The 57,671-nt window shown below is 67.3% G+C and carries 46 protein-coding genes (1 of these 46 running past the window's edge); 29 read left to right on the top strand and 17 right to left on the bottom strand.

Features of this window, described 5'->3' with window-relative positions; translation table 11 throughout:
* On the bottom strand, nucleotides 1–1,104 hold the 5' portion of the coding sequence (locus tag ABZ004_RS09525) for a histidine kinase (protein ID WP_355679337.1). 48 nt of this gene lie to the left of the window's left edge; only the first 1,104 of its 1,152 coding nucleotides appear in the window; the start codon lies at nucleotides 1,102–1,104; the stop codon falls past the left edge of the window.
* Nucleotides 1,105–1,270: 166 nt separating this feature from the next.
* Between ABZ004_RS09525 and ABZ004_RS09520 the strand changes: the two genes are divergently transcribed.
* Nucleotides 1,271–1,801, top strand: a complete 531-nt coding sequence (locus ABZ004_RS09520) for a DUF6069 family protein (protein ID WP_355679336.1) — start codon at nucleotides 1,271–1,273, stop codon at nucleotides 1,799–1,801.
* A 31-nt stretch (nucleotides 1,802–1,832) separates the two neighbouring features.
* Here the strand turns inward: ABZ004_RS09520 and ABZ004_RS09515 are convergent, their stop codons facing one another.
* Nucleotides 1,833–2,540, bottom strand: a complete 708-nt coding sequence (locus ABZ004_RS09515; RefSeq protein ID WP_355679335.1) for an FCD domain-containing protein — start codon at nucleotides 2,538–2,540, stop codon at nucleotides 1,833–1,835.
* Nucleotides 2,541–2,679: 139 nt separating this feature from the next.
* On the opposite strand from ABZ004_RS09515, the gene ABZ004_RS09510 reads away from it, so the two are divergent.
* The gene (locus tag ABZ004_RS09510) at nucleotides 2,680–3,900 is read left to right on the top strand and encodes an alpha-hydroxy acid oxidase (protein ID WP_355679334.1); all 1,221 of its coding nucleotides are present in this window, start codon (nucleotides 2,680–2,682) and stop codon (nucleotides 3,898–3,900) included.
* Here ABZ004_RS09510 and ABZ004_RS09505 read toward each other — a convergent pair.
* From ABZ004_RS09505 to ABZ004_RS09495, 3 genes are all read right to left on the bottom strand, one after another.
* Nucleotides 3,897–4,982: a sensor histidine kinase gene (locus ABZ004_RS09505; RefSeq protein ID WP_355679333.1), complete on the bottom strand. Its 1,086-nt coding sequence runs from the start codon at nucleotides 4,980–4,982 to the stop codon at nucleotides 3,897–3,899. The two genes, ABZ004_RS09510 and ABZ004_RS09505, sit on opposite strands and share 4 nt — an antisense overlap.
* 133 nt (nucleotides 4,983–5,115) lie before the next feature.
* A complete protein-coding gene (locus tag ABZ004_RS09500; protein WP_355679332.1) occupies nucleotides 5,116–5,766 on the bottom strand; it encodes a pyridoxamine 5'-phosphate oxidase family protein in 651 nt (216 codons plus the stop codon).
* A complete protein-coding gene (locus tag ABZ004_RS09495) occupies nucleotides 5,766–7,052 on the bottom strand; it encodes an MFS transporter (RefSeq protein ID WP_355679331.1) in 1,287 nt (428 codons plus the stop codon). Before ABZ004_RS09495 ends, ABZ004_RS09500 begins: the two co-directional genes overlap by 1 nt.
* A gap of 193 nt (nucleotides 7,053–7,245) precedes the next feature.
* Between ABZ004_RS09495 and ABZ004_RS09490 the strand changes: the two genes are divergently transcribed.
* Nucleotides 7,246–7,677 (top strand): hypothetical protein, encoded by a 432-nt coding sequence (locus ABZ004_RS09490; RefSeq protein WP_355679330.1) that lies wholly within the window; start codon nucleotides 7,246–7,248, stop codon nucleotides 7,675–7,677.
* Nucleotides 7,678–7,722: 45 nt separating this feature from the next.
* Here the strand turns inward: ABZ004_RS09490 and ABZ004_RS09485 are convergent, their stop codons facing one another.
* The gene (locus ABZ004_RS09485; protein ID WP_355679329.1) at nucleotides 7,723–8,022 is read right to left on the bottom strand and encodes a cupin domain-containing protein; all 300 of its coding nucleotides are present in this window, start codon (nucleotides 8,020–8,022) and stop codon (nucleotides 7,723–7,725) included.
* A 33-nt stretch (nucleotides 8,023–8,055) separates the two neighbouring features.
* On the opposite strand from ABZ004_RS09485, the gene ABZ004_RS09480 reads away from it, so the two are divergent.
* From ABZ004_RS09480 to ABZ004_RS09460, 5 genes are all read left to right on the top strand, one after another.
* Nucleotides 8,056–8,754, top strand: a complete 699-nt coding sequence (locus tag ABZ004_RS09480; RefSeq protein ID WP_355679328.1) for a class I SAM-dependent methyltransferase — start codon at nucleotides 8,056–8,058, stop codon at nucleotides 8,752–8,754.
* Nucleotides 8,755–8,886: 132 nt separating this feature from the next.
* Nucleotides 8,887–9,327 (top strand): NUDIX domain-containing protein, encoded by a 441-nt coding sequence (locus ABZ004_RS09475; RefSeq protein WP_355679327.1) that lies wholly within the window; start codon nucleotides 8,887–8,889, stop codon nucleotides 9,325–9,327.
* A 412-nt stretch (nucleotides 9,328–9,739) separates the two neighbouring features.
* Nucleotides 9,740–10,858: a phosphotransferase gene (locus tag ABZ004_RS09470; protein ID WP_355679326.1), complete on the top strand. Its 1,119-nt coding sequence runs from the start codon at nucleotides 9,740–9,742 to the stop codon at nucleotides 10,856–10,858.
* A 161-nt stretch (nucleotides 10,859–11,019) separates the two neighbouring features.
* Nucleotides 11,020–11,664, top strand: coding sequence for an alpha-ketoglutarate-dependent dioxygenase AlkB (locus ABZ004_RS09465; protein WP_355679325.1), 645 nt, complete (start codon nucleotides 11,020–11,022; stop codon nucleotides 11,662–11,664).
* A gap of 55 nt (nucleotides 11,665–11,719) precedes the next feature.
* Complete coding sequence (locus tag ABZ004_RS09460; protein WP_355679324.1) at nucleotides 11,720–13,060, top strand: amidohydrolase; 1,341 nt, start codon at nucleotides 11,720–11,722, stop codon at nucleotides 13,058–13,060.
* Here the strand turns inward: ABZ004_RS09460 and ABZ004_RS09455 are convergent.
* Complete coding sequence (locus tag ABZ004_RS09455) at nucleotides 13,057–13,458, bottom strand: SRPBCC family protein (protein WP_355679323.1); 402 nt, start codon at nucleotides 13,456–13,458, stop codon at nucleotides 13,057–13,059. The two genes, ABZ004_RS09460 and ABZ004_RS09455, sit on opposite strands and share 4 nt — an antisense overlap.
* A 51-nt stretch (nucleotides 13,459–13,509) precedes the next feature.
* Between ABZ004_RS09455 and ABZ004_RS09450 the strand changes: the two genes are divergently transcribed.
* On the top strand, nucleotides 13,510–13,917 hold the full coding sequence (locus tag ABZ004_RS09450) for a MarR family transcriptional regulator (RefSeq protein ID WP_355679322.1): 408 nt from the start codon (nucleotides 13,510–13,512) through the stop codon (nucleotides 13,915–13,917).
* A gap of 49 nt (nucleotides 13,918–13,966) precedes the next feature.
* Here ABZ004_RS09450 and ABZ004_RS09445 read toward each other — a convergent pair whose 3' ends face one another.
* On the bottom strand, nucleotides 13,967–16,837 hold the full coding sequence (locus tag ABZ004_RS09445; RefSeq protein WP_355679321.1) for a S8 family serine peptidase: 2,871 nt from the start codon (nucleotides 16,835–16,837) through the stop codon (nucleotides 13,967–13,969).
* 454 nt (nucleotides 16,838–17,291) lie between these two features.
* On the opposite strand from ABZ004_RS09445, the gene ABZ004_RS09440 reads away from it, so the two are divergent.
* On the top strand, nucleotides 17,292–18,110 hold the full coding sequence (locus tag ABZ004_RS09440; RefSeq protein WP_355679320.1) for a hypothetical protein: 819 nt from the start codon (nucleotides 17,292–17,294) through the stop codon (nucleotides 18,108–18,110).
* A gap of 3 nt (nucleotides 18,111–18,113) precedes the next feature.
* On the opposite strand, the gene ABZ004_RS09435 is transcribed toward ABZ004_RS09440, so the two are convergent.
* Nucleotides 18,114–19,646 (bottom strand): glycoside hydrolase family 71/99-like protein, encoded by a 1,533-nt coding sequence (locus ABZ004_RS09435; protein ID WP_355679319.1) that lies wholly within the window; start codon nucleotides 19,644–19,646, stop codon nucleotides 18,114–18,116.
* A gap of 285 nt (nucleotides 19,647–19,931) precedes the next feature.
* Between ABZ004_RS09435 and ABZ004_RS09430 the strand changes: the two genes are divergently transcribed.
* The 8 genes from ABZ004_RS09430 to ABZ004_RS09395 all read left to right on the top strand — a co-directional run bounded on the left by ABZ004_RS09430 (nucleotide 19,932) and on the right by ABZ004_RS09395 (nucleotide 34,029).
* The gene (locus ABZ004_RS09430) at nucleotides 19,932–21,236 is read left to right on the top strand and encodes an ROK family transcriptional regulator (RefSeq protein ID WP_355679318.1); all 1,305 of its coding nucleotides are present in this window, start codon (nucleotides 19,932–19,934) and stop codon (nucleotides 21,234–21,236) included.
* A 10-nt stretch (nucleotides 21,237–21,246) separates the two neighbouring features.
* Nucleotides 21,247–22,770 (top strand): sugar ABC transporter ATP-binding protein, encoded by a 1,524-nt coding sequence (locus tag ABZ004_RS09425; protein WP_355679317.1) that lies wholly within the window; start codon nucleotides 21,247–21,249, stop codon nucleotides 22,768–22,770.
* Nucleotides 22,770–23,879 (top strand): ABC transporter permease, encoded by a 1,110-nt coding sequence (locus tag ABZ004_RS09420; RefSeq protein ID WP_355679316.1) that lies wholly within the window; start codon nucleotides 22,770–22,772, stop codon nucleotides 23,877–23,879. Before ABZ004_RS09425 ends, ABZ004_RS09420 begins: the two co-directional genes overlap by 1 nt.
* Nucleotides 23,880–23,910: 31 nt before the next feature.
* Nucleotides 23,911–24,957, top strand: a complete 1,047-nt coding sequence (locus ABZ004_RS09415; RefSeq protein ID WP_355679315.1) for a substrate-binding domain-containing protein — start codon at nucleotides 23,911–23,913, stop codon at nucleotides 24,955–24,957.
* Nucleotides 24,958–25,012: 55 nt separating this feature from the next.
* A complete protein-coding gene (locus ABZ004_RS09410; protein ID WP_355679314.1) occupies nucleotides 25,013–26,176 on the top strand; it encodes a Gfo/Idh/MocA family oxidoreductase in 1,164 nt (387 codons plus the stop codon).
* Entirely contained in the window at nucleotides 26,173–27,333 is a 1,161-nt protein-coding gene (xylA, locus tag ABZ004_RS09405) for a xylose isomerase (protein WP_355679313.1), read from the top strand. Before ABZ004_RS09410 ends, xylA begins: the two co-directional genes overlap by 4 nt.
* Nucleotides 27,334–27,414: 81 nt before the next feature.
* Entirely contained in the window at nucleotides 27,415–32,799 is a 5,385-nt protein-coding gene (locus tag ABZ004_RS09400; RefSeq protein WP_355679312.1) for a ThuA domain-containing protein, read from the top strand.
* A gap of 228 nt (nucleotides 32,800–33,027) precedes the next feature.
* Nucleotides 33,028–34,029, top strand: coding sequence for a sugar phosphate isomerase/epimerase family protein (locus ABZ004_RS09395; protein ID WP_355679311.1), 1,002 nt, complete (start codon nucleotides 33,028–33,030; stop codon nucleotides 34,027–34,029).
* A gap of 49 nt (nucleotides 34,030–34,078) precedes the next feature.
* Here the strand turns inward: ABZ004_RS09395 and ABZ004_RS09390 are convergent, their stop codons facing one another.
* From ABZ004_RS09390 to ABZ004_RS09380, 3 genes are all read right to left on the bottom strand, one after another.
* Entirely contained in the window at nucleotides 34,079–37,570 is a 3,492-nt protein-coding gene (locus tag ABZ004_RS09390) for a hypothetical protein (RefSeq protein WP_355679310.1), read from the bottom strand.
* Nucleotides 37,571–38,076: 506 nt separating this feature from the next.
* On the bottom strand, nucleotides 38,077–38,586 hold the full coding sequence (locus ABZ004_RS09385; protein ID WP_355679309.1) for an epoxide hydrolase: 510 nt from the start codon (nucleotides 38,584–38,586) through the stop codon (nucleotides 38,077–38,079).
* A gap of 26 nt (nucleotides 38,587–38,612) precedes the next feature.
* Complete coding sequence (locus ABZ004_RS09380; RefSeq protein ID WP_355679308.1) at nucleotides 38,613–39,095, bottom strand: pyridoxamine 5'-phosphate oxidase family protein; 483 nt, start codon at nucleotides 39,093–39,095, stop codon at nucleotides 38,613–38,615.
* Nucleotides 39,096–39,171: 76 nt separating this feature from the next.
* Here ABZ004_RS09380 and ABZ004_RS09375 point away from each other — a divergent pair, with 76 nt between their 5' ends.
* Entirely contained in the window at nucleotides 39,172–41,829 is a 2,658-nt protein-coding gene (locus ABZ004_RS09375) for a LuxR C-terminal-related transcriptional regulator (RefSeq protein ID WP_355679307.1), read from the top strand.
* Nucleotides 41,830–42,154: 325 nt separating this feature from the next.
* Here the strand turns inward: ABZ004_RS09375 and ABZ004_RS09370 are convergent, their stop codons facing one another.
* The gene (locus ABZ004_RS09370; protein ID WP_355679306.1) at nucleotides 42,155–43,102 is read right to left on the bottom strand and encodes a DUF1996 domain-containing protein; all 948 of its coding nucleotides are present in this window, start codon (nucleotides 43,100–43,102) and stop codon (nucleotides 42,155–42,157) included.
* Nucleotides 43,103–43,388: 286 nt separating this feature from the next.
* On the opposite strand from ABZ004_RS09370, the gene ABZ004_RS09365 reads away from it, so the two are divergent.
* Together ABZ004_RS09365 and ABZ004_RS09360 are read left to right on the top strand one after the other, a co-directional pair.
* Nucleotides 43,389–45,563, top strand: coding sequence for a discoidin domain-containing protein (locus ABZ004_RS09365; RefSeq protein WP_355679305.1), 2,175 nt, complete (start codon nucleotides 43,389–43,391; stop codon nucleotides 45,561–45,563).
* Nucleotides 45,564–45,656: 93 nt separating this feature from the next.
* Nucleotides 45,657–46,685 carry a LacI family DNA-binding transcriptional regulator gene (locus ABZ004_RS09360; protein ID WP_355679304.1) on the top strand — a complete coding sequence of 343 codons (1,029 nt, stop codon included), beginning with the start codon at nucleotides 45,657–45,659 and terminating at the stop codon, nucleotides 46,683–46,685.
* A 13-nt stretch (nucleotides 46,686–46,698) separates the two neighbouring features.
* On the opposite strand, the gene ABZ004_RS09355 is transcribed toward ABZ004_RS09360, so the two are convergent.
* Nucleotides 46,699–47,496, bottom strand: coding sequence for a hypothetical protein (locus tag ABZ004_RS09355; RefSeq protein WP_355679303.1), 798 nt, complete (start codon nucleotides 47,494–47,496; stop codon nucleotides 46,699–46,701).
* A gap of 66 nt (nucleotides 47,497–47,562) precedes the next feature.
* On the opposite strand from ABZ004_RS09355, the gene ABZ004_RS09350 reads away from it, so the two are divergent.
* The 4 genes from ABZ004_RS09350 (at nucleotide 47,563) to ABZ004_RS09335 (ending at nucleotide 50,078) form a co-directional block, all read left to right on the top strand.
* Nucleotides 47,563–48,054, top strand: coding sequence for a MarR family transcriptional regulator (locus ABZ004_RS09350; RefSeq protein ID WP_355679302.1), 492 nt, complete (start codon nucleotides 47,563–47,565; stop codon nucleotides 48,052–48,054).
* A 74-nt stretch (nucleotides 48,055–48,128) separates the two neighbouring features.
* Nucleotides 48,129–48,320: a hypothetical protein gene (locus tag ABZ004_RS09345; protein WP_355679301.1), complete on the top strand. Its 192-nt coding sequence runs from the start codon at nucleotides 48,129–48,131 to the stop codon at nucleotides 48,318–48,320.
* On the top strand, nucleotides 48,317–49,105 hold the full coding sequence (locus ABZ004_RS09340) for a GNAT family N-acetyltransferase (protein ID WP_355679300.1): 789 nt from the start codon (nucleotides 48,317–48,319) through the stop codon (nucleotides 49,103–49,105). The genes ABZ004_RS09345 and ABZ004_RS09340 overlap by 4 nt, the downstream gene beginning before the upstream one ends.
* A 28-nt stretch (nucleotides 49,106–49,133) precedes the next feature.
* Nucleotides 49,134–50,078 (top strand): LuxR C-terminal-related transcriptional regulator, encoded by a 945-nt coding sequence (locus ABZ004_RS09335; RefSeq protein WP_355679299.1) that lies wholly within the window; start codon nucleotides 49,134–49,136, stop codon nucleotides 50,076–50,078.
* Here ABZ004_RS09335 and ABZ004_RS09330 read toward each other — a convergent pair.
* A complete protein-coding gene (locus ABZ004_RS09330) occupies nucleotides 50,075–50,851 on the bottom strand; it encodes an SGNH/GDSL hydrolase family protein (RefSeq protein WP_355679298.1) in 777 nt (258 codons plus the stop codon). The genes ABZ004_RS09335 and ABZ004_RS09330 overlap by 4 nt on opposite strands.
* 68 nt (nucleotides 50,852–50,919) lie before the next feature.
* Here ABZ004_RS09330 and ABZ004_RS09325 point away from each other — a divergent pair, with 68 nt between their 5' ends.
* Nucleotides 50,920–51,348 carry a cupin domain-containing protein gene (locus ABZ004_RS09325; RefSeq protein WP_355679297.1) on the top strand — a complete coding sequence of 143 codons (429 nt, stop codon included), beginning with the start codon at nucleotides 50,920–50,922 and terminating at the stop codon, nucleotides 51,346–51,348.
* Between the two features lie 49 nt (nucleotides 51,349–51,397).
* On the opposite strand, the gene ABZ004_RS09320 is transcribed toward ABZ004_RS09325, so the two are convergent.
* Together ABZ004_RS09320 and ABZ004_RS09315 are read right to left on the bottom strand one after the other, a co-directional pair.
* Nucleotides 51,398–52,219, bottom strand: coding sequence for a PHP domain-containing protein (locus tag ABZ004_RS09320; protein WP_355679296.1), 822 nt, complete (start codon nucleotides 52,217–52,219; stop codon nucleotides 51,398–51,400).
* 3 nt (nucleotides 52,220–52,222) lie between these two features.
* A complete protein-coding gene (locus ABZ004_RS09315) occupies nucleotides 52,223–52,819 on the bottom strand; it encodes a nitroreductase family protein (RefSeq protein WP_355679295.1) in 597 nt (198 codons plus the stop codon).
* Nucleotides 52,820–52,865: 46 nt separating this feature from the next.
* Between ABZ004_RS09315 and ABZ004_RS09310 the strand changes: the two genes are divergently transcribed.
* The 3 genes from ABZ004_RS09310 to ABZ004_RS09300 form a co-directional block, all read left to right on the top strand.
* Nucleotides 52,866–55,907: a hypothetical protein gene (locus ABZ004_RS09310; RefSeq protein ID WP_355679294.1), complete on the top strand. Its 3,042-nt coding sequence runs from the start codon at nucleotides 52,866–52,868 to the stop codon at nucleotides 55,905–55,907.
* Nucleotides 55,908–56,052: 145 nt separating this feature from the next.
* Nucleotides 56,053–56,856 carry a class I SAM-dependent methyltransferase gene (locus ABZ004_RS09305; protein ID WP_355679293.1) on the top strand — a complete coding sequence of 268 codons (804 nt, stop codon included), beginning with the start codon at nucleotides 56,053–56,055 and terminating at the stop codon, nucleotides 56,854–56,856.
* A gap of 42 nt (nucleotides 56,857–56,898) precedes the next feature.
* A partial coding sequence (locus tag ABZ004_RS09300; protein ID WP_355679292.1) for a DUF222 domain-containing protein occupies nucleotides 56,899–57,671 on the top strand: 773 nt, incomplete at its 3' end.

Genomic DNA, 57,671 nt, shown 5'->3' with positions numbered 1-57,671 from the left:
CTCGCCGTGATCCAGCGTCCCACCCGCCAGCTGCACCCGCTCGGTCAACCCGACCAGCCCGGTGCCACTCCCTGGCGTCAGCGGTACGCCGTTGCCGCGCGGGTTGGTCAGTTCGATCTGCAGCGTCCCACCCGGCTGCCCCTTCACCACCAGCGTCACCGGCCGTCCCGCCGCATGCTTCCGCGCGTTCGTGAGCCCTTCCTGCACCACCCGGTACGCCGTACGCCCGGTTGCCGGCGGCAACGAATCCGGCGCGGTGACCGCTTCGGCGTACCGGATCTCGGTGCCCGCGTCGCGCGATTCGGCGACCAGCGCGGTGAGGTCGGCGAAGGTCGGTTGCGGTCGTCCGCCCGGTAGCTCCTCGATCTCGCTGTCCCGGAGCACGCTGATCACTTCTCTCAGTTCATCGAGCGCCTGATGGACTCCGGTGCGGATCACGCCGGCCGCCTGGGCCAGCTTCTCCGGCGACGAATCGGGTCGGTATTCCAGTGCGCCGGCGTACGTCGCAAGTAAGGAAAGCCGATGCGCCAGCACGTCGTGCATCTCCCGAGCCATCTTCGTCCGCTCGAGCGTCCGCGCCTCGGCGACCCGTCGCCCCTGCTCGTTCTCAGCCCGGAGAGCGCGCTCTCGCAGCGAATGGAGGAGCGCCCAGCGGGCCTGATTCCATTGGCCCCAGCCGAGTAGGGCCGCATGGACGGCGATGTCCAGGATCAGGAACCATCCCAGGCTGAGACCCTCGATCGGCCGCAGGATTGCCTGGAGCAGATGGCCGGCGGTCCCAGCGAGTGCGACCACAGCGGCCGTCCGCAGCGGGCGTCGCTGGGCGACCGTGAGGGTGCCGACGGTCGACGGAGGCGTCGCCGCGGGGGAGAGGGCGGCCAGTGCCGCGAGCGCCAGCGACGTCTGAATCGGTCGGCGCCGGAGGAAGAGGATCAGGGCACAGGCGATCACACCCACAGCCACGTCGACGATGAGCCAGCCCGTCGTCTCACCGTCCGACTGCCGTCCCACGATCGTCATCGCGGTGAGTACGCCGATCACGCACATCGCGATGAGATCGGCCGTGCGGCCGGCGCGGGCCGGCCCGCAGTTCGTCTCCTCCATGCCGCCGACAGTAGGCGTTCCTGCGTCGGCGTCGCCACCGACCAAAGTCGAAGCCGTACCAACCTTCAGCGGTACCTCTCCAGCCTCCCGACTGATGCCCCTCCCCGCACCTGCGCTGGATGGTTGGCGACATCAGAACCGCCCACCGTTTGGAAGAGGCAACGAAATGACCACCAACAAAAGCAATCAAGCCGACCGAGTCTCCACCCTCCCGCCGGCCGGAGCCGGTACGGCTACCGCAGCCTTCGGCCAAGCCCCGCGACCTGCCGCGAAAGGCGGCGGTCTGCCTCGTCGGGTGGTAGGCCGTCGGCGGCTGAGCGTCGTCGGATTCACCATCGGTGTCGCGCTGATCTGGTGGGCGATCTTGTCCCAGGCGCTAGGAATCGATCTGGTGGCCAAGCAGGGATCTGTCACGCACATCAAGGGCGGCTCAGTCTTCGTCGCCACACTGGTGATGAGTCTCGCCGGCTGGGGCCTTCTCTCAATCCTCGAGCGCCGTACCGTGAACGCCCGCAACGCCTGGACAATCGTCGCGACGATCTTCTGCATCACCTCACTCGGCAGCCCACTTTTGAACGGCATCGGCACCGACGCCAAACTGGCCCTGGCTTCCCTCCACCTGCTCGTCGGCGCCTCGGTCATCCTCGGCCTCCGCCGCACCGCCCTCACCACCGCCGACCGCTGCACCACCTGCTAAAGCCGCGCCACCTGGTACGTCCGTGCGCCTGTTAAAGCCGCGCCGCCCGATAGAACCCTTCGATGTGATCCACCACCAGCCGCGACGCCTCGTCGGCCTTCCCCTCCCGGATCGCCGAGACAATCGCCCGATGCTCAGCCCGCAACCCAACTGCCGTGGCATCCCAGTCCGGCAGATTGGGCACGGCCGCCAGCACATACCCATGAATAGCCGTCCGCAACGACGACATCACCGCCGCGATCAACACGTTCCCCGCCAGCGCCGCCATCGCCACATGAAACTCTGCATCCAGCAAATGAAACTCCTCCGGCGACAACGCAGGCGAATCCATCCGATCCAACAACCCCTCAGCCACCCCAAGCCCCGCCAGATCGTCTTCTCCTGAACTGGAAGCGAAGCGGTCTGCGGCTTGGCGGGCGGCCCAGGATTCCAGGAGGACCCGGGTTTGGACGATATCGCCCATCGGTAGGTGGTTTGTTGCCAGATGCAACCGTAAGAGGGCGGTCAGCGGGGAAGCCGGTTCCGCGACGATGACCGCGCCTGCCTCCGGCCCGGAACCGGTCGCGGTCCGCACGACCCCCATCGCCTCCAGCACCCGCACGGCTTCCCGCACCGACGGCCGGCTGATCCCCAGCTGCTCCGCCAGAGATCGCTCTCCCGGCAGCCGCTCACCCAGCCGCAACCGCCCCGCCGCCAGATCCGCCTCGACCCGGCTCAGCACCAGCTCGTAGTTCTTCACCGCACCCCAAGGATGATCGCGGCGATCGCCGGAAGTTCGTCGTACAAGCTCATGGCAGGGAGTCTAGCCCTGTGGTCGGACCACAGACTATGCTGTGGTCCGACCACACAATCCTCCCCGGCTGAGAGAGCGCTTCCCGATGACTGATCGACAGCTGCCGCGCTGGTCCGAGCTGAAGCCCTTGCTGCGGGCCAAGCCGGTCACCGTCAACCCGACCGACCGGCGACTCGAGAAGGCGCTCACCATCGCCGACCTGCGCGCGATCGCCAAACGCCGTACGCCGCGCTCGGTCTTCGACTACACCGACGGCGCCGCCGAGGCCGAGATCAGCCTGCAGCGCGCCCGCCGGCTGTTTGCCGAGATGGAGCTGCAGCCGTCGATCCTGCGTAACGTGTCGGAGATCGATCTCAGTACGACGATCCTCGGCAACCGCTCGGAGCTCCCGTTCGCGTTCGCGCCGACCGGCTTCACCCGGATGATGAATCACGAGGGCGAGAGCGCGGTCGTGAAGGTCGCCGAACGCCTCGGCATCCCGTACGCCCTGTCCACCATGGGCACGACCTCGATCGAAGACGTCGCCGCGGCCGCTCCGGATGCGCGGAAGTGGTTCCAGCTCTACGTCTGGAAGGACCGCGAGTCCGGCGAGGACCTGGTCAAGCGGTCGGCAGCTGCCGGGTATGAGGCACTGATGTTGACGGTCGATGTCCCAGTCGCCGGCGCCCGGCTCCGCGACGTACGGAACGGCTTCACCATCCCACCGTCCCTCACGGTCAAGACCGTGCTCGACGCGTCCATGCACCCGGCTTGGTGGGCCAACCTGCTCACCACCCGCCCGCTCACCTTCGCGTCCCTGTCGAGCTGGGACGGCACGGTCGCCGATCTCCTGAACCAGTTGTTCGATCCGACGATGACCATCGACGACCTGAACTGGCTCCGTTCGATCTGGGACGGCCCGCTCATCGTCAAGGGCATCCAGACCGTCGAGGATGCCCGTCGGGTCGTCGATGCCGGCGCCGACGCGATCGTGCTCTCCAACCATGGCGGTCGCCAGCTCGACCGCGCGCCCACACCACTGCGCATCCTGCCTGAGGTTCGCAAGGCCATCGGCAGTGACGCCGAGATCTACCTCGACACCGGCATCATGAGCGGCGCCGACATCGTCGCAGCGGTTGCTCTCGGCGCGGACGCCTGCCTGGTCGGCCGCGCGTACCTCTACGGCTTGATGGCCGGCGGAGAGCGCGGCGTCGCCCGGGCAGCAGAGATCCTCACCACCGAAGTGCGCCGCACCATGGCTCTGCTCGGCGTCTCCCAGGTCGCCGATCTCAACCCGTCCCACGTCCGCCTGCCTGAGGCTCGCTAGACCTCAGCAGGCTCCAACGGCAACTGGGCAACGATCCTGAGCCCACCGGCCGGCGTACGGGTTGCTGTGAGCGTGCCACCCAGTGCAGTGGCGCGCTCACGCATCCCGATGATGCCGTTGCCTTCCGTGGGCGGCCCCAACAGCGACCGGCCATCGTCATCCACCTGTACGACGAGCGCGCGCTCGCCGTACTGGATGCGCACTGTCGCCGAAGAAGCGCTCGCATGCCGTACTGCGTTGGTCAGCGACTCCTGGATGATCCGGAACGCAGCGCGATCCAGGCCGGTCGGCAGCGGACGTGGATCCCCATGGATCAGGGTGTGCACTTCCAACCCGGCCATCGACGTACGGCTGACCAGACTGTCGAGGTGGTCCAGTCCGACGACAGGCTGGCGTGGTGCTGCTTCGTCCGACTGTCGCAGGATGCCGACGATCGATCGTAGCTCGACCAGTGCTTCTTTGCTGGCCTCCTTGATCGCCGCAAGAGCCGGAACGGCCTGCTCTGGTTGGCGATCCGCAAGGTGGAGCGCTGTCGACGCCTGCACGTTGATGAGCGAGATGTGGTGTGCCACGACGTCGTGCAGCTCCTGGGCGATCCGTAGACGTTCCTCACCTGCCTTGCGCAGCTCTTCCTCGCGCCGGGTCTGCTTGGCCGCCATGACCCGCTCACGGTGTCCACGGAAGAGCTCGGCCAGGAACCCGAGCACCACGAAGCAGGTGCCGACCAGGAGGATCTGGTAGATGCCCTGGCCATGAATCCCGAGCGCGATGCGGCCCAGCACGTGCCCGGCGTACAGGGTCACGATCGCGGACCAGCCGGCCGCCCTGTGGCCGAGGCGGATCGCGGTGAAGACAGCGATGACGAAGCTGAAGATCACCGGGCCGTACGCGTACTGCATCAGCATGTAGACGAGCGTCGACACGACAGTTGCCCACAGCACCGGGATGGGCCGGGAGCGGAGCCAGTACAGCGACACCGACCCGATCAGCAGCAGGACGACCATGAACCAGTCGGCCGCCCGGCGATCCGTTTCACCGCGCGACGCCCCGAACGATCCGACGACGGCCACCACCGTGATCACGGTGGGCAGCATGACTCGCCTCACGCGCTCGTCGTGTCGAGGATCGGTAGTGTTCACCCTCGAACCGTAAAGGGCGACCTGACCAACTGTCATCGCCGCCACGTGGTACTTCGCACTGCTACATCTGCGGTAGTCAGTACTTCGTCTGGTAGATCCCGGCCTCGTACTGCGGCCCGTAGTACTCCTCCAGCTCGGACAGCTCGGCATCCTTGCGGTCCAGTGCCTTGGCGATCTTCGCGCGGCTCGGCACTGCCTCGGGGTTCCAGGTCTCCGGCTTCCACAGCTTCGAGCGGAGGAACGCCTTCGAGCAGTGGTGGAAGATCTCCTCGATCTCCACCAGCAGCGCCAGTTGCGGCCGGTTGCCCTTCACGATCATGTCGTCGAAGAACGGCGCCTCGCGGATGATCCGGGCCCGGCCGTTGATCCGCAGCGTCTCGCCGCGACCTGGCAGGAAGTAGATCAGCCCGACATGCGGGTTACTGATGATGTTGAGGAAGCCGTCGACGCGACGGTTGCCGGCCCGCTCCGGGATCGCGATCGTGGTGTCGTCCAGAACCTTGGTGAAGCCGGCCGGGTCGCCCTTGGGGGAGACGTCGCAGCTACCGTCCGCCGCAGCGGTGCCGATCAGGCAGAACGGCGACTCGGCGAGCCACTGCCGGTCCAGCTCGTGCAGCTCCTTGCGGACCTTGTCTGCGGTGGTCTGTAGCGGCGCGGGGACGAGCTCCCGCAGTTCGTCGTACGACGTGATCTCGACCAGTTCTGCCCCGTTAAGTCGGTACGTCATCAGGCGGCGCACTCCTCGTTGAGTGACGGCTCGATCACCAGGCTGGCGGACCGGGTCCGTGCTGCCCATCGTACGGCGGGACCAGTCGCCACACTGGTCCCTAGGAACAGTGCACCGACCACCAGCCAGCCGATCGGGCCCCGGCCGAGGATCAGCGTCGTCAGCAGCGCCGGGCCGAGCATGCGGGCGATCGCAGGGCCCGTTCCGAAGAAGCCTTGGTACTGCCCCTGCTTGTCGGCGGGGGCGAGTCCGAAGCTGATCTCCCAGGCACCGGAGGCGAGCTTCATCTCTCCGAAGGTCAGGAGCGCTGCAGCGACAGCCAGTACTGCGGCGGCTCCTGCCGGGGCCATTCCGAAGGCGCTGAGGGCGAAGACGCCGCAAGCGGCCAGCATGGCGACTCCGGCGAAGCGGACCGAGCGGGTCGCAGTACGGAGGTCCTTGACGCCGCGAGCGATGCGGACCTGGAACAGCGTGACACCGATGGTGTTGACGATGAGCAGTGAGGCGACCACCCAGCTGGGAGCGTTGGTGCGCTCGACGATCCACAGCGGTGCGACCAGGCTGAGTAGCGGCATGAACATCAGCATCACTGCATTGAGGAGCGCGAGTACGGCGTACGGGCGGTCGTGCAGGACTGCGAGGCGGGGTTCGCCGGCTTTTGCTTTGACTGCGGTGACTGCGGGGACCCGATGGATCAGGACGGCGGCGACCAGGAAGCTGGCTGCGTCGATTGCGAACACTGTCAGGTACGCCGGTGCTGTGTCGAAGCGCAGGGCGACTCCACCGAGTGCGGCTCCTACTGCGAGTCCGGCGTTCACTGTGGCCTGTAGGAAGGCGCGGATGCGGGTGCGCTCAGCCGGGCTGACTAGTCCGGCCAGCAGGGCTTGCCGGGCGGCGCTGAGGCCGGTCTGGCTGCTGGCGTAGGCGATCGCGGCGATCAGGAAGAGCGGGAAGCTGCGGACGAAGAGGAACGATCCGACGGAGAGCGCCGTGGAGAGGGCCAGCAGGATCGCGACGCCACGGGGACCCTTGCGGTCGGCAAGGTTGCCGAGCGGTACGCCGGTGAGGAAGCCGACCAGCCAGGCGATGGTGAGGCCGAGGCCGACCTGGGCGGTGGAGAGGCCGACCACCCGGGTGAAGAACAGGGCCGAGGTGACGATGAAAGCGCCGTCGCCGACCGAGTTGGCCAGCTGGGCCATCGCGAGGTTGCGGGCGGCGCCGGCCGGTGGGAGGAGGCTGGCCAGGCGTCCTGCGGCGGCGGTGCGATCAGTGGCGGTGCTGGTCATCATCGGTCTCCTTGCTCGCTTGATGTCTTGAGCTTAGAGGTCCAGCGGCCCAGCCTGTGGGTCCACTTCTGGTGCATCTACATGGGCCAATTGCCGGCGGTGAGGGGGATGACCTGTCGGCCTTGTGGGAGGTGGCTCGAATTGCCCTGTGGACAACTCTCGGACCGCCTCCGAATCGCGGCACCTTGTAGGTATGAGCTTCCTGAACCTTCCCACCGACTGGTCCGAGACGCCGCTCTCGGACCCCACCCTCGCCGCCGACGTCGTCGATCTCTGCCTGAGCGTAGGAGATCGGCGCCTCGGCCTCCTCAAGGCGATCTTCTGCGACCCCGAGGATCGCTTCCACGGCCAGGTCGAGATCGAACTCCGCGACCGCCACGACCAACTCCACCTCACCGACCCCCGCGCCGTCCTCGAACCACTCGCCGTCGCCCTCCGCTCTGCCCCCAGCAACAGCGTCCTCCTCGCCCTAGGGCGCCCCGGCCCGTCCTCCTGGCCCGCCATCGACAACAACTGGGCCGAAACCGCCAGCACCATCTGCGCCGACTCCAACATCCCCCTCCTGGCTTTCTACGTCGCCACCACCGAAGAAGTCCACCGAGTCGAGGCGACGGTCAATGCCTGAACCCACAACGCCGACCGTCTTCGCAGCATCGCCAGGCACCGCTTGTCAGCCGCGGGACGCCAACAGATGTGCGCGTTCGCCCTGAGCTCCGAAGAGCGTGAGCAGCTCCGCGGGCTCAGCGGTGGCGCTGCCGATCGCATGCGGCACGCGGGTGTCGAACTCGGCGGCCTTCCCGGCACCGAGCAGAAGATCCTGCTCACCGAGGATCAGCCTGACCTGCCCGTTGAGAACGTAGAACCACTCATACCCCTCGTGGGTCTGCAGTTTCACCGGACTCGACCCGCCTGCGGGCGGATAGATCACCTTGTACGCCTGGATCGCGCCGGCTCGCCTGGTCAGCGGCACGACAACCAACCCGAACCGCCGTACCGGCTTCAAGTGGATGCGCGGATCCCCAGTGGGCGGCGCCTGCACCAGGTCGTCGAGCGGTATGCCGTGAGCCCGGGCCAACGGCAACAACTGCTCCAGCGTCGGCGTGCCAACCCGCTCCTCGTCGAGATCGCCACACCTTTGCCCGCGGGCTCCGCGCTAGACCTCGGTTCCGGACGCGGCGGCGACGCCATCTGGCTAGCCGAGCAAGGCTGGCGCGTCACCGCCGTCGACATCTCCACCGCGGCGGTCGAGCAACTCCTCGAGCACGCCCGCGCTGCAGGTCTCGGTCCCCAGATCATCGCCGAGCAACACGAGCTGTCTCAAAGCTTTCCGAGCGGCGAGTTCGATCTCATCTCCGCGCAGTACTTCCAAAGCCCCTACGAGCTGCCCCGAAGCCAGATCCTGAGCACCGCCGCGGCTGCCCTACGCCCCGGCGGCCAACTCCTGATCGTCGACCACGGTTCCATCGCCCCCTGGTCGTGGAACCAGGATCCCGATACCCACTTCCCATCACCCACTGAGATAGCCGCTTCACTCAACCTCGACCCGGCGCACTGGACGGTACGACGTGCCGACCAGCCTCGACGCCAAGCCACCGGCCCTAGGCGAAGACGTCCGCAACTGGAACGCGACCATGCACCCCACCCCTACCGACACCATCATCACGTCACGCCGGCCACGCCGACATTCTTCGCGAACAACTAGACGGCGCGACCGGCCGCTGACCCGCCAACACAACCTCGGCATCCCACCGCCTAGTGATCTCCACCGGCCGCCCAACCTGCGGCACCACCGCGTGCTGATCCCGCTGACCCCGGCGCACGCGAGGGTGTCTTCATGAGTGAGCGCATCCGGTTCGCGGCGGTGATCCAGCAAGGTAACCAGGTCCTGATGGTCCGTGAGCGAGTCCAGACCGCACCCGGCCACCACGACGGCCCCGAATACTGGACCCTCCCCGGCGGCGGCATCGAGCAGGGCGAAGACCCCGAACTGGCCGTACGCCGAGAAGTCCTCGAGGAGGTCGGCCTCGAGATAGTCGAAGCTCGCCAGGTTGCCCATGTCCCTTACTCCTCCGGCCTGACCACTGTCTTCCGCGTGGAAGTCGCCCCCGGCGAACCCCGCCTAGGCGTCGACGACCTCGACTGCCTCTGCCCAAGAATGGTCGCCCTCGACTGGGTCCAACCCCCGTCCCTACCCACCAACCACGGCGGCTCCCCAGTCCCGGCCGATCGAAAAAGGGAATGTCTGTCCATCGGGACCGATGCACGGCGACGCTAGGTGCTCAGGTGACCAGCGGCCGGGTCTCTGCCGGCTTCGGACCCGGACGGCGCTGTCGGCCGCCAGAGGCGGCATCTGCGGCCCCGGACGATTCGGTCGCCATCGGCAGGCCCGTCCCGCGAGGAGTCGGCGGGAGCCGGGCGAGTCCCCGGCCGACGCCCTCGGATACACCACCGGCGCCGGCGCCCGCTGTTCGGGCGTCGCGTTGCGGGGGTGCAGTTGGTTGTCGTTGACACGGGCGTCTGGTCCCGGCACGATCGGTGCACGGCGTTGCCGACGCCCAGCCTCTGCGGACCTGCCCCAGCCGGGTCCTCGAGAAGGTGAAGGGGAATCTGCCCTCAAGGCTGCTGCTGTCCAGGCCTGTTTCGAGTGCCGCTTCGCTGGGGGAACGGGGCACGTCGAGGAGGCTTGTATGACCAAAGAGGGCAGTTTCAAGCGCGCAGTACGCCAACGGGCTCAAGCGACCGGTTTGCGGTACACCGAAGCCCGTGCCGCCCTGGAGAAGGGCCGCACGTCACCGTTTGCCCGGACCCGCCCGGTCGAGTTCGCGGAACTGAGAGCGCACCTCGAGGAGCGATACGGCATTCGCATCACCTCGATCGCGCCCATCGACGACGATCCCGACACGCGACCGAGCGGGTCCTGGGTCGGTCACTACCCCTGGACGCTGGTCGTCAAGCGAGCGGACGGCCCGCCCTGGATCGCTCGAGTCTTCTCGTCGGCAGCGGACACGGTCGGCCGCGTCGAGGGCGATGCGGAGATCCTGCGATTCCTGGCCTCGCACGACTTCCCCGCGGAACGGCCCGCGCAGGACAGTCCGGTGTCGGTGTTCGAGGGAAGCGGCGTGATCGTGACCGAGTACCTCGAGGGTGGACGTCCGATCCAGTCGCCGGCGGTGCTCCACGAGCTGGCGAGTCTGCTCGGTCGCCTGCACGAACTGCCGGCGGCCGGTGGTGCGGTCGCGCGGGACGGTGGGTCGGAGGAGCACGATGGCGCCTTCTTCGTAGGACGACCGAAGCAGGATCTTGCGGCGGCGATGAGCTTCCTGGTGAGCGTCGAGGACGCCGTCGCTCCCGAGGGGCGTGAGATGTTCGACTGGCTCCAGGACAAGGTCGAGCACGCCGACGACGCGGAGGGCCTGCCCGAGGCGTTCACCCACGGGAACTACCACGCCTGGGCGGCCGTCGGTACGCCGGGCAACCTCGCCATCGTGGGCTGGGCAGGGTCCGGTCGCGGACCGCGCCTCCCCGCCCTCGCCTGGCTGCTCACGACCGCGGGGGAGGGCGACACCGAGGGCGTCGAGGCCGTCGCGCGCGGGTACCGCGAACACGTCCAGCTCACCGGCGAGGAGATCGACCGGCTACCCGGCGTACTGTCCATGCGGCCGCTATGGCTCGCCTGCCTCGACTACCGCGAGTCGGTGCGCAGAGGATCGACCCCGCCGATGGACGAGGGCTGGATCGGCTGGCTCGCCCACCCCGAGCACGCCGAACGACTAGCAGCCCGGGCGATTGCGTCCCTGCAAAGCTGACTCACGGAAGAACCTCGAGGGCTTCGGCGGCTTCTCGCGCTGCTAACGCTCTGCGACGAGCTCGCGGCACGGGCAGCCTTGCCGCGAGCTCGAGCTACGCCGGGACATTGTTACTAAGGTTTAAGGGAACAAGTGTTCGAACGGCGTGTATTGTGGTGGGCATGGCTGGAGGGCTTCAGGCTTCGTTGCTGGACGCGTTCGAGGATCCCGCTCTGGGGTCCCTGGCCGGCGTTGAGCGGACAGAGTTGGGTCAGGGTGCGTGGATCGACGTGCTTCCGGGGTGGTTGACCGGGGCGGATCAGGTGTTCGATCGACTGGCGGTCGAGGTGCCGTGGCGCGAGGAGCGGCGGCAGATGTACGACCGGGTGGTCGACGTGCCTCGTCTGCTCTGCTTCTACGGCGAGAGCGACAACCTCCCGCTGCCGATTCTCGACGAGGGTCGGGATCTCCTCAGCGAGCATTACGCCGACGAGCTCGGTGAGCCGTTCCGGACTGCTGGTCTCTGCTACTACCGCGACGGTCGCGACAGCGTCGCCTGGCACGGCGACAAGATCGGCCGCGGCGCCCGCGAGGACACCATGGTCGCCATCCTCTCCGTCGGTGAGCCGAGAGTCCTGGCGCTCCGCCCGCGGCCCGGCAGCACCACTGCCAAGGTGTCGTCCACCATCCGCTACCCCTTGGGGCATGGCGACCTCATCGTCATGGGCGGCTCCTGCCAACGCACCTGGGAACACGCCATCCCCAAGTCCACCAGCCGCACCGGCCCCAGAATCAGCATCCAATACCGCCCCCGAGGCGTCCGCTGACTGAACCGCTGGTAGCAGAGACTGGAGCGACGGGCGACGTCGAGCTGGAGGATTCATGCGGCAGTTGGTGGTCCGGAACTGTTCTGTTCTGGTGGTCCCGCAGGTGGGGGAGTGCCGGGTCGACGAGGCGCAGGACATCCACATCCAGGACGGCGCGATCATACGGATCGCCGAGACGGAGCCCGCCTACACAGAAGTCGAGGTTCTCGACGCGACCGGCCTACTCGCAGTACCGGGGCTTACGAACTCGCATACGCACAGTCCGATGGTGATGATGCGGGGTGCGGCGGAGGATGTGTCGATTGACGACTGGTTCAATCGGAAGATCTGGCCGATGGAGGTCAACCTCACGCCGGAGCGGGTGAAGGTCGGCGCGCGGCTTGCCTGTGCCGAGATGCTGCTGGGCGGTGTCACCACCTTTGTCGATCACTACTTCCACGCGGACCAGATCGCCGCTGCGGCCCTCGAGTCCGGTATCCGCGCCGACCTCGCCCCCACCTTCTTCTCCTCCACCGGCACCGAAGGACGAGAGGCAGCCTTCGAAGCAGCCCGCGAGATCCGCGCCCTAGGTCAATCAAGCGGCCGCATCACCGCCTCCCTCGGACCGCATGCGCCGTACACGGTCAGCGACGAAGACCTTCGCCGTACTGCGGAAGTTGCGCGGACCGAAGGTTTTCGCGTTCACCTGCATGCGGCCGAAACCGACGACCAGACGCACTCCTCGATCGACCAGCACGGCGTCACCCCGATCGAGGTGCTCGCGCGCACCGGCGTACTCGAAGCAGGCGCCCTCATCGCCCACGGCTGCGGCATCCGCGACGCAGACCTCGCACTGCTCCAGCCCTACCGAGACCGTACGGCGATCGCCTGCTGCCCCAAGGTCTACCTCAAACTCGCCATGGGCTCGACCACGCCCATCAAAGCCCTGCAAGAGAACGGCATCCCCATCGGCATCGGCACCGACGGAGCGGCGGTCCACAACACCCTTGACGTCTGGGAATCCCTTCGCCTGGTAGCCCTCACGCAAAAGCAACGCGAACAGAACGCCGAGTGGATGACCATCTCCGACACCCTTCGCTTGGCCACCCGAGGCGGCGCGACAGCAGCCGGCCTCGCAAACCTCACCGGTGCCCTAGAGCCAGGCCGCCGAGCCGACATCGCACTGGTAGACCTGAAAGCTCCCCACCACCAGCCAGTCCACGACCCCCGCGCCAACTTGGTCTACTCAACCCGCGCCTCAGACGTAGTCCACGTACTGGTCGATGGAGAAGTGGTGGTCCGCGACCGAACCCTCACCAAAGTCGACCTCACCGGGATCATCGAGGACGCCCGCTCCCTGGCCCACACCCTCGTCGACCTCTCCGCCAACGCAACCATCCAGACCTACGCGCCCTAGGCGGCTTCGCAGAACCTCCGCACGGTCTGAAGTTCCTCATCGATGATCTTCAACTGATCGGCAACAGCCGCCTCGGGCGTACCGGCAGGAAAGACAAGGGTGAACTGATACTCAGCGCCCTCGCCATTGGGCAGCACCCGACTGAACCCACCGGTCCGAGGATCTGCGGCCCGGAGGAAGTCCACCGTGCCTGCGTCACGCGAGGTCCGCACGATCAGCCGAAGCTTCTCGGTGCCGTAGTCCACCACCCACTCGTCCCCACTCGTCGCGATGTTCGGCGCGAATCCAGGTGCCCACTTCAGCAGGTTCCGGGCATCACCTACGAAGTCGAAAACGGTGGACGGCGGAGCGGCAATGGAGATCGTCCGCGTCTCAGCGCGGCCAGAAATAGTATGCATGTGTAGATGATAAGCACGCGCACATGATTTGTCACTGTCTACGATGACCCGGTGGAACGCGAAGACCTAGGAGCCCTGCTCGCCCAGCTGATGCGGCGCGTGATGGAGGCCGAGCGGCCCATCCTCGACGCCCAAGGCCTCTCGATGTGGGGGTACGCCGTCCTGTCGCGCCTGGCCGACCAGCCCATCCAGACCCAACAGGCCCTCGCCAAAGCCATCGGCTACGACAAGTCCCGCCTCATCCCGCTGCTGGACACCCTCGAACAAGACGGCCTGCTGACCCGCCAGCCGGACCCCACCGACCGCCGCGCCCACACCATCGCCCTCACCCCCGAAGGCACCGCCCGCCTCAAGGCAACAAAGTCCGCCATCCACACCATGGAAGAAGACCTGCTCGCCCCCCTCACAGCCAGCCAGAAGCAAACCCTCTTCATCGCCCTCAGCCGCCTGAAGCCCTGAAACACAAAGTGCCCCGGCCTCTCGAAAGAGACCGGGGCACTCGGCGCACTTAGTTGACCGTGAAGGTCTTCGTTGCGGAGACGGCTGTTGCGTGGTCTCCGTCGGTCTGGAAGACGGCTCGGTAGTTGTAGGTGCCCTTGGCGGTGGGCTTGATGCCGAAGGCGTAGTTGCCGGTGGCATTCAACTTCACCGAGGTGATGGTGGTCCAGGTGGAACCGACCAGGCGCTGCAGGTAGATCGGCGAACCGTTGTGCTCCGGGCGGACGTAGCCGTAGAAGCTGGTGGAGGCGCCGAGCTTGATCGTGCTCGCGGTGAGGTACGCCGCGATCGTCGGACGAACCTGCGTGGTGAAGTTGCCGGTGCGCGAACCGAGTAGGTCAGCCGAACCGTCGTAGCCCCAGGCGAAGACGGTCGAGTAGACCGGCTTGTAGGGGAGGACGACGGTGCCGGTGGCGTCGGTCGTCTTCCGGGCGATCTCGCGCCAGACGGTGCCGTTCGCGTTGCGGCCGTAGAGCGAGAACGGGACGCCTGCCAGCGGCGCCCCGGTGTCGATGCGCGTGACCTTGCCCGTCATCGTGACCGTGGTGCCGAAGTCGACGATGCCGGCCGGAGCCAGCGTCAGCGAGCTCTTGGTGCCGATCAGCTGGGTGGTGGCGGGAGTAGCGCTGAACTTGCCACTCCGGTCCTTCACCCAAGCGCTGAACGCATAGCTCGTCGAGTTGGCCAGCCCAGTCGCAGTAGCAGAAGTGGCTGCTCCCGGCGCCACGGCGATCCCAGCCGTCGGTGAGGCCGGGGGAGTAGTCCCGGCTGCAGCGCGGACGACGACCTGGTCGAGATCCGTGATGCCGGCCGGGAGGGTCCAGCTCAACGCAGCCGTCGTGTAAGCGCCGGTCGCGTCGAACCCGGTCACCGGAGCAGGAGCCTGGTCGACCGTACGGAAGTACGAGGTGAACGAGTCGGTCGGCGCACCGCTGGTGGCCTGCAGACCATCAACAGAGATCCGGTACGGCGTGTTGTCGAGCAGCTCCGAGTTCGGCGTGATGGTGATCTGCTTGGTGTCGGCCGCGTACTCGACGGTGCTCGGCACCACCGCGCCGGTCGCGCCGTTGAGCAGCTGGACCGTGCTGTCGATGACACTCGCCGGCGACAGGTCCGTCGCAGAAGTCAGCACAGGCTTCACGTTCTGCGCGACACCGGTTGCGTAGTTCTGCACCGATGAGTTCTGCAGCCAGGCGCCGCCGGCAACCGGGTCAGGCCCAGCTCCCGAATCGGTGTACGACACGGTGTAGGTGCGGCCGTCGCGCGAACCGTTGTAGTTGCGCACCGAGATGTAGTTGTCGCCGGCAACGAGATTGACGTCGACACTGGCGGTCAGCGCCACCGGGGTCTCCGGCTCGGTGTCGATCTCGACCGAGCCGGTCTGCTGGAGGTCCTTGTCGTACACCTTCACGACAGGGGCGAAGTTCTGCGCCCGGTTCGCCCAGTCGTAGACCTGCGTCGTCACCTTGATCGCCACGCTGCGAGCCGTCGCGCTGGTGATCTTGTACCAGTCGACGTCGCCCTCGGGCCCGGTCGAGCCGGTGATCGAGGTGCCGGTGATCGCGGTGGCGCGAGCCGGGGTGTCGTTGCCGTCCGGACCGGCGGTCCAGTACTCCGGTGCCCAGGCGCCACCGAGGGCGTTGTAGGCATCGAGGATGCCGGCGCCGTAGTACGGGTCGAGGCCGCGCGGGCCCGCGTCACGAGCTGTGGACTTCAGCCGCGCCATGACCTGCGCGGGCGTGTAGCTCGGGTACTTGTTCCGTAGCAGGGCGGCGACGCCCGCCACCATCGGGGCGGAGAACGAAGTGCCGCTGCCTGTCCAGTAGGGCAGGTAACCGGCCGGGGTCAGGCTGCGCGGACCGGTGGAGATGATCTTCCAGCCGGGCGCTGCGATGTCCACCCAGTCGCCCTGGGTGCTGAAGCTGGTCAGGGCGCCGTTGTTGTCGGTCGCCGCAACGGACAGGACCTCGGAGTACGACGCCGGGTAGCTCGGCGATGCGCTGCCGCTGTTACCGGCCGCGGCGACCACCACAACACCCTTGTTGACCGCTGCCGTGATCGCGTCGTGCAGCAGGCTGTCGTCGCCGTCACCGCCGAGGGACATGTTGATTACCCGGGCACCGTTGTTCGCGGCCCAGGTGACGCCGTCGATGATGTCCGAGTCGTACCCGTTGCCGTCCTGGTCGAGCACCTTGACCGGCAGAATCTTGACGTTCCAGGCGACCCCGGCGACGCCTGCGCCGTTGTTCGTGTTCGCGCCGATGATGCCGGCGGTCATCGTGCCGTGGCCGGCGTCGTCGTTCGGCGAGGCGGCCGGATTGATGATGTTGCGTCCGGCCAGTACCCGGCCGGTCAGATCTGGGTGGCCGGCGTCGATTCCGGTGTCCAGTACGGCGACAGTCTGCGTGCCGGCCGTCTTGGTGAGATCCCAGGCCTGCGGCATCCGGATGGCACCGAGGGAGCCGGCTTGATCCGAACCGTAGAAGGTGTCGTTCGGTACGGCGCTCGCCGAGCGGACGTAGTCGAGCGACGCCTTCTCGACGCTGGCGTCGGCCCTGAGCGTCTTCAGCATCTCGGGCGCGGCCGGCGTACCGGTGACCGCGGTGATGCCGCCGCTACCGATGGCGGACGACGAACGGCTGTTGACCTTGGCGAGGGCCTTGGACTTTGCGGAGGCTGAGGCGCTCTTCTTGAACTTGACCAGGACGGTGTTGGGCGCGAAGGCAGGCTTCGCCGGGCGGGCGAAGGTCGGCTTCACGGCGTACGGGCCTGGTGCGGGCTGGGCGGCGTTGCCGGAGGAGCCGGTGAGGGTGACCAAGGTGGCGGCTACCAGAGCAGCGGGCACACCGAGGCGCAGCAGATGAACTGGGCGGATGGACACGGACCCCCCCAAAGGGTCTCGAGAATGGACGTTCAGGCCCGGAGTATGTCAGAGCCCGCCGACCAACTCACCGAAGGTCCGAATGTCAAAAGCTGCAATTTCACTGCCCTACCAGGAGAAGTGGTAGCGGTGAGTTGTGGCAAGAGTACGCAGAGTGGAAAGCCCGAGTGCTTGCAGGACTGCGCGCAGCGAGTTGAGTGGTGACGGTGGGTGGGGCGAGTGTTAAGGGACGGTATGGAATTTCGGGCGTGTGATTGCCGGAGTTTGTGGATGGGAACCTGTGAAAGCAAAATCGCGGGTGAGGGGCGATTCGTGCCTGAACGGGCGAGGATTCGTTGCTGTGCGCAAGGTGACAGGAGCCGTGCGTGAACCTCGTTGATTTGCTCTGGCCGCAGCCCCCGCGGGCATGGCACCATCGGCCGTCGGGGGAGATACATCACCAGGGGGCAGGCGAATGGCGAAAGCCAAGCGGGCGAACCACCGGACCGGATCGGAGCGTTCCGACGAACCGGGCTGGGAGGCTCCGGCCGTCACGGGCAGTGCCGCTGCAGGCGCCAACGGCCACGACCAGCCGGCCAACGGTCACGCCTCGAACGGGCACCCGGGCCACCCGGACAACGGCCAGCCCAGCAACGGCCAGCCCAGCAACGGCCAGCCCAGCAATGGGCAGCCGCCGCAGAACGGCCGGCCACCGCAGCAGCCAGGTCAGCAAGGCGCCCCGCCGATGCAGGTCTGGCGGAGCGTGCAGGTGCAGCAGAACGGGCAGCCTGCGGTGCCCCAACAGCAGCGGGTAGCCGACCTCGGTACGCCGGTGAAGGTGGACGAGATCGCCATCGCCGCAAAGACCCTCTCCGAGAACCTCCAGGCCGCCGCACGTGGCCTGCCGGAATCGGTTGCCTCCCGCCAGTTCCGCCGCGATCTCGACGACGCCGCCGACACGTTCCGTGAGGCAGCGAACGACCTGGAAACAACAGCAACGAACCTGCTTCGCCTTGCTGCGAACGAAGGCCAGGCCTGCGGCGTGACGTGGGGTGCGTGCCCCGACCACGGCCTCACGCTGATGAACGTCGGTGAAGTCGTCACCTGTCACGTCCTCGGCTGTCACCGTGAGTACGAGGGCGTCATCGAGCGTTGCACCCAGCCCGTCGCCTACCGAGTGGTAGACGCCGCAGGCCCCGCGCTGCTGACTTGCGCGGGGCACGCGATCGCTTGCCGGCTGCACCTCGACGGGGCCGTGATCACCCTGGCGTCGGACAGCCTCGAACTGCTCTGAGGATCAGGTGATCCGGCACGACGTCAGCTGGTCGTTCGCGTTCGGACTCAGCTGCGTGAAGTTCGCCGTGTCCGCCGTCCGGACCCAGGTCTGCCCGGTGAAGTTGTCCTCGGCATAGATCGTCACCGTCCACCCGGCCGGCACCCGGACCGACGAAGCCCAGTTGTCCTGTACGCCGGCCGCCTGCAACTGTGCTCGGGTGTAGTTGCCCTTGGCAAGGGGTTGCCCGGCCGCGCCCAGGTAGTCCACGTGTTCGTAGAACCGGACCGCGCCGCCACCCTGGCTCGGCATCGGCGGGGTCGGCCTGGTCGCGGTGAGCGGGATCTGCCCCTTGAACATCCGGCCGCCGTCGTTCGTCAACCGCAGGTAGTAGTCCGACGAGCACGCCGTACCGTCCTCGTCGAGGGCACGAATCCCCGACCCAGCAGGGATCCAGGCCTGGCTCTCTGCGGTCTTGGCGATCTGGTTGCCCTCGTTGAACTCGTCGAACATCGAGATGTACATGCCTTGCACGCCGACCCGGGTCAGGTTGTAGAACTGCCGCCACATCAGCTCGCCGTGCGCCCGGTGCCCCGACGAGAGATCGCCCGGGATGACACACGGCTGGTAGTCGATGCCGTGCGCGTTGCAGTCCGCCTGATCCTGCTGGTTCACGTTGTTGTAGTAGTGATCCGCGCCCGCGACGTCCTGGATCCGCCCGACCATCCACGGCGAGATCATGTTGAAGGCGTGGTAGACGTCCAGATACCCGGGTCGCGAATCCTCGTTGCCTGGCAGCCAGTGCGTCGGCACACCGCCGATCACGTAGCAGCCCTGGCCCTTGAACCAGTTGATGACATCGAGACAAGCCGAAGCCGGGAAGGCCTTGTTGGCCTCGTTGAAACCGAAGCCCCAGATGCAGACGACCGGCTTGCCGTTCTGCTTGGCGTACGCCGGTGACGACGTGTACGCCTTCATCTTGTTGGTCCAGTCGGTCTTCATCTCCGACTGCATGTTCGTCCAGTCGGTGGCGTCATACATGATGTAGAACTTCCGCCCGTACTGCTCGGCGGCCTGCCGGACCTTGGCCGCCATCGCATCCCGCGTCGGCCCTTCGCCACCGGTCGGATTGAAGCGTTGCAGCGCAGCGGTGTCGCAGCCGTTCTGCTGCATCCAGAGGAAGTGGGTGTTGACGGTCTGCTGGTCGTACGACGAGAACAGCTTGGCCGGCTGGCCGTTGCCGAGATTCGCGTACGCCGATTGGTAGGTCGCCGTGAAGTCGCGGACGTCCGGCCAGCTGACGATCGTGGTGTTGGTCGGCGACGGTGGCTGGCCGGCGTTCCGGCTGTAGTGCCACCAGCTGTTGATCGGTGCGCCGTCGCCGATGCAGGCGAACCAGCCCTGATAGCCGACGGTGATCTTGCCGACCACGTCGCCGGGTCCGCTGGCCATCGGCGTGGCGGTCGTACTGGAGCTGGCGCGGGCGGAGAGGGAGCCACCGACGGTGGCGGCGGTGGCCGCTGAAGCGGCCAGGAAAGTACGTCTGGTGAGTGACATGTGCAGGCTCCTGTGGGGGGCGGGCAGGACTGCGGAGAGTGGCGCGAGCGTACAAACGGCGACTCCGGGATACAAGACCTGACTGCAAAAGCTTGACGAGAACTTGCAAGAAGGTGAGCGAGCAATCTGCACGTAGTGAAGAAACATCCGCGCAACATCTTGACGCACGGCCGTCATCTACTTAGTTTGTTGGCTCAACAGACAAAGTCTGTGACTGGCATCACAGATGCCCGTTTCTCCCGTCGAGGGAGCAGTCTCCTGTCGGGGGAGAAGGGGTGGGGCCGGATGACTTTGACCGAAGGCAGTCGACCGGGCCGCGGCGTTGTCGCCGCGGATCACGTCTCACTCCGCCGGAACAACCTGTCCGTCGTACTCCGGCATGTGCGCGAGATGGGATCGCGCTCGCGGGCCCGGATCGCCGCCGACACCGGCCTGAACAAGGCGACCGTCAGCAGCCTGGTCGCCGAACTCGTCGAACGCGGTCTGCTCCGCGAAGGTCTCGCCGAATCCGAGCGCGGCGCCCTCGGCCGCCCCGGCCAGCTCGTCGAACTCGACGGCAGCGGGGTCTGCGGGGTCGGCGCCGAGATCAACGTGGACTACCTCGCCGTCACCGCGCTCGACCTCAGTGGCGTCACGGTCATCGAGCGCCGGGTGCCGCTGGACGTCGCGCACCTGGATCCCGAGACGACTCTCGATCAACTGGCCGAGCTGATCCGGCACGCCGTCGCGGCGGTGGATATGCGCGGTGGACAGACGGCCGGCGTCACGCTGGCCGTGCCCGGTCTGGTGCAGGCTGCGACCGGAGCGCTGAAACTCGCGCCGAACCTGGGCTGGACAGAGGTCCCGGTCGTGGCGGCCATGGTGGAGCGGCTCGGCCATCCGGCGTACCCGGTCCGGGTGGACAACGAGGCGAATCTGGCCGCCCTCGCGGCGTACGCCGAAATGCAGGCCGGACCGGAGAGCAGAAGCCAGGCGGGCAGGAATCAGTTGCTGCCGGACGGCAAGGTCGAGGACCTGGTGCTGCTGACCGGGGCTGTCGGTGTCGGTGGCGGGATGGTCAGCGGCGGCCATCTGTTGCGCGGCGGCCACGGGTTCAGCGGTGAGGTCGGGCATATGCCGGTTGCCCCGGCTGGTGGCACCTGCGGCTGCGGCCGGACGGGCTGCTGGGAAACCGTGGTCGGCCTGACAGCTTTGTTGAACAAGGCAACGGATCCGGACGACCCGGTGCGAGACCCTTCGCTCGACGTCGAGCAGCGGTTGGCAGAGATCACCCGGCGCGCCGACGAAGGCGACCAGCGGACCCTGCAGGCCCTCGCGGACGTCGGCAACTGGCTCGGAATCGGCGGCGCGATCCTCGTCAACATCCTCAACCCCGACGTCCTGGTGCTCGGCGGTTACTTCGCGATGCTCGGTCCGTGGCTGAAGGAATCGCTGGAGACGGCGATCCGGGATCGGGTGATCGCGCCCGACGGCGGTGGTTGCCGGGTGATCCAGTCCGAGCTCGGCTTCACCGCGGCGGTGCGTGGCGGCGCGCAGATCTCTCTCGACCAGGTCTTTCTCGATCCGACCTTGGTCGGCCGATCGGAGTGAGGCGATGAACATGGAAACACCGAAGGACCGGACCGTCGAGCTGCTGCGGATGACGGGGATCGTCAAGGAGTTCCCCGGTGTCCGGGCGCTCGACGGCGTCGACCTCGACGTACGCCGCGGCGAGGTGCACTGCCTGCTCGGCCAGAACGGCGCCGGGAAGTCGACGCTGATCCGTGTCCTCACCGGCGCGCATCAACCGGATGCCGGCACGATCCACGTCGGCGGCGACGAGGTGTCGCTGAGCAGCCCGACCGACTCGATCAAGCTCGGCATCGCCGCGATCTATCAGGAACTCGACCTGGTCCCGGATCTCACCGTCGCCGAGAACGTGTTTCTCGGCCACGAGCCGGCCCGGTTCGGTCTGACCCGCCGGCACGAGGCGACGACGAAGGCGCGCGAACTGCTCAAGGGCCTCGGCCACGGCGAGATCCCGGCGAGCCGCCCGGTCGGGCTGCTCAGTGCCGCCGGTCAGCAGGTGGTGAGCATGGCGAGAGCGCTCTCCCGTGACGCGCAGCTGATCGTGATGGACGAGCCGTCCGCCGTCCTCGATTCCGAGGAAGTGGCCAACCTCTTCCGGGTGATCCGCGACCTCACGGCCCGCGGCGTCGCGGTCATCTACATCTCGCACCGGCTCGAAGAGATCCGCGCGATCGGCGACCGGGTCACGGTCCTCAAGGACGGCGCCACCGTGGCGACCGGCCTGGACGCACGAGAGACGCCGACCAAAGAGCTGATCCGGCTGATGACCGGCCGCTCGATCGAGTACGTCTTCCCGCCGCGGGCCGAGATCCTCAGCACCGCGCCGGTGGTGCTGGAAGTCGAGAACCTTTCCAGGACGGGCGAGTTCGAAGACATCGGCTTCGAGGTGCGAGCGGGGGAGATCCTCGGCTTCGCCGGCCTGGTCGGCTCGGGACGGTCCGAAGTGCTGGAGACCGTGTACGGCGCTCGTCGCGCGACGACCGGTGTCGTCCGGGTCAACGGCAAGGAACTCAGGTCGGGTCGCGTGCAGAGCGCCGTACGGGCCGGTGTCGGTCTTGCTCCGGAGGAGCGGAAGAGTCAGGCGTTGCTGCTCGACCAAGCGGTGTACAAGAACATCACGGTGTCCACGCTCGGCCGGTTCGCCAGTGCCGGGTTCTTGAACGGGCGAGCCGAGAAGGAAGCGGCCGAAGAGCTGACCAAGGCGCTCGACGTCCGTCCGGCCGGGATCGATCACCCGGTCCGCAATCTGTCCGGTGGCAACCAGCAGAAGGTCGTCCTGGCTCGCTGGCTGCTGCGGGACTGTCGCGTGCTGCTGCTCGACGAACCGACCCGGGGCGTCGACGTGGGAGCGCGCTCCGAGATCTACGCGCTGGTGCGCAAGCTGGCCGCCAACGGGGTCGCGATCGTGCTGGTCTCCAGTGAGGTCGAAGAGGTGCTCGGGCTGGCGGACCGGGTCGTGGTGATGCGGGAGGGGCGGGCCGTGCACACGGGTCCCGCGCAAGACATCGACGAGCACCGGGTCCTCGACCTGGTGATGGAAGGAAGTGCCGTGTGATGAGTGAGGAAGTCGCAGGGCCCGAGGTGACGACGGAGGAGCCGGACGGGACCACGGAGGAACGATCCGACGGGACGGCGGAGGCCCTGCTGACCACCTCGTCGACGCAGACGACGGTGATCCAGGCGCCCGGCGGCTGGTCTGCAGGTGGTCTGCTGAGAGGCGGCGTCGGCCGGAACCTCGGTCTGGTGATCGCTCTCGTGCTGCTCTGCATCGTCGGCGTCGCGACCGGCGGTGACCGGTTCGCCAGCAGTGCCAACGTGCTGACCATCCTGCGGCTGGCCGCCGTGATCGGCGTGGTCAGCATCGGGATGACGTTCGTGATCACCGGCGGCGGGATCGACCTGTCGGTCGGCGCGATGGTCGCCCTCGCCTCCGTCTGGGCGACCACGCTGGCCACGCAGCAACTGGCCGCCGACTACGGCTGGATCTTCATCGTCAGTACGGCGCTGCTGGTCGGCGCGGCCTGCGGCCTGGTCAACGGGCTTTTGGTTGCCTACGGCAAGATCGTTCCGTTCATCGCGACCCTGGCGATGCTGGCCGGCGCCCGCGGGCTGGCGGAGATCCTGTCCGATCGGAAGACCCAGATCATCACGGTCAACTCGTTCGTCGACTTCTTCGGCGGCTCGCTGATCGGCGTACCGGTGCTGGTCTGGATGTTCGTCCTGGTCGCCGCGGCCGGCTGGGTGCTGCTCAACCGGACCACGTTCGGCCGCCGGACCTTCGCCGTCGGCGGCAACGCCGAGGCGGCCCGGCTGGCCGGTATCAAGGTGCAGCGGCACACCGTGCTGCTCTACGTCCTGGCCGGTCTGTGCTGCGGGATCGCCGCGGTGATGCTGATGGCCAGGACGACGACCGGCAGCGCGACGCACGGCAACCTCTACGAGCTGGACGCGATCGCGGCGGTGGTGATCGGCGGCACCTTGCTGTCCGGCGGCCGCGGCACCATCGTCGGCACCGTGATCGGCGTACTGATCTTCACCACCCTGAACAACGTCTTCACCCTGAACAACCTGAGCATCTCCGCCCAGTCGGTGGCGAAGGGCCTGATCATCGTGATCGCGGTCCTCCTCCAGCAGCGCCTGGCCGCCCGTGCGACCTCGTCCTAGCAAGCACGACCCGTTCCATTGGAGGAGAAAGATGTCCGTTCGTCCCGCCCGATTCCTGGCCACGGCCGGCCTGGTCGGCCTGAGCTCGATGGCCCTGATCGCCTGCACCGGCAACACCCCGGAGTCGGAGAAGAAGACCGACACGGCCACCCAGGTGGTGGCCGGCAAGAACGACGAACCCGGCAAGACGGTGACGATCGGGTTCTCCGCGCCTGCCGCCGACCACGGCTGGATGGGTGCGATCACCAAGGCGACCAAGGCCGAAGCCGCGAAGTACAAGGACGTCAAGCTCGTTGTTGCCGAGGGCACCAATGATGTCAACCTGCAGATCAGCCAGGTGGAGACGTTCATCAACGACAAGGTGGACGCGATCGTGCTGCTGCCGTTCGACGGCGCGGCGCTGACCGCGGTGGCGACCAAGGCCATGCAGGCCGGGATCACCGTGATCAACGTGGACCGTGAGTTCGACAGCTCGTTCGCCGCCCGGACGACGATCCTCGGTGACAACCACGGGATGGGCGTCTCCGCGGGCAAGTACATCTGCGAGCAGCTCAAGGGCAAGAAGGACGCGGTCGTCGCGGAGATCGCGGGCATCGACTCGCTGCCGCTCACCCAGGCGCGGAGCAAGGGCTTCAAGGAAGCGCTGGCCGACTGCGGACTGAAGGTCAGCAACCGGGTCGCCGCGGAGTTCACCGTCGAGTCCGGCGAGAAGGCGGCGGCGAACCTGCTGCAGGCCGCGCCGAAGATCGATGCGATCTGGAACCACGACGACGACCAGGGGGTCGGCGTGATGGCCGCGATCAAGAACTCGAACCGTAAGGAGTTCTTCGTCGTCGGCGGCGCCGGTTCGGCGAACGTGATGCGCGACATCAAGGCCGGCAACACGTTGATGAAGGCCACCGTCATCTACCCGTCCACCCAGGGCGCGGATGGCATCCGGCTGGCTCGCCTGCTGGTCCAGAAGAAGAACCTCGCCGACCTGGTGGAGGTCGAGGTCCCGCGTGAGGTCCAGCTCTACGCACCTGTTGTGACGAAGGACAACGTCGACCAGTACCTGCCGACTGCATTCGAAAGCTAAAAGAAAAAAGGAAAGGCGGGAGGGATTTGACCGCCTTCGAAAGCTAAGGACAAAAATGACGAACCTGGGCATCGGCCTGATCGGGTACGCCTTCATGGGTGCCGCCCACTCGCAGGCCTGGCGGAACGCGCCACGCTTCTTCGACCTGCCGCTGAATCCCGCGCTGAACGTACTCTGCGGCCGCAATGCCGACGCGGTACAGGAAGCGGCCGGGAAGCTCGGCTGGTCGGAGACCGAGACCGACTGGCGCAAGCTGCTCACCCGCGACGACGTCCAGCTGGTCGACGTCTGTACGCCGGGGGACAGCCACGCGGAGATCGCGATCGCGGCGCTCGAGGCCGGCAAGCACGTGCTCTGCGAGAAGCCGCTCGCCAACACGGTCGCCGAGGCCGAGGCGATGGCGGCCGCGGCGGCGAAGGCGTCCGCGCAGGGGATCAGGTCGATGGTCGGGTTCACCTACCGGCGGGTGCCGGCGATCGCGCTGGCCCGCAAACTCGTGGCCGAGGGCAAGGTCGGAACCATCCGGCACGTCCGCGCGCAGTACCTGCAGGACTGGATCGCCGATCCGGAGGCGCCGCTGTCCTGGCGGCTCGACAAGGAGAAGGCCGGCTCGGGCGCGCTCGGCGACATCGGCGCGCACATCGTCGACCTGACCCAGTTCATCACCGGCGACCGGATCAGTGAGGTCAGCGGGCAGCTGGAGACGTTCGTGAAGGAACGCCCGATCGCTGCCGAACACAGCGGCCTGGCCGGCACGGCGGGCACCGAGCGCGGCCCGGTCACGGTCGACGACGCCGCGATCTTCCTGGCCCGGTTCGGCAGCGGCGCGCTCGGCGTCTTCGAGGCGACCCGGTTCGCGACCGGCCGGAAGAACGCGATCCGGATCGAGATCAATGGCAGCAAGGGCAGTCTGGCCTTCGACTTCGAGGACATGAACCTGCTGCATTTCTACGACGCGACCGAACCGGCCGAGACCGCGGGCTTCCGCCGGATCCTCGCCACCGAACCGGTCCACCCCTACGTGGCGGCCTGGTGGCCGCCCGGACACCTGCTCGGTTACGAGCACGGTTTCACCCATCAAGTGGTCGATCTGGTCACCGCGATCGCCGAAGGCGCCGATCCGACACCGTCGTTCGCCGACGGGCTGCAGGTGCAACGAGTACTTGCGGCAGTCGAGGACAGTTCGACCTCCCGAGAATGGCAGGAGATTCCTGGATGAACTCATATACGCCGACCAAGGACGACAAGTTCTCGTTCGGACTGTGGACCGTGGGCTGGGAGGGCGTGGACGTCTTCGGTACGGCGGTCCGCGCACCCCTCGACCCCGTGCTGGCCGTCGAGAAGCTGGCCGAGCTCGGTGCCGCCGCGATCTCGTTCCACGACGACGATCTGGTGCCCGACGACACCAAGCGTCAGCAGACGCTGGAGCGCTTCACCAAGGCACTCGCCGACACCGGCATGGTCGTGGAGATGGCCACCACGAACCTGTTCGCGCACCCGGTCTTCAAGGACGGCGGCCTGACCGCCAACGATCGCGACGTACGCCGGTACGCGCTGGCCAAGATCCTCCGCAACGTCGACCTGGCCGCCGAGCTCGGAGCCAAGACGTACGTGCTCTGGGGCGGCCGTGAGGGCGCCGAGTCCGGTGGCTCGAAGGACGTTCGCGCCGCCCTCGACCGGTACAAGGAGTCGATGGACCTGCTCACCGGCTACGTCCGGGAACAGGGCTACGACATCCGGTTCGCGCTCGAGCCGAAGCCGAACGAGCCGCGCGGCGACATCCTGCTGCCGACGATCGGGCACGCGATCTCGTTCATCAACGACCTGGCGGATCCGGAGCTGGTCGGGATCAACCCCGAGGTCGGCCACGAGCAGATGGCCGGGCTCAACTACGCGCACGGCATCGCGCAGGCGTTGTGGCACGGCAAGCTGTTCCACATCGACCTGAACGGTCAGCACGGTCCCCGGTTCGACCAGGACCTGCGGTTCGGCGCCGGCAACCTCCGCGAGGCGTTCTGGACCGTCGACACCCTGCTCGGATCGGCTGACCGCCCGGGCTACGACGGCTACGTGCACTTCGACTACAAGCCGCCGCGGACCGAGGACCTGGACGGCGTCTGGGAGACCGCTCGCGGCTGCATGCGCAACTACCTGGCGCTGCGCGAGAAGGTGCAGGCGTTCCGTGCCGATCCCGAGGTCGTGAAGGCCCTCGAGGCAGCCCGGGTCGCCGAACTCGCCGTACCGACGCTCGGTGAAGGGGAGAGCCTCAAGGAGTTGCGCGAGGCAACTTACGACCCGGAGGCGCTGGCTGCTCGCGGCCTCGGCTTCGAGTACCTCGACCAGTTGGCAATGGATCACCTGCTCGGAATTCGTTAACACCCAGGGCCGAAAAATCCAGGGACCCGCCCTGGAACCAGATGGAGCGCGCGCCTTATCCGACCCATGAGGAGCAACCCCATGATTCAGTTACGCCGGCACGGGACGCTTGTGCGTCTACTGGTGCTTGTCCTGATCGCCGCGCTGGCGATCCCGCTGTCAGCGACCCCTGCGCGCGCCCATCCTGGTCACGGTGACGAGACCTTCAACGCGTTGATCTTCAGCAAGACCGCCGGGTTCCGGCACGACTCGATCCCGGCCGGGATCCAGGCGATCAAGGACCTCGCCGCCGCGAACAACTTCACGGTCACGGCGACCGAGGACGCGACGATGTTCAACGACACCGAGCTGGCGAAGTACGAGGTGGTCATCTGGCTGTCCACCACCGGTGATGTGCTGACCGCTGACCAGCAGGCAGCGTTCGAGCGGTACATCCGCAACGGTGGTGGATACGCCGGCATCCACTCGGCATCGGACACGGAGTACGACTGGCCGTGGTACGGGAAGCTGGTCGGCGCGTACTTCGACAGCCACCCCGCCGGTACGCCGAACGCGACCGTGAAGGTCGAGGATCACGCGCATCCGTCCACCAAGGATGCGCCGACGCTCTGGCCGCGCACCGACGAGTGGTACAACTACCGGTCGAACCCGCGCGGTGCCGTCCACGTGCTCGCCTCGATGGACGAATCGTCGTACACCGGCGGCACCATGGGCGTCGAGCATCCGATCGCCTGGTGTCAGGACTACGACGGTGGCCGGGCCTGGTACACCGGCATGGGGCACACGATCGAGTCGTACTCCGATCCGACGTTCCTCAAGCACATCCTCGGCGGGATCAAGACGGCGGCCGGCGCGGAGCCGGCGGACTGTGGTGCCTCGCAGACCGCCAGCTACGAGAAGGTCACCCTCGACGACAACACGTCCAACCCGATGGAACTGTCGATCGCCGACGACGGCCGGGTGTTCTACATCGACCGCAACGGCGCGGTGAAGATCATCAAGTCCAACGGCAATGTGGTCACCGCGGCGACCCTCGATGTCTATACGGGTCAGGAGTTCGGGCTGCTCGGCATCGCCCTCGACCCGGCGTTCGCCACGAACGGCTTCATTTATCTCTACTACTCGCCGACAGGTTCGGAGTCCTACGACAAGGTGTCCAGATTCACGGTCACCGGGGACACGATCGATCTGGCCAGTGAGAAGCAGGTCCTCAGGGTCGACACCCAGCGCCAAGAGTGCTGCCATGCGGGCGGTGCGCTGGAGTTCGATGGCCAGGGCAACCTTTTCGTTGCCACCGGCGACAACCGCAATCCCTTCGACTCCGATGGCTACGCGCCGCTCGACGAACGGCCCGGTCGCTCGTCCTGGGACTCCCAAGGCAGCGCGGCCAACAGCAACGCCCTGAACGGCAAGATCCTCCGGATCCACCCGGAAGCGGACGGCTCCTACACGGTCCCGGCGGGCAACCTGTTCCCGGCCGGTACGGCGAAGACGCGGCCCGAGATCTACGCGATGGGCTTCCGCAACCCGTTCCGGATCGGCATCGACCCGACCACCAACAACCTGTTCGTCGCCGACTACGGTCCGGACGCCGGCCAGTCCTCGCCGACCCGCGGCCCCGACGGCCGGGTGGAGTGGAACATCCTTTCCAAGCCGGGCTTCTACGGCTGGCCGTACTGCGTGGGCAACAACACGCCGTACAACGACTACGACTTCGCGACCAGTACGTCGGGCCCGACCTTCGACTGCAACGCACCGGTGAACAACTCGCCCAACAACACCGGCATCATCCAGTTGCCGGCCGCGATCCCGGCCACGATGTGGATGGGGAAGTCGAGCTCCGGCGTACCGGAGATCGGTGGCAGCGGCGCGCCGATGACTTCTGGTGCCTACAAGTACAACGCGGACAGTACGTCGGACCGCAAGTGGCCGCAGTACTTCGACGGCAAGGCCGTGTTCGCCGACTGGAACGACAGCCGGCTGTTCTCCGTGCAGCTGACCGACGACCGGACCAAGGTCGCGGACGTCTCCCGGATGTTCCAGGACATGAACTTCATCCGGCCGCACGCACTCCAGTTCGGGCCTGATGGTGCGCTGTATGTGATCGAGTGGGGGAGCGGCTTCGGCGGGAACAACGCCGACTCCGGGATCTACCGGATCGACTACGTGCAAGGGAACCGGGCGCCACTCGCGCAGTTCACGACCGACAAGACCTCTGGCCCCGTGCCGTTGGCCGTGGCCTTCGACTCGACCGGGTCGCGAGATCCGGACGGCCAGCCGATCACCCTCGCCTGGGACTTCGATGGTGACGGGACGACGGACAGCACCGAGGCCAAGCCGTCGCATACCTACACGACGCCTGGCGTCTTCACGGCCCGGTTGACCGTGACCGACAGCGATGGCCGGACGGCTGTCTCGAACAAGACGATCACGGCCGGCAACACCGCTCCGACGATCACGGTGGAAGCACCGGTGGACGGTGGGTTCTTCGACTTCGGCGACACGATCCACTACAAGGTGACCGTCACCGATCCCGAGGACGGCACGGTCGACTGCAACGACGTGGTCACCCAGCCGGCACTCGGACACGACCAGCACGCGCACCCGTACGAGCAGTACCACGGGTGTGAGGGGACCTTCCCGCTGCCGGGTGACGAAGGCCATGTCGGCGCGAACATCTTCGGCATCGTGACGGTGACCTACACCGACAAGGGTGCGCCTGGTTCCGGCCGGATCACCACCCAGAAGGTGGTCCAGCTGCAGCCGAAGACTCGTGAGGCCGAGTTCTACAGCGAGACCGGTGGGCCGGGTGCGACGCCCGGCGTACAGGTTGAAGACACCGGCGATGTTGCTGGTGGCGGCAAGAACATCGGGTTCATCGAGGACGGCGACTGGTGGAGCTGGAAGCCGACCAACCTGACCGGGATCGATCAGATCCAGCTGCGCGCCGCCTCGCCTGATGCGGGTGCGACGGTGCAGGTGCGGCAGGGATCGCCGACCGACGGTCCGATCGTCGCGACGATCCAGGTGACGCCGACTGGTGCCTGGCAGACGTACGGCAACTTCACCGCACCGGTGAGTGGCGCGTCGTTGGCCAGTGGGCCGTTGTACTTCGTGAAGACGACGGGCCAGCTCAACGTCAACTGGGTGAAGTTCATCGGCAAGGGCGTGACCGAGAACCAGCGGCCGAACGTCACGGTGACGGCGTCCACGGTTCAAGGCACCGCTCCGTTGAAGGTGGACTTCACGGCGGCGGCAACCGATCCCGAGGGCGATCTGCCGCTGTCCTACACCTGGAGCTTCGGCGACGGCGCCACGGCGACGGGCGCGTCGGTGAGCCACACCTACACCACCGCGGGAACCCACGTGGCGACCGTGACCGTGACGGACGCCAAGGGAGCAGCCGGTACGGCGAGTGCGTCGGTCAAGGTCGATGCCACCGCTCCGCCGACCTGCCTGACCGGCCGATCGGACGGCTTCGACGGTACGTCGCTGAACACGTCGCGCTGGAACTCCATTGTCAGAGGCAACCAGGAACTTGCCGTCAGCAACGGAACTCTGAACCTGCCGCTGACTGCGACGGACATCTACGGAACGGGCAACACCGGTACGCCGAACATCGTGTTGCAGCCGCTTCCCGCAGGTGCCTGGCAGGCGACTGCCAAGCTCACTCTGCCGGCCCGTCTTGCCTACCAGCAGGCCGGACTGATCGTGTACGGCGACGACGACAACTACGCCAAGATGGTGATCCAGGGCCGCAACACGACGTCGTCGGCGGCCGACCGGATCTTCCAGTTCATCCGCGAGGAGAACGGTGCACCGAACGAGGTCGCGGCGTCGAACACGGCCAACCTGGGCGCGGACTACCCGGACACCGTCTGGGTGCGGTTCACGAGTGACGGCGCGAACCTGAAGGCGTCGTACAGCGCTGACGGTGCGACCTTCACCGAGATGCCGGAGACCAAGCAGCTGGCCGGGATCTCCACCCCACGGATCGGACTCTTCGGGCTGGCGAACCGTGCCGAGGCGTTGCCGATCACCGCGCAGTTCGACTATTTCATGATCACGCCGGACGACACCGCCGAGCAGCCGGCGCCGGATGACGACTTCAGCGGGGCGACGCTCGACGCGTGCCGCTGGTCCGCGAGCGTGCGGCCCGACCCGTCGGCGTACCGGTTGACGGACGGCCTGCTGGAGATCGACACCAGTAAGGGCGACATCTACCAGGGCACGGCCACGAACCCGAAGAACCTGCTGCTGCAGCCGGCTCCCGACGGCGACTGGACGATCGAGACCAAGGTGGACGCGTCGGCCTTCAACGAGGCGTACCAGCAGGCGGGTCTGATGCTGTACGCCGATGATGCGAACTACGTGAAGTTCGACTTCCTCACGACCAACCCGGCCGGTAGTGCTGTCAGTCGGGGGATCGAGTTGCGGAGCGAGGTCAACAACGCGATCCTCGACCCGGCCCCGAACGCACCTGCGCCCACCCAGGGCGTCTGGTACCTGAGGCTGGCCAAGAAGGGGACGAGCTTCACAGGTTCGTACTCCGCGGACGGGTTGACCTGGACGGATCTGCCGGCCGTGACGAACACGGCCGTTGCTTCGGCCAAGTTCGGGGTCTATGCCTTCGGCGTCGATCAGACTGCGTCCAAGACAGCGAAGTTCGACTACTTCAAGCTGGTCAAGGACACGACCGCGCCGCAGGTGAACCTCTCACTGAACCCGGCTGCTCCGTCGGGTCTCAACGGCTGGTGGACCGACGCGGTGGTTGCCACGGCTCTCGGTACGGATGACCAGCCTGGTCAGGTGTACCTGGAGCGGAAGGTCGACGACGGGGACTGGGCGGAGTACACGGCTCCGATCACCTTGTCCGCGGAGGGCACGCACACCGTGCAGGTCCGGGCGAGTGACACCGCCGGGAACGTCTCCGAACCGGCGTCGGCCACGGTGAAGCTGGACCGGTCGGCGCCTGTCGTGGCTGTCACTGGGATGACCAGTGGCGGGAAGCTGGGAGTGGCGTCCGTGGTCTCGGTCGCGGCTTCGGCGACGGATGCTCTGTCCGGCGTGGAGTCGGTGGCTCTGACCGTGGACGGAAAAGCGCTCTCGCCTGCCGGAAAGCTGGACGGTGTCGCGCTCGGGCTCGGTGCCCACGTGCTCGCCGTCACCGCGCAGGACAAGGCCGGCAACACCGGGGTGACCAAGGTTCCGTTCACGGTCACCACGTCGTACGCCGAGGCCACCAAGCTGGTCGAGCGGTACCGGGTCGCCAAGACGTTGCCGTTGGCAACAGCGACGATCCTCAAGGCGCAGCTCGCACTGGCCGAGAAGCAGCAGAACAAGGGGCATCGGACGGCGGCAATCGTCGCGATGAACCTGTTCCTGGCGCAGGCGCAGACCGTGCGCGACGTACCGGCCAGGACGCTGCTGACAGCTGTGGGTCAGGACCTGAAGGCGAGGATCTGACCCGATGACCGTCGCCGTGCGAAACCGCACCCTGTCCGACGCGGAGAGGCGCACAGGAGCTCTCGTTCCACCGGAGTGGTTCGGCCCCACCCCGGTCGCGGGAGAGCGGTTCCGCACGGTCGGCGGGGGACCGGCTGGTTCGGTCCTCGTTCCCGGCGCCGGGGCCAGCGCTCCGGTCGCGGCGCCGGGAACACCCCTTGAGATCCCTTGCAGAGAAGGAGTTGCGTGATGGCACGACCGATCACCCTGTTCACGGGCCAGTGGGCCGACCTGCCGTTCGAGGAGGTCGCCCGGCTCGCCTCGGAGTGGGGCTACGAAGGCCTCGAGATCGCCTGCTGGGGTGATCATCTCGATGTCCGCAAGGCGGCCGACGACCCGGCGTACGTCCGGAACCGGCTGGACATCCTGGAGAAGTACAACCTGAAGGTCTGGACGATCTCCAACCACCTGCTCGGCCAGGCGGTCTGCGACGACCCGATCGACCAGCGGCACCAGGCGATCCTGCCCGCGCACATCTGGGGCGACGGGGATCCGGAAGGCGTCCGGCAGCGGGCGGCCGAGGAGATGGCGACCACCGCGCGGGCCGCCCGGGCGCTCGGCGTGGACGTCGTCGTCGGGTTCACCGGGTCGTCGATCTGGAAGACGGTGGCGATGTTCCCGCCGGTGCCGCAGTCGATGGTGGATGCGGGCTACCAGGACTTCGCCGATCGGTGGAACCCGATCCTGGATGTGTTCGACGAGGTGGGTGTGCGGTTCGCGCACGAGGTGCACCCGTCGGAGATCGCCTACGACTACTGGTCGACGACCGCCACCCTCGAGGCGATCGGGCATCGCGAGGCGTTCGGGTTGAACTGGGATCCGTCGCACTTCGTCTGGCAGGACCTCGACCCGGTCGGTTTCCTGTGGGACTTCAAGGACCGGATCTACCACGTCGACTGCAAGGACGCGAAGCGCCAGGTCGGCAACGGCAGGAACGGCCGGATGGGCTCCCACCTGGCCTGGGGCGACCCGCGCCGCGGCTGGGACTTCGTCTCCACCGGCCACGGCGACGTTCCCTGGGAAGCCTGCTTCCGGATGCTCAACACGATCGGCTACACCGGCCCGATCTCGGTCGAATGGGAAGACGCCGGCATGGACCGCCTGGTCGGCGCCGCCGAAGCCTTGCAGTTCGTCAAGTCGCTGGCCTTCGACCCACCCACCGCGTCCTTCGACGCCGCCTTCTCTTCCTGACAAACGCCAAGGTGCGCCGTGGCTCGAGCCACGGCGCACCGGCGTACTGCTACTTGCCGATCTTGACCGACAAGGTGGTGCTGTTGTTCCCCGCGACCGGGTCACTGGTCGGTGAGCTGACCGCAGCCGAGGTGGTCACGACGCCCTTGTTTCCCTTCACCAGCAGGTGGATGTTGAACGACCAGGCCGCCCCCGAGGCGAGTGAGGTCGGTCGCGTGCAGGTCAGGACCTGTCCGGCCTTGGTGCACCCGGCGGTGTCGAACACGTAGACGGCGGCCTTGATGTCCGGCAGCCCGATCGTCACCTTCGGCGTTTGTGCGTCGGACGGGCCGAGATCGGTGACCGTCGCGGTGTAGATGATCGTCGCCGACGGCTTGTAGACGTCCTTGTCGGCGACCAGTGCCATCCGCAGATCGGCCGAGGTGCCGACCGTGGTCGAGGCCGAGGCGGTGTTGTTCGCCGGGACCGGATCGGGCGTCGACGAGGTCACCGTCGCACTGTCGGCGATCGAACCGGCCGGCGTGCCGGAGGCGACCCGGGTCGCGATGACGACCGTGGTCGGTCCGCTGACCGGAGCCATCGTGCCCAGCTGGCACTCGACCTGCTTGGACGGCGGGTCGACCGGGATGGTGACGAGGACACAACTGCCGGAGCCCGTCGTGATGGTCGCAGAGGTGAAGTCCACCGCCCCCGGCAGGACGTCGACGAGCTTGACTCCGGTCGCGGTCGACGGGCCCGCATTGCTGACGCTGACCGTGTACGTCAGCGGCCGGCCGGCCAGTACGGGATCAGGACTGTCCGTCGACGTGACCGACAGATCCGCCTGAGCTCCGACCTGGGTGGTGACGGTGTCGGTGTTGTTGCCCAGGTCCGGATCGGCCGTCGTCGAGGACACACTCGCGTCGTTGTGCATCGAGCCGGTGAACGACGAGTTGATCGTTGCCACGACCGTCATCGTTCGGTTGCCACCAGCAACGAGATTGCCGAGCGAACAGGTGGTGGGCTGCGACGAGTCACCCGGTACGCCGGCCGTGCAGCTGCCGCCGGTCGCGCTGACCGAGACGACACTGACCTGAGCCGGCAACACGTCCCGCACGACCACGCCGGTCGCGGTCGACGGTCCGCTGTTGGAGACGACAGTCGACCAGGTGATCTGGCCGCCCGCTGTTGCCGATGCCGGAGCGGTCTTGTCGAGGCTCAGGTCCGCCGAACCGACGATGTGCAACGTGTCGGAGGCGGAATTGTTCGAGCCGTTGGGATCGACCGTGCCGGCGCTGACGGTCGCGGTGTCCGCGATGTCCTGCGTGTCGTTCGCGCTCTCCCGTACGACGACGCTGAGCTGCTGCCCGGACGCCATATCGCCCAGCGTGCAGGTCACCTGCGCGCTGCCGGACTGGTCACCGGCGGGCGCGGTGCACCCTGGCGAGGTGCTGGACACCTGGAACGTTCCGCTCGACATCACGATGTCGCTGACGTTGACCGCCCGGGCGATGGCCGGGCCGTTGTTCGTCACGGTGATCGTGCACGGGTACGCCGTACCGGCAGCCGCTGCGCCATCCGGCAGGCAGTTCTTCGCGACCGCAAGATCGGCCCGCCCGGTTGCCGACGAGTACGCGTCCAGAACGCCCGCACCGAAGGCGTTGTCCGGCCCGGTGGGCAGACGATCGGTCGCGTTGGCAGTCAGGACCGCCGTCATCGCCGAGGGAGTCAACGAACCTGGTCCGCCGGCCGCATCGAGCACGAGGGCTGCGACACCTGCTGCGCTGGGCGTCGCGGCCGACGTACCGAAGAAGCGGCAGTCGCCCTGCGTCGCGGCTGGGCAGGAGCCCGCGCCGAATCCACCTGCGCCGCTGACGGAGACGCCGTCGGCAGAGGTGTAGGTGGGTGCGAGCTTTGTCCGGCCGCCGCCACCGGCGACACTCTGGTTGCTGCCCGCAGGTCCGGTAGCCGGGCATGGGTACGACGCGGAGCAGACGGTGGTGCTGATTAACGAGACCGGCCCCTGGCCGCTGAAGCTTTCCAGGCCGACGGTGGTCGGGTTCTGGCTGCCGCCCGCGTTGACCGCTCCGGCCGAGGTGGCCAGGTCGGTGTAGTTGCTGTCAGGGTTCAAGGAACCCGCGTTGCCGGTGGCATCGACCGCGGCACTGGCACCGTTGTTGTCGCGCCAGCGCAGGTCGATCGTCGGCGTGCCTTTGGCGCCCGTGGAACCGGTGACGTTGACGACCAGCTTGACGGTGGCCGCGGTAGCTGCACCGTTGGTCCAGGTCGTCTGCTCGAGCGTGTCTCCGCTTCCTCCGCCCTGAGTCGCCGTACTGGTGGCCAGGCAGGCGGTGGCGGTCGAGTTCACGACGTACAGGTCGAGGTTGGTGAAACCACCGGCACCGGCCGTCGGGAAGATGGCTCGCGGTTCGCTCCACTGCAGGCTCGGCCTGATGGTCTCGCCCGGCCCGACGGTGATGTCGAACGTGGTGTCGGCGCCGTTGAAGGCCACCGTGTTGGTGGGCGCGACGGTGCAGCCGGTGGGCGACTGTCCGTCCGGGCCGGCTCCCGTGCCGGTGGCCTGCACCCGCGGTACGTGGTTGTTGTTGAGGTTGCCGGCCGACGAGGTGACCCAGACGCCGGAGGCGCCGAGGATCTCGCCGTTCACCGCCGCGAGACCCTTCTGGAAGGCGGGCTCGCTGTCGAACGGGATGTCCTCGGTGAGGATGTCGATCCCGGCTGCCGCGAGTGCGTTCTGAGCAGCGACGTGCTGGCTGACTCCGCTGCCGGTCGCGTGGAAGAGCAGGTCGGCGCCGGGCGCCATGTCGTGGACGATCTCCAGCATCGAGGTGCCTTCGTCGCCCGACCCGGTGGCCTGGTTGGTGACTCCTGCCGGCAGGTCCCCGCTGGCCTGGGCCGTCGCGAGGTTGCTGACTCCGTCGGAGATCACGCCGACGGACACGCCGGTGCCGTCGAAGCCGAGTGCCTGGGTGGCATCGGCCCGGTGCAGCGCGACGCCTTCGCTGAGGAAGCTGCCCGCGTCCGGCGGCAACGACTCGGTCGGCCTGAGTGCCGCGACCCAACCGAGCGCGGCGACGTCGGCCACATGGTCGTACGGAACCAGTGCCCGGAAGACACCGGCATTCGGCAAGGCCTTCACCCGTTGGGGTTTCACCCATTGGTCCGACCCGCTGAGAACCTGTACGCCGAGGCGCTGTAACTCGGCTCGCTCCTTGCCGCCGACCCGGGCGACGGCGTGCACCTCGAGGTCGAGGTTCGCGGCCGCGTCGACGCTGACGAGTTCATCGCTGAGGGTCGCGCGTTGCTTGGCGTCCAGGCGATGTGAAGCGCCGGCGGCTTTGCCGACACCGGTGATGCGCTGGCTGACGATCGAGGGGATCTTGGCCGACGGCGGCGTCCCGGCCGCAGCGGCAACCGTCGTACCGGCCATGCTGACCGCCATCGGCTGTGCTTGCGCCAGACCGGCGCCCAAACTCATGAAGGCCAAGACGCCCAGACCCGCCGCGGCGCGCCGGATCCGGGCATGACTGTAGTAACTCATTGCTGGTTCCCCCTCTGTCTCCCCTGTGCTTCCCCGTCACCCCAGCACCGGCCCCCAGACCCAGCTACTTTGTGACGGTGCTCGCACCACCGGAACCTGTCAAGGCCTCGGTGGTGCCTGAATGGGGTTTCGAGCAACTAATTGCCCGATCGGGCAAATCAGCGAGCAGAGGTGAAGAACGTTCGCATATCGCCGGCGAGCAGCTCCGGCGTCTGCAACGCAGCGAAGTGGCCGCCCGTCCCGTATTCCGCGAAGTGCGTGACGTTGTGCTCGCGCTCGGCCAGTGTCCGGGCAGTCGAGTCGCCCGGAACAGGTCAGGGTCACGGTGTCGAGGATCTTGTCGTCGTCGATCGCGCCGACGTGGTGTCCGTAGTCGTCGAACCATTCGAGGTTCCAGGCGAGCTGGCCGATGGGGGAGTCCGCCAGCGCATAGGCGAGTGTCTGCGGGCGGGTGCTTTGGATGGACGCGTAGCCGGAGCGCTCCTGTTGCCAGCGGTCCAAGCCGGCTAGTCGCTCCCGATCAGCCTTGGGCAGGCGTGTACGCCGTACCGGCTGTAGCCGAGCTCTTCCATCAAAGTTGTCCACGCAGCCGCGATCCGGTCGACGTCCCAGCCGGTGGCTGTGGTCGGGCCGGAAAATCCGAAGCCGGGGATGCTCGGGATCACCAGGTGGAAGTCGGTGAGCTGCTCGGCGACCTGCAGGAAGTCGGCGCCGGATCCGGGCCACCCGTGAGTCAGCAGCAGCGGGATGGCGTCAGGCGCGGCGGAACGCAGGTGGAAGAAGTGAACCAGCTGCCCGTCGATCTCAGTCCGGTACTGCGGGAGCTCGTTGAGCCGCTCCTCAAACGCTCGCCACCGGTACGCCGTACGCCAGTACTCCGCGAGCTCTCGAAGTCGCCCGAGCTCCACGCCGTACGACCACCCAGCCTTCAGCTGATCCGGCCACCGCGCGGAGTCGAGTCGGTGGTGCAGATCATCCAGTGCGTCCTGCGGGATCTCGATGGTGAACTCGTCCATTTCGTCAACGCTAGAAGGTGAAGCGGTCAGGTGCTGAACTCTGCTGTGTCGGATCGCAACGGGAGGTCGACGGGGATGCGGAGGTCGGGGCCGTCGTCCGCGAGGAGGACGGAGGCTTCTACGGCGTGGGCGCGGTAGAGGCGGAGGGGGTTCGGAGGTTGGAGGTGTTGAGGGGTGAAGTAGGTGAGTTCGGGGAGGCCTCTGCGGTAGATCTCGGTGCAGCGGGTGAGGTCTGACAGGGCTACCTGCTCGGCGTGCGCGGTGAGGTAGACGGCTTCACCGGTGAAGAGCGGTCGGCGGGAGTCGAAGATGACGATGGCTACCTCGGGGCGTTCGGTCAGGTTGCGGGAGTGGCGGCTGTCCGGGCGGGAGACCCAGTAGAAGTCGATGCCGTCGTCGGAGGTGAAGGCGACCGGTGATGCCCACGGGTGTCCGTCGCGGTCGGCGGTGGCCAGGGTCAGGTAGCTGTTGGTGGCGATGATGCGGTGGGCTGTGTCTTGAGGTGTCATGGGGCCAGCGTCGTACGGGCGGCGGGGTACTGGCATCCGTGGTCACCACGGAGATTGAGGCCGTTAGAGTGCGGGAGTGGAGTGGCGAGAGCTGGTCTCGGCGCGTGAGGCCGAGGTGCTGGCGGCGATTCGCGGGCACCAGTCGAACGCGCAGATCGCTGCTCAACTACACCTGTCCGTCCGCACCGTAGAAAGCCACGTCGCCTCCCTCCTCCGCAAAGCCGGCGTCCCCGATCGCCGCACCTTGGCGGCCCTCGCAGAAAACCCGCCTAACTCAGGTTTGCCCGAGTTTCCTACGTCGTTTGTCGGGCGGGCGGAAGAGTGTGCTGCTGTTGCCGAGGCGCTCGACAGTGCCCGGTTGGTGAGCCTGGTTGGAGCCGGCGGGATGGGCAAGACCCGGTTGGCAGTGGAGGTGGCCGCGAGCCTGACCGAGGACGCTGTTTTCGTGGACCTCATACCGGTGCGCGCAGGCGGTGTAGGCCAGGCGATCGCGCAGACGCTCGGCGTCGTCGAACGACCACCCGGTACGCCGGTCGACGCGGTGATCGACCGACTGCGAGCACAACAGACCCTGCTGGTGTTGGATAACTGCGAACACGTCATCGCCGAAGTCGGCGCTCAAGTCGCCCGAATCCTGCAGTTGTGCCCGCAGACCACGATCCTCGCGACCAGCCGCGAACGGCTCGCCGTCCCAGGTGAGCGACTGCTGCAGGTGCCGTCGCTCGGCACCGATGCTCAGCGCCTCTTCCTGGATCGGGCGAGGTCGGTCGATCCCGATCTGATCGCTGATCCGGCGGCGGTCGAGCGGCTCTGCTCGGCGCTCGACGGGATGCCGTTGGCAATCGAGCTGGTAGCCGGCCGAACTGCGTCGCTGGGTGTGGACGGTGTCGGTGCGGCGCTCGACGACCTCCTGCGTCTGATCTCCGGCGGACGCGGCCCGGACCATCGGCATCATTCACTAGGCGACGTGATCGGCTGGAGTCTCGACCTGCTGACAGACGAGGAGCGCCTACTGTTCCGCCGGCTCGGGGTGTTCGTTGGCGGCTTCGACCTCGACGCCGTCACAGCACTCAACCCGGAACTGAGCATCGGCGCGGCCGCCGATCTCCTAGGCAGACTGGTCGACCGAAGCCTCGTCGTACTGCGCCGCGTCGGCCCCAGCACCCGCTGGTCCCTCCTGGAAACCATCCGAGCCGTCGCCCTCCACCAACTCACCACAAGCGGCGAAAACATCCACCCCCGCTACCTCCAATGGGCCGCCAACACAGCAGCCCAGTTGGAAGCACGCCTCGCCGAGCTCTCCGCCGCCGAGTTCGACGCAGTAGCCAGCGACCTCAGAAACGCTCTCTCACAAGCCACATCAACCAGTACGGCGTATCGGTTGGCTAGGTCTCTTGCTCGGTTGAGTTTTGGGCGGGGGTTGGTGGTGGGTGCTCGGGAGTTGTACTGCGTGGCAGCTGAGCTGGCTCCGGATTCGGGGGTTGCGGCGGAGGATCTGGCGGCGGGTGCATCTGTTGCGCTGGCGATCTCTGATGGGATGAGCGCGTTCGAGTTGTTGATGCGGGCGGCGGGTCGGGCGGAGGCGGCGGGGGATCGGGTGGCTCAGGCGAGGGCTCTTGCTTCCGCGGTGGTGGCGGCCAGGCGGTTCTCGATGTCGTTCAGCGATCCGGTTCCGCAGGATCGGCTGCTGGCATTGTCTGCGGAGGCGTCCGCCTTGGGCGCGAGCGATCCCCGATCCGTGGCGTTGCTCGCGATGGCGAAGGCGTGGGTGTCGGGGCAGACACCACTCGCCCCGGATCTGGAGTTGTCGCGGACCGCGGTGACGGCTGCCCGGCGTACGGGAGATGCCGCCTTGGTCCTGGGGGCGCTCGATGCCCTGGGTACCGCCTTGGCCAACGCGGGGGAGTTGCGCCAGGCTCATCGGTTGTCCGACGAGCGGCTCCGGTTGGCCGCTGGCGCATCCCGGTTCGAGCCGGCGGTCGCGGCTGAACTGGTCGACCTGTTTCATGTCGCGTCGACCTCGGCGCTCGCGGCGGGGGATCTGCCGGCTGCCGCCGCGATTGCCGAGCAGGCTGAGCGCGACGGCCCGAGTACGCACCCCGCCATCGTCGCGCCGCGGTTGATCCGCCTCCACGGTCTGTCCGGTCGCTTTGACGAAGCGCTGGTTCAGGCGGACGTGTTGTGGGACGGCTGGTTGACCGCCACGACAGCGGGGCCGGAGTCCGAGCTCTCCTCATTGCGTGGCGACTGGCCGTCGTCCGCCGCCGCGATCGTCGCGATGGTCCACGGCCTCCGTGGCGACATCCCACGCTTCGAGGAGTGGCGCTCCCGTGCCCGCCGGATGGCAGGCGTGGACAACGCCGCCGGCTCCCTGGGCCTAGCAGCCCCGGCAGCCTTTGTCGACGCCCGAGTAGCAATCCAGACCGGCCAGTACGCCGACGCCGCGGGGCTGGTAGCTGCTGCTTTTGCAGCGTTTCCGGAGAAGTGGTGGTTTGCGTATGCGCATGCTGCAGGAGCCGAGTTGGCGGTGGTCGCGGGATTGCCGGACGCCGGTGAACGGCTGGTAGAAGCGGAATCAGCTGCGGTCGAGAACGATTGGGCCGCAGCCTGCCTATTGCGTGCGAAGGGCCGTCAGGCCGGAGACCCGAGGTTGATTGCCGAGTCGGCAGCAAGGTGGGAGCAGCTCGGTGCTCAGTTCGAGCTCGCCGTCACACTGCAGCTGGTCTTTCAGTAGTGAGCACGGATGTGCCATCGGGCGGTGGCGGCGAGGCTTGTGAACAAGCCCGCTGAGCGGGACACAGGCCGCAGGAGGAAGTGATGGGAACGGTTGCTGTTGGGATGTCTATGTCGCTGGACGGGTTTGTGACTGGGCCACATGACAGTCGGAAGAATCCGTTGGGGGAAGGGGGCGAGATTCTGCACGACTGGATCGGGCCGAAGGCTACTGCGGCCGATCGCGTCGTCGGGGCCGGCAGTGGTGTCACCCATCTCCGTTACACCGTCAAGAAGTAGATGCCTGTGGTGCTGGACCCTGCTCATGTCCAGCACCACAGGGGTCTTTAGAGGGTTGGGATGGTCGGGCGGCCGGGGAGGCGGTAGTTGTCGCCGAGGACCTGTCCTCGGTCAGGCTTGTAGAGGTCGAAGCCCTTGCTGTTGCACTGCAGGCCGCCATTGATGCAGTGGCTCACCAGGGCAGCGAGCGTGGGCGGGTCCCACGCGTTGAAGAAGTCGTAGTGCCACGTGTAGCCAGGACCACTCGCGAACCTGATGCCGGTCATGTCACCGCTGGCCTCGAACGAGATCTTGAACTCGAGCATCGGTACGGCGACCGGGTGGTCGGCCGGGCAGACCAGGTTGACCGGATAGGCCATGTGGCTCTTGTGGTCGGGGGAGTCCAGGTTCACGCCGTCCCAGCAACTCGGAGCCTGGTAGCGGACGTTGACCTGAGTCCCCGGCGTGCAGTAGCTCGGGAAGTCCCAGCTCTTCGAGATATCACCGCACTCGAAGCCCTCAACTGCGCCAGGGGAGTTCTTGAACTGGTCCAGCGTCGCGCTCGGGCTGCCGACGACGAACCGGATCCCGGCCGGGAAGGGACGGACGTCCTGGTACCGCAGGATGCCCGACTTGTAGTAGATGGTCTGTCGCCAGGTCTGCGGCACCGGGGTGTTGCCACGGAACATCGTCGGCCACCAGTACGCCGACAGGTCGTCGGGGTTGAGACAGGTGGTCTGGCCCGCGCCGGCCGCGTTCAGACTGTTGAGCGTGGTGGCAGCGTTCGTCGTGGCGTTGCCGACGAAGCTGTGTTCGTGCGAGGCGCCCGGCATGTTCGGGAACACGATGGGGTCGTTGGTGGCGCGGTGGTGCAGATTGCAGTTGACCTGGAACTCGTGGTGCGTGACCAGATCGTCGGCCTGCGCCGAATTGCCGGTCGCGGCCGTCAGCAGTGCGGCCAGGGTGAGGGCGGCGATGCCGCCGGCGGACAGGGCTTTCTTCCTTTTCGTGAACACGGAGCTCCTCCTGTCGGGGGATTCCGCGGGGCGGTGGACCCGCGGTGCGGACACATCGCGGGAGAGCGCTCTCTGGAACAGCCTCATCCGCGCCCCTTCCGGTGTCAAGAGCCGCGCGGTTCCGGAACCGGCTGAGCGTGACGAGGCGTTGACAAGCAGGCAACCCAGCCGTAACCATCAGCTCACGAGAGAGCGCTCTCTGATCTCTCGGCCACCGGCACCCGCCCCCGTTCACCCGCCGGTCGCTGTGCCGTTCCGCCCCATGCACACAGCGAGGAGTACCCCGATGAATCTCGTGACAAGTCACGACCGGCCGCGCGCCCGAAGTCGCAGCCGGCGTGTCCGTTCGGCGATCGCGGCCACCGTCGCCGCCGCCGTCGTGCTGCTCGGCAACGTCGTCCCGGCCCACGCGGCAACCCTGCTGTCACAGGGGAAACCGGTGACCTCGTCCGCCGACGAAGGCGCCGGTACGCCGGCCGCCGCGGCCGTCGACGGCAACCTCAACACCCGCTGGTCGACTCCTTTCAGCGACCCGCAATGGCTCCAGGTCGACCTCGGCGCGTCCGCCGACGTGAGCCAGATCGTGCTGAGATGGGAAGCGGCCTACGCAACGGCGTACCGGATCGAGGTGTCCGGCAACGCGCAGAACTGGACCCCGATCTACAGCACTACGACGGGCCATGGCGGCACGGAGACGCTCAACGTGAGCGGCAACGGCCGGTATGTGCGCTTCTACGGCACCCAGCGCGTCGGTGGCTACGGCTACTCGCTCTGGGAGTTCCAGGTCTTCGGCACGGGCGGCGGCAGTGGTCCGCAGCCGGGTAACGGAACCGTGCACGTCGGCGGAAGCCAGGGCAACTGGCAGCTGCTGGTGAACAACGCACCCTTCACGATCAAGGGCCTGACCTGGGGTCCGCCGGCCAGCGAGGCGGCTCAACGGCTCCCCGAACTCAAGTCGATCGGCGTCAACACCGTCCGTACCTGGGGGACGGATGCGAGTTCCAAGCCGCTCTTCGACGCAGCGGCCGCGAACGGTATGCGAGTGATCGCCGGCTACTGGCTCCAGCCTGGTGGTGGGCCCGGTAGCGGTGGCTGCGTCAACTACGTCACCGATACGACGTACAAGAACAACATGCTGGCAGAGATCCAGCGCTGGACGACGGAGTACAAGGACAACCAGGGCGTGCTGCTCTGGAACGTCGGCAACGAATCAGTTCTCGGCATGCAGAACTGCTTCTCCGGAACCGAGCTGGAGAACCAGCGGATCGCCTATGCGCGCTTCGTCAACGACGCGACGCGTGCCATCCACGCGATCGACCCGAACCACCCGGTCACTTCGACCGATGCCTGGACCGGGGCCTGGCCGTACTTCAAGCAGTACACGCCGGACCTCGACCTGCTCGCGGTGAACTCGTACGGCCACATCTGCCAGGTCAAGCAGGACTGGATCAACGGTGGCTACAACAAGCCGTACATCGTCACCGAGGCCGGACCTGCCGGCGAGTGGGAGGTGCCGAACGACGCCAACGGAGTACCGAACGAGCCCACGGACATCCAGAAGCGTGACGGCTACCTGCAGGCCTGGAACTGCATCACCGGGCATGCGGGCGTTGCACTTGGCGCCACCTTGTTCCACTACGGCACCGAGAACGACTTCGGCGCCGTCTGGTTCAACCTCACACCCGCCGGTGAGAAGCGGTTGTCCTGGTACGCCGTACGCCAAGCCTTCGGTGGCCAGCAGGGCGGCAACACGGCCCCGGTGATCAACAACATGACACTGTCCCGTACGACGGATGTCCCGGCCGGCGGGACGATCTCGGTGAACGTCAACGTGACCGACCCTGACGGGGACGCGCTGACCCACGAGTTCAAGGTCGGCGGGAAGTACATCGACGGCAGTGGTGCCCTGGTGGGTACGCCGTCGAGCGGGAACGGGCCGTTCACGGTGACGGTGCCGCAGCGGCTCGGGGTCTGGAAGCTGTACGACTACGTCCGCGACGGACACGGCAACGTGGGGATCGAAACCCGGTCGTTCCGGGTCGTCGCCCCGCCGGTCACGGGCACCAACATCGCGCGGGGCAAGGCGGTGACGGCTTCGTCGTACCAGCAGAACGGCAACGGCGCGCCGTATCCGCCGTCGAACGTGACCGACGGGAACAACGCCACCCGCTGGGCCAGCGACTGGTCGGACCCGCAGTGGATCCAGGTGGATCTGGGGTCGGTGCAGTCGTTCAACAAGATCCAGCTGATCTGGGAGACCTCGTACGCGCGGTCGTACCGGATCGAGGCGTCCGACGACGGCACCAACTGGCGTCCGGTCTACAACACCACCGACGGCAACGGTGATGTCGACGACCTCGCCGGCGCGGCGGGTTCGGGCCGGTACGTGCGGCTGACCGGCACCCAGCGCGGAACCGGCTTCGGCTATTCCCTTTACGAGTTCGGCATCTACAAGAACTGAATCTCCAAGACGTCCGGCGGTCGTGGCAGCGGCCGCCGGACCTGTGGACAACGGACAGGGGAGACGGCGTTGACCGAGATACGATCCGGTGCCATGAGCACGAAGTCTGCGAATCGCGAGCCCACCTTGGTCGATGTGGCCAAGGTGGCCGGTGTTTCGCGGGCGACCGCGTCCCGGGTCATCAACGGCGTCGCCACGGTCGACCAGGCGATGGTGAAGGCCGTCCAGGAGGCGGTCAAGGTCACCGGCTACACGCCGAACTCGGCGGCCCGGTCGCTGGTGAGCGGCAAGACCGGCTCGATCGCCTTGGTGCTGTCGGGTTCGGACGGTTCGGCCGAGCAGGTCTTCGGCGATCCGTTCTTCGGCCGGATAGCCGGCGGAGTGGTCAAACACCTCAGTACGGAAGGGATTCATCCGTTACTGGTGCTGGCCGACTCCGACGAAGCGCGCGCCAAAGCCGTCGCCTTCGTCCGCAAGGGCGGCGCCGATGGTGCGTTGTTGGTGTCAACGCATGCGGATGATGCGCTCCCTGGACAGTTCGTCGAGGAAGGCCTGCCGGCGGTGCTGTTCGCCAGACCTGGCCGGCCGACACCGATCAGCTTCGTGGATCTGGATCATGACAAAGGTGCCGCGCTGGCCGCCGAGCGTCTGGTCGGCCGCGGCTGCCGCAACGTCGCCACCATCTCGGGTCCCTCGGCGGTGCTCGCCGCCCGGGACCGCGAGCAGGGTTTCCGGCAGGCGATGGCGCAGCACGGCCGCCCGTACGTACCCGTTGCCATCGGCAACTTCACTCGGGAGAGCGGTGAGCTCGCGATGATGCGGCTGCTGCGCGACCACCCCGACCTGGACGGAGTCTTCGTCGCGAACGACCTGATGGCCGAGGGAGCTCTTCAGGTACTGCGCGATCACGGTCGCCGGGTGCCCGAGGACGTCGCCGTCGTCGGCTTCGACGACAGCCTGCCGGCCCGCCAGGCCGAGCCCGGCCTGACAACCATCGCCCAGCCGCTGGAGGAGATGTCCGCCGAAATGGCCCGCCTCCTACTGGCCCGAATCGCCGACCCCACCATCGAACCCACGTCGGTCATCTTTGCTCCTCGCTTGGTGGTCCGGCAGTCCGCCTGATCCGGTCGGGGAGTCAGGCGAGCAGAGCGGCGGTTTGGGTGGTGATCCAGGGGAGGTTCACTTGCTTCGACCAGCGGTTGATCTCGGTGGCGAGGGTTGCTGCGCCGGCCGGGTTGCCTTCGTCTTTGGTGAGGACGGCGAGCAGAGCCTGCTGGGCGAGGGAGCCGAGGAGGTGGCCGATCTGCTGGCGGAGTTCGGTGGAGCGTTCCCAGTGGGCGCGGGCGAGTTTCAGGTCGCCGGCGGTGTGGGCGTGATCGCCGAGATGCCTTAGTGCCAAGGAGATCAGGAGTTTGTCGCCCGAGCGTTCGCCGAGCTCGAAGGCTGTGGTGTAGAGGCGGAACGCCTCCCCGGGCTCGATCAGGAGGTTGTCGGCGATCACCCCGCCGTAGAACGCCGCATGCCCGGCTCGGGAGTCGTCCGGCGCTGTCGCGCTGAGCGCGGCAGCCTCCGCAGCCAGCCTCTTACTCGCATCGCGATCGACTACGCCGTCCTCCTCGGCTTCGCGCAGGTTCGCCAGAGCTGAGCCGTAGGTCTTGCGGAGGGTCAGCATCGCGAGATCCCAGCGGAGGGTCTCGTCGGGGGAGTCGGTGAGCGCTTTCTCGAAGCGTTCGAGGGCAGGTCCGGCGGTGTCCTGCGCCTGGGCGAAGTCCTGGTCGACGGCGACCTCGGCCCGGAGAGCGGTTACGGCTAGCTGCTCAGCAGGATCGGCCGGGGTGACGGCCTCGAGAAGGTCTGCCGCATCGGCCCAGCGGCCGGATCGCATCAGGCTGGTGGCGGAGTGGAGCACGGCGGAGAGCGCGATCTGAGTCATGCCGGCAGAGTATTTCGACGTCGAAAGGTTTGACAACAAAGCTTCAGCGGCCGAATACTTCGATCCGTGAAAGATGCGATCGACCACCACATCGACCTGTGGGCCAAGGAACTGCCCGAGATGGATCTCCGGGTGGAGGGGATCTCGACCCGGCTGCACGCCTTGGCGAAGTACCTCGACCGACGGCGGGACGCCGTGCTGGCGGGACACGAGTTGCAGTGGTGGGAGTTCAAGACGCTGCACATGCTCCGCCGCGGCGGTTCGCCGTACCGGGCGACCCCGGGGCAGCTGGCGACCCAGCTCAATCTCTCACCGGCGACCCTGACGAACCGGCTGGATACCTTGGTACGCCGTGGGTACGTCGTCCGCGAGCACGACCGCGACGACCGGCGCAAGGTCGTCGCCATGCTCACCGACGAAGGCCTCAAGGTCTGGCAGCAAGGTGTCGGCGAGATCTCCCGGGTGGAGGAAGACCTCGTCCACGAACTCGGTGAGCAGGAGCAGGACGAGCTGATCGTCCTCCTTCGCAGACTGGTCCTGGCCACCGAGCGAGGGTGATGTCAAGATCGGCCGATCGGCTCCGACGTCCCAGCAAAGGCCCGAGAAGGGCCACCTGGACGGAGGACGGACTGATGGACCAGATGAGCCTGCTCGTGACCCGCAAGGGCGTCGCCGACGACATCCGCCGGAAGACCTCGTACGACGAACCGTCGAAGACAGCGCGGATCACCTGCCGCCGCGCAGTACTGAACCTGCTCCGGCGGACAGTGATGACAAAAACATCTACGCCGGCACCCCGGGGTCGTGTCAGAGTCCTCGGGTGACTGATACGAACAAGGCGGCCGTCCTGCTGGCGGCGTACGACGATCAACTGCGCGGCGGCTCCGAAGCAGCCGATGTGCCGACCAGTACCGACGGCCCGGTGATCCGGGTCGAGTACCCGAATCGCGGGTTCGTGAGCTACCGATCGCTCGAGGGCGTCGAGGATCTGGACGGGCTGATCGCGCGCCAGCGCGACTACTTCGCGGCGAAGAACCAGCCGGTCGAGTGGAAGACCCGGGGCCACGACCTCCCCGCGGATCTGACCGACCGGCTGACGGCCGCCGGGTTCGTTCCGGAGGAGCGCGAGACGGTGGTGATCGCGGAGAGCGCGGACATCGTCGACCGGCTCCAGGGGCGGGACCAGGTCGACGGCGTCACCATCCGGCGTACGGCTGAAGAGGCCGACTTCAAGCGGATCGCGGCGATGGAGTCGACGGTCTGGAACGCGGACTGGTCCTGGCTCACCGATGACCTGGTACGGCGGCAGGCGACCGGGCTGACCGACATCTTCGTCGCGGAAGCCGATGGCGAGGTGGTCTCCGCCGCATGGGCCGTCTACAAGAAGGGCACCGACTTCACCGGGCTGTGGGGCGGCTCGACCTTGGAGGAGTGGCGGGGCAAGGGGATCTACAAGGCGCTGGTCGCGGCCCGCGCCGCGCGGGCGGTGGAGCTCGGCTACAAGTACCTCCAGGTGGATGCCTCCGACGACAGCTCGCCGATCCTGCAGCGGCTCGGCTTCCTCCCGGTCACCACGACCACGCCGTACGTGTTCACGCCGCAAAGCTGATATGCCGCAAAGCTGATACACAGGAGGGATGCAGCAACTCCGCGCGCTGGGGATCTCGGCCGAGGCCGAGGCGATCTACCTCGACCTGATCGCGCGCGGAACGCTCGGTGTCGACGAGGTCGCCGTCCGTCATGGCGACGACCTCGACGGACCGCTCGGGGAGCTGGCCGCGGTCGGGTTGATCGAGTGGTCCGGCGGCAAGGTGCAGCCCCAGCCGCCGCACCTGGCGATGGAGACGCTGGCGCAACGGCGTACGAGAGACGCTGAACTGGCCCGGGAGAGCGCATCCTTGCTCTCCGAGCTGTGGACTGCCGGGATCGGGCAGCAGACGTACGTCGAACTACTACCGTCGGGCGAAACCGCACGGGCCGTGCTCAACTCGGTCCAGATCGACGCTCAGCAACAGGTCCGGGCGATGACGGTCGGCAACCTCGCATCGCCGGATCATCAGATCGTCGACGGACTGTTCGAGGCGCTGGCGCGCGGGGTCGGGTACGAGGTGATCTACGGGACGCAGGTGCTGCAGGATCCGGCCGCGCTCCGGATGGTGCAGCAGTGCGTCGACGCGGGGGAGCAGGCACGGGTCTTCCCGCAGGTGCCGCTGAATCTCACCATCGTCGACGACCGCTGGGCCTTGGTCTCTGCCCGTACGACGGTCGGCGAGATCACCAGTACGGCGGCGATGGTCGTGCACCACTCACCAATCCTGGCCGGCCTCGTCGGAGTGTTCGATGCACTGTGGCGAATGGCGGTGCCGATCACCAGTGGCACCGAGACAAGTGGTGCGCCCGCGTTGGAGACCAAGCGGCTGCTGACCTATCTGAGCGCCGGCCTCACCGACGAGTCGATCGCCCGCGAGTTCGGCGTCAGCGAACGGACGATCGCGCGCAGGATCAGCCGGCTGCAAGAGACCCTCGGCGCGCAGACCCGCTTCCAGCTAGGCGTCCAGGCCTCTCGCCAGCATTGGCTCTAAGCGCCCAGATGCTTCACGATCAGGTCCGCGACGGCTCGCATGCCCGCCTCGTTCGGGTGATAGGGCGCACCGCGGAGGCTGAAGCCGGTCGTCCAGGGCTCGGCGGAACCGACGGCGTGGTCGAGGCTGGCGGCCGATGCGGCGATCAGTTCGGCACCTGATCGCTCGGCCGCCGTCGCGAACGCGGCAGCAAGACCTTCGGCCATCGTCACGACACTCGGCAACTGTTCTTCATTGAGCGGTACGTCGAGCCGCGGCCGCGTCGCCGGTCCGGCGACCGTGAGGTAGTCGACCAGCAGGATCCGGCTGGCCGGAGCGCGCTCCCTGATCCTCTCAACCACGTCGACCAGGGAGTCCGCCGCCGCGTCGTACGACGCCTGGTCCTTCAGATAACTCACCCGGGCCCGGATCCGGTTGCCGAGTCGCTTCGCCACCAGGCCGACCGGCCGGGCCAGCGTGTTCATCATGCTGCCGCGGATGAAGGTGCCGATGTAGTCGAGATCGTTGCCCCCGGCAGTCACCGTGACCAGCTTCGTTTCGGGGCCGACGGCATCGATCTGCGGTGGGGCACCGTCCTGTGGTTCGGACAGCAGGTTCGCGGTGGTCGCACCGGAGTACGTCACGTCGTGCAGATCGAGTTCGAGCGCCTCGGCGACCAGGTGCGCGTAGTTGCGGCCCGATCGCCCCGAAGCCTTGTCGAGCCGGGGCTCGACTCCGGGGCCGGCGGCAAACGAACTGCCCAAAGAGACATAGCGACTGCCAGGTGAGATCACCGCACCGAAGATAGCGGTTCTGCTGCCAGGATGGACCGGTATCCCATCCAGAGTGAAAGGAACTACTCATGCGTGGAGCGACTCGGGGACTGTTCGCCGGCCTGGCCGCGGCCGGTCTGGCGCTGATCCCGGTCACCGCCGAGGCGACCCCCGGTTCCGGTGTCACGGGGACGATCCTGGCCCAGACGACGGTCGGCGGGAAGGACTACATCCTGCGCGAGGTCACCATCGCGCCGGGCGGGAAGACCGGCTGGCACTACCACGACGGCACGCTCTACGCCTACGTGAAGCAGGGCACGCTGACCCACCCGGACGCTGACTGCAAGGCCACCGTCTACAAGGCCGGCGCCGCCTTCGTCGAGCCCAGCGGCAAGGACCACGTGCACATCGGCCAGAACCTCGGCACGACGCCCGTCGTCCTGGAGGTCCTGTACGTCGACCCGGCCGGCAGCCCGTTGTCGGAGGATGCGCCCAACCCGGGTTGCCCGTTCGAGTAACCCGCCGTCGTGCTGGAAGGGCAGACCTGGCTACCCTTCCGGCACGACTTCAGCTCCAGGGATCTTCGGGCTTCGCGCCTGGTCCGAATCCCACTGATTCCGCCAAAGCAGCGGCCTCGCGCAATCCCAGCCCGAGCGCCTCCGGGGTATGCGCATCACTGCCGAAGGTCACCCGTCGCCCACCCTCCTCACGCCACCAGCGCAGGATCGTCGGATGCAAAGGGACGCGTGTGTTGATCTCGAGAACGCGCTCTCCGGCGGCCAGCGCCTGCAGCGCGTAGCGCAGCTCCTCCTCGAAATCGCCCGGCTCGAACGCCTCACTGCCGCCGGGCCACGACCGCACCGGATAGTCGATGTGCGCGAACACCTCGAACGCGTCCGACCCATTCACCATCCGCGGGATCTCGGTCAGGTACTCGCGGAACACCTCATCGGCCGGCTGATGCGGGAACAGCTCCCAAGGTTCGGCGTACACCTCGCCGTCGAGCAGGCAGTGCAGTGAACCGATCACCCGCTCGAAGGTGCCCTGGGCAAGGAGACCGGCGACCTCGGCGACCTGCAGATGCGGTTGCCCGACCTCCATCCCGGTCAGGATCCGCAGCTCCGGATACTTCGCGCGGCACTTCTCGACGGACTCCTGATAAGCAGCGACGTCGAGCATGGTCGCGGTGAGGATCCCGTCGGTGACCAGATGGCCGAACTGCTCGGCGAGGAAGCCGGCCCGGAACGGCGTGAAGTCGACATGCTCGGTGAAGGACACCGCCGGTACACCGAGTTCGATCGCCCGCGCGCAGGTCGCCTCCATGTTGCCGACGTGGGCAGCGTCCCAGGAGAACTGGCTGTGGACGTGACCGTCAGCCGGAAGCCCCATGTCTCACGCGGTCCAGCGGGACCGGTGGATGAGCTCCGTCATCGGCTTGCGCCGCTTGCTGAGGTCGCGCGGCGGCTCGTCGGAGTACCCGATGGAGACCGCGCCGATCGGCTTGAAGTTGTCCGGTACGCCGAACTGCTCGCGGTACGTCGGGATGGTCTCCACCTCGAGGCCGAAGAAGCACGCGCCGAGTCCCGCGTCGACCGCGGTCTGCAGGATCAGCAGGGCCGCCATCCCGGCGTCGACATCCCAGTACGGCACCGGCCACCAGTCCTCCGCCCGATCGTCGTGCCCCTTGTCGGGCTCGGCGTACCGGTCGAGGTAGGCGTCCTTGTTCGAGTGCACCACGATCAGCAGTGGCGCCTGGACGTTCGCCGCGAACCACTTGTCCGCGTCTTCGGCCGGCGTCGCGGCGGTCCGGAACCGGGCGATGTCTTCTTGAGTGTCGAGCACCAGGAACCCGAATCCCTGCGCGAAGCCGGCCGACGGGGAGCGCAACGCGTTCTGCAGGATCCGGTCGACCACCTCCGGCGGGACCGCCCGCTCAACGTCGTACTTGCGAACCATCCGCCGCCGCTTCACCACATCTTGAAAGTCCACCCGGCCACCTTAGGCGTCGTTCGGTGGCACGGGCATACTCCTCGGGGTGGATGACGTCTTCGGGACTGCAGCGATACGCGAACGGGTACTGACCGCCTGGGCCGCCGCGCCCGTGCGGTTCCGGGAGGACGCCAACGCCGAGGAGGACTTGGCACTCGGCGGCTACCTCGACCGGGTGGTGGTCGAGCTGGCCCAGAACGCCGCGGACGCGGCCGCGCGATCCGGCGTACCGGGGCGGGTGCGGTTCTCGTTCCGCGACTCGACACTGGTCGTCGCGAATACCGGTACGCCGTTGTCCGCCGAAGGAGTCGAGTCGCTCGCCACGCTGCGCGCGTCGGCGAAGAGTGAGGACTCGGCGCACGGGGCTCGGGGCGCTGGATCGGTCGGGCGGTTCGGGGTGGGCTTCTCGGCGGTGCTGGGAGTCAGCGACGAACCGGTGATTCTGTCCCGGACAGGTGGCGTCCGGTTCTCTCGCGCGGACAGCGCCGCGGCGGTCGCGGCCCTCGGCTCGGCTGGGCTTTCGGACGAGGTCCGGCGACGCGACGGCCAGGTGCCCGTACTCCGGTTGCCGTTCGAAGCCGACGGAGAACCGCCGGAAGGCTACGACACGGCGGTGATCCTGCCACTGCGCGACGAGGCCGCCACCGAGCTCGTACGCCGGTTGCTCGGCGAGGCCGATGACGCGTTGCTCCTCGCCCTGCCGGGACTCGAGCGGATCGAGATCGATGTCGAGGGGGGAGAACGGGTTCTCACCGACGCCGAGTCGCGGTGGTACGTCGTACGGGCCGGTGGGACGTTTGACGAGAACGACAGAGAGCGGTTGCTGGCGGATCGGCCGACCGAGGAGCGGTGGCGTCCGCACTGGTCGGTGCTGTGGGCGCTGCCGCGTGACCCGCTGGGCGTCGTACCGCGGACGGTGCATGCGCCGACGCCGACGGACGAGCCGTTGTCGCTGCCTGCGTTGCTGTTGGCAACCTTTCCGCTGGATCCTTCGCGGCGGCATGTTGCTGCTGGGCCGTTGACCGACAGGCTTGTCCAGGAAGCGGCTTCCGCGTATGCGGGGTTGTTGCGGAAGCGTGCCGAGGACGGCGCGTCCGTGCTGCCTCTGGTGCCTGTCGGGCTGGCTGCGGGCGGACTCGATCGTGCTGTGCGGGAGGCGATTCTTGCCGTTCTGCCGACGACGCCGTTGCTCAGGGCGGTTGAGGATTCCGCCTTGCTGGCGCCGCGCTCGTCCGTAGCAATCGATGGGTCTGATGACGCATTCAACAGTGTGATGGCTCCGTTGGTGCCGGGCCTGATTGCGTCGCCTCGCCAGGATCGGACTGCACTGGATGCTTTGGGCGTTCGGCGGTTGGAGCTTGCTGAGCTCGTCGACCAGCTGGGTTCGGCCGGCGAGGCGCGGTCGCCGGAGTGGTGGCGGGAGATCTATGGAGCGCTCTCCGGGATGGTCACGGATGCGCTGCTGCGGGAGCCTCTGGGTGCCTTGCCTGTTCCGCTCGCCGATGGGCGGCTCGTTCGCGGGGTGCGGGGCTTGCTGCTGCCTGGACACGAGTTGCCGGCCGAGGTACTGGCTGTCTTCGGCGAGTACGGCGTACGGGTGGTCCATCCGGATGCGGTGCACGAGACGCTGGAACGACTCGGCGCGCTGCCCACGACGCCACACGCGTTGCTGGCCGACAACGCCGTACGGGTCGCCGTTGAGCACTCCGGCGAGGCTGATGATCCGGAGACGATCGCGGACGCCGTACTGACTGTCGTCGCCGCGGATCCTTCCCAGGCGGATGGTCTTTGGTGGCTGTCGGACCTCGTACTACGGGACGCCGAAGGCGAACTCGTCCCGGCCAACGCACTGGTGATTCCGGGCTCCGCCGCTGCTGACGTGCTGGACGACGAGGAGGTCGCGCCGATCTCCCAGGCTGTCGTGGATCGGTTCGGAATCCCTGCTCTCGAAGCGATCGGCGTACTCAACTCGCTGGGAACCGTTGCTGCGTCCGATGTCGTGCTCGACGACCTGCCGGAGTCACTGGCTGACCTCGACGGGATCGAGGACTGGGCGTACGACGTGGCGCCGGGTGGATCGAGGCTCGGCGCAACGGTGGGGGAGCTGCTGGCGATCCGCGACCTCGACTGGGTCGTTGACGATGCGTGGCCGCAGGTGCTGTCGATGATCGGGGATTCGCCGGAACTCCGCCAGGCGCTGGTGGAGCCGGTGCGGGTCGTCGGACCGGATGATCGAGCGGTCGGCGGACCGTCGTACGCGGCCTGGTGGATCAGAGAACATCTCTTCCTCCCCGATGGCTCACCGCTTGCCGGCCGCGCGGATCCCGAGGCAGACCCGGACCTCGCCGCCTTCCTGGACGAAGCCCCCGAGTGGGTCCTTGCCTTGGACCCGGAGATCCGCACCGCGATCGGGCTGGTCCGCGCCGTCGGCGACCTGGAAGCCGATGGCGTCGCCCAGGTCCTCACCCGACTGGCAGACCCGGCCCGGGAGGTTGGTGAGAGCGCACTCCTCCGTCTCTGGAACCACCTCGGTCAACTCACCGTCTACGCCCCGGATCCGCCCACCCACCTCCGGGTCCTCACCGCCGAAACCGAGGACCCAGAAGAGCCACGTACTGCGATCGTCGCCGCGGGGGAGGCCGTCGTCGCCGATGCGCCGATGTGGCTGCAACGCCCGGACCTCGGCGGTTTCGTCATCGCGTGGGGTGTAGTCGCCGACGGACTCGGTGACCTGCTGGATCTACCGATGGCCCAAGAAGTTGCCGAAGGCAAGATCACCAGCCCCGGCACCGAGGCCGGCGTACCGGCGATCGTCCGCGAACTCGTCCCTGAGACCCCCGCCCTGTGGTGGGAACACGACGAACTCACCGTCGACGGCACCGAAGTCTCCTGGTGGGTCACCGAATCCGGCGAACCCCACGCCGCCACCTTCGACGGCCTCGCCAAAGCCCTCGCCTGGTCCGCCGCCCGCTGGGACCAACGCCACGTCATCCAAGCCATCCTCACCGACCCGGCCCGAGCCTCCGAACTCCTCATCGACGCCGCCTTCGACCTCCACACCACCAACAACGACCACCCCAATACCTAACCGCCGCCCTCCCAGAAACGCAAAGAACAAAGACAAAGAAGAGAAACAGTCAGAGGGGTTGTCAGTCGGCTGGCGTGGGTGCGCCAGTGACCGCCCGTTCTGTATCTCCAGGAGGACGGCTGGCGTCCGGTCATACACTGCCTGAATGTCCGGTCGATACTACGAAGCGGAACATATGGCCGCGTACGAGCGCCTTCGTCGCGAAGGCCTGAACCTATGGAACGACCTGCACACACGCGATACAGGCGGATACGAGGACTTCCAGGCCCGTGATTTCCTGGATCGCGCGCTGCCGACCGGCGAGCAGGCCCACGGCCGGCGGGTACTTGAGTACGGCTGCGGCACAGGCGCGGCCGCCTGCTTCCTTGCTCAGCGCGGCTTCCAGGTCGACGCTGTTGACCTTGTGCCGGACGCCATCGCGGTAGCCCGCCAGCTCGCCGAGGCGCGCGGCCTGGAGATCCGATTCGCCGTGCAAGACATCTGCAAGTGGCCGGATGCCGACGACCACTTCGACTATGTTCTCCTCCAGTCCATAGTTACAGAGGTCGACCGCGGCAACGTCCTGGCGGGCGTGCACCGTCGGCTCCCACCTAATGGCCGGTATCTGATCAGCACCGCGATGTATGAACCCGGCCGCGTCTACGGCGACGATGACCACTATGACCCGAGGACCGGCATCGTCTGGGCCCCAGAGCCAACCCAGGTCACCGATTCGGTCCGATTCGGCAGCTCCTGGTACATCCCGAACCGCCGTCACCTGACGGTCGAGGCCCTGCGGACCGAACTGGAGCGCCACGGCTTCCGGATCATTGAGCAGTCCGGGCAGTTCGGCGGCGAACTCATTTGTACGCCGGCGGCCGCGCCAACCGCCCCGCCCCCCGCCAACCCCCGAGCCCCGCTCCGCCTGTGCTCCGTCGCCGCGCATCGCCGGTTGAGCGAAGGAGGCTGATCGGATTGCCCATCTACTACGTAATGTAGTAGTATCGAACACATGTTCGATACTGATCTCAATGAACTCGACGCCCGGGCGACGCTCGCCTCGGCGGCTCGTCTTCATGAGCAGCGCGTCGAGATCGACCTCGCGCTGATCGAACACGCCCTGCATTTCGCCGACCTGCATCCCGATCCCGCCGGGTTGGATGGTGGTCATGTGCCGCCTCCGGCTCCTGGGCGAGAACGCGGGAAGGTGTATGGCGGTGCGGGGTGCCCGGCGGTGGCGGAGTTTGCGCCGGCGGAGTTCGGTGCGGTGATCGGGAAGGGGAAGTACGCGGCGGCGCATTACCTGGGTCAGGCGCTGGCGTTGCGGCACCGGCTACCGCTGACCTGGGCGCAGGTCCGCGCCGGTCAGGCCACGGAGTGGAAGGCCCGCCAGGTCGCCACCGCCTGCGACGGTCTGTCCGAGCAGGCGGCCGCGCTGGTCGACGAGCGCGTCGCGCACATCCTCGACACGCTGACTCCGCTGCGCGTCGAGCGGATCGTGCGGACCGCGAAATGGCAGGCCGATCCCGAGGCAGCCCGTGCGGAGGCCGAGGAGAAGGCCCGCGAGCGAGGAGTGTGGCCGGGCCGCACCGATGATCACGGCACCACCACCTTGTTCCTGCGCGCCGCGACCGGCGACGTGATCCGTTTCCACGCCACCGTCAACCAGGTCGCCGATGCCCTGGCCGCGCTCGGCGATACCGACCCGATCGACGTCCGCCGCGCCAAGGCCGTCGGCATCATCGCCGACCCCGCCCTGACCCACCGCCTCCTCGAAGTAGCCCA

This window comes from Kribbella sp. NPDC006257, from assembly GCF_040613535.1.
In the GTDB taxonomy this organism is placed as follows: domain Bacteria; phylum Actinomycetota; class Actinomycetes; order Propionibacteriales; family Kribbellaceae; genus Kribbella.
The sequence above is the reverse complement of the archived record's forward strand: the minus strand, read 5'-3'. Positions and strand labels throughout refer to the sequence as shown.

Excerpts from the sequence above, each read along its gene's own strand:
- ABZ004_RS09520 (WP_355679336.1), top strand. The coding sequence starts at position 1,271 with ATGACCACCAACAAAAGCAATCAAGCCGACCGAGTCTCCACCCTCCCG.
- ABZ004_RS09510 (WP_355679334.1), top strand. The coding sequence starts at position 2,680 with ATGACTGATCGACAGCTGCCGCGCTGGTCCGAGCTGAAGCCCTTGCTG.
- ABZ004_RS09500 (WP_355679332.1), bottom strand. The coding sequence starts at position 5,766 with ATGACGTACCGACTTAACGGGGCAGAACTGGTCGAGATCACGTCGTAC.
- ABZ004_RS09495 (WP_355679331.1), bottom strand. The coding sequence starts at position 7,052 with ATGACCAGCACCGCCACTGATCGCACCGCCGCCGCAGGACGCCTGGCC.
- ABZ004_RS09490 (WP_355679330.1), top strand. The coding sequence starts at position 7,246 with ATGAGCTTCCTGAACCTTCCCACCGACTGGTCCGAGACGCCGCTCTCG.
- ABZ004_RS09475 (WP_355679327.1), top strand. The coding sequence starts at position 8,887 with ATGAGTGAGCGCATCCGGTTCGCGGCGGTGATCCAGCAAGGTAACCAG.
- ABZ004_RS09470 (WP_355679326.1), top strand. The coding sequence starts at position 9,740 with ATGACCAAAGAGGGCAGTTTCAAGCGCGCAGTACGCCAACGGGCTCAA.
- ABZ004_RS09465 (WP_355679325.1), top strand. The coding sequence starts at position 11,020 with ATGGCTGGAGGGCTTCAGGCTTCGTTGCTGGACGCGTTCGAGGATCCC.
- ABZ004_RS09460 (WP_355679324.1), top strand. The coding sequence starts at position 11,720 with ATGCGGCAGTTGGTGGTCCGGAACTGTTCTGTTCTGGTGGTCCCGCAG.
- ABZ004_RS09455 (WP_355679323.1), bottom strand. The coding sequence starts at position 13,458 with ATGCATACTATTTCTGGCCGCGCTGAGACGCGGACGATCTCCATTGCC.
- ABZ004_RS09440 (WP_355679320.1), top strand. The coding sequence starts at position 17,292 with ATGGCGAAAGCCAAGCGGGCGAACCACCGGACCGGATCGGAGCGTTCC.
- ABZ004_RS09435 (WP_355679319.1), bottom strand. The coding sequence starts at position 19,646 with ATGTCACTCACCAGACGTACTTTCCTGGCCGCTTCAGCGGCCACCGCC.
- ABZ004_RS09430 (WP_355679318.1), top strand. The coding sequence starts at position 19,932 with ATGACTTTGACCGAAGGCAGTCGACCGGGCCGCGGCGTTGTCGCCGCG.
- ABZ004_RS09425 (WP_355679317.1), top strand. The coding sequence starts at position 21,247 with ATGGAAACACCGAAGGACCGGACCGTCGAGCTGCTGCGGATGACGGGG.
- ABZ004_RS09420 (WP_355679316.1), top strand. The coding sequence starts at position 22,770 with ATGAGTGAGGAAGTCGCAGGGCCCGAGGTGACGACGGAGGAGCCGGAC.
- ABZ004_RS09415 (WP_355679315.1), top strand. The coding sequence starts at position 23,911 with ATGTCCGTTCGTCCCGCCCGATTCCTGGCCACGGCCGGCCTGGTCGGC.
- ABZ004_RS09410 (WP_355679314.1), top strand. The coding sequence starts at position 25,013 with ATGACGAACCTGGGCATCGGCCTGATCGGGTACGCCTTCATGGGTGCC.
- xylA (WP_355679313.1), top strand. The coding sequence starts at position 26,173 with ATGAACTCATATACGCCGACCAAGGACGACAAGTTCTCGTTCGGACTG.
- ABZ004_RS09400 (WP_355679312.1), top strand. The coding sequence starts at position 27,415 with ATGATTCAGTTACGCCGGCACGGGACGCTTGTGCGTCTACTGGTGCTT.
- ABZ004_RS09395 (WP_355679311.1), top strand. The coding sequence starts at position 33,028 with ATGGCACGACCGATCACCCTGTTCACGGGCCAGTGGGCCGACCTGCCG.
- ABZ004_RS09390 (WP_355679310.1), bottom strand. The coding sequence starts at position 37,570 with ATGAGTTACTACAGTCATGCCCGGATCCGGCGCGCCGCGGCGGGTCTG.
- ABZ004_RS09385 (WP_355679309.1), bottom strand. The coding sequence starts at position 38,586 with ATGGACGAGTTCACCATCGAGATCCCGCAGGACGCACTGGATGATCTG.
- ABZ004_RS09380 (WP_355679308.1), bottom strand. The coding sequence starts at position 39,095 with ATGACACCTCAAGACACAGCCCACCGCATCATCGCCACCAACAGCTAC.
- ABZ004_RS09365 (WP_355679305.1), top strand. The coding sequence starts at position 43,389 with ATGAATCTCGTGACAAGTCACGACCGGCCGCGCGCCCGAAGTCGCAGC.
- ABZ004_RS09360 (WP_355679304.1), top strand. The coding sequence starts at position 45,657 with ATGAGCACGAAGTCTGCGAATCGCGAGCCCACCTTGGTCGATGTGGCC.
- ABZ004_RS09355 (WP_355679303.1), bottom strand. The coding sequence starts at position 47,496 with ATGACTCAGATCGCGCTCTCCGCCGTGCTCCACTCCGCCACCAGCCTG.
- ABZ004_RS09345 (WP_355679301.1), top strand. The coding sequence starts at position 48,129 with ATGGACCAGATGAGCCTGCTCGTGACCCGCAAGGGCGTCGCCGACGAC.
- ABZ004_RS09335 (WP_355679299.1), top strand. The coding sequence starts at position 49,134 with ATGCAGCAACTCCGCGCGCTGGGGATCTCGGCCGAGGCCGAGGCGATC.
- ABZ004_RS09325 (WP_355679297.1), top strand. The coding sequence starts at position 50,920 with ATGCGTGGAGCGACTCGGGGACTGTTCGCCGGCCTGGCCGCGGCCGGT.
- ABZ004_RS09320 (WP_355679296.1), bottom strand. The coding sequence starts at position 52,219 with ATGGGGCTTCCGGCTGACGGTCACGTCCACAGCCAGTTCTCCTGGGAC.
- ABZ004_RS09305 (WP_355679293.1), top strand. The coding sequence starts at position 56,053 with ATGTCCGGTCGATACTACGAAGCGGAACATATGGCCGCGTACGAGCGC.